This window comes from Flavobacterium tibetense, from assembly GCF_003293845.1.
Taxonomy (GTDB): Bacteria; Bacteroidota; Bacteroidia; order Flavobacteriales; family Flavobacteriaceae; genus Flavobacterium; species Flavobacterium tibetense.
Genome location: NZ_QLST01000014.1, coordinates 1 through 57,671, shown reverse-complemented (window position 1 = coordinate 57,671; position 57,671 = coordinate 1). Strand labels below are relative to the sequence as shown.

Genomic DNA, 57,671 nt, shown 5'->3' with positions numbered 1-57,671 from the left:
ATTGTAAAATTCCAGCAGCATTGCCATTGAACGTCAGTGATGAAGTAGTATTTGGATATTGAAAATTGCTCACTTCTTTTTCAAAAACTTGATTGAAAAGCGGATGTTTGAAGCTAATTTTCGTGATATTTTTGGTGCTTTTTTCTTGTTTAGCAAAAGTATTTCTGCCAAAAGTATTTAGGAATTGGTTTAAATTTACCAAATTATTTTCTTCAGAAGGAATTAAAACAATGTTTCCACCTTTTTCGTAGAACGCTTTCAAATTGGTTTGCAACGCTTGCGGAATTTCTGCCAATTCGTTCAAGATAATCGTGTTTTGTTCTTCGATTTTACTGTAATTCAGTTGGGCCAATTCAGTATCAGTTACTTCAAATTCGTCAGTAGTAATGATGCGATTTAGGAATTTATTTTTGGCAGCAGTTCCAATGAAAGTAACTTTTGGTTTTTGTGGTTTTCCAAGTGTGAAATAGTAGTCGTTATCGTAGCTTAAACTGTTGTCTTGAATGGTAACTTTAGCTTGAATTTCCTTTTTTGGAAGTGCTAATTTTACGGTTTCTTTTTCGGATTGCATTTGCACAATGGCTTTGGCAATTACGGTATCATTTTGGTAAACCGCTAACGGAATGGCTTCCTCATAATTTCCAAAACGTTGTAGCTCGACTTCAATTTCGTTCAAATTCTCAAGTGATTGCAGCAAACGAACATTGGAAATCGCAATGTTATTGGTATTTTGTGCTTTGGGTTGCCAAAAATAAACGGCATTATTTTCTGAAATTTGCGTTAGTTTTTTGGAAGAAAAATCCACAGCGTCCGAAATGATGAAATAATCGATAGTTGCATTTGGTTTTTTCGAAGCTACTTGCGTCAACAAATAATCGACTTCAAATGAAAACGGTGCATACGTGATTTTTTGCAGTTCGTTTTGAATGGTTTTGGCGTCAACATCCCAAAAAGTTTCATTGGTAGTTAGTAGCGAAAATTGTTGGTTTTCATCGAAATTTTCTAAAATATCTTGAATGCTTCTTTTGAGTAATTCGCCATTTTCACCTTTGGCTTGCATGGAAAACGAATTGTCGAGTAAAATGACTAATTCGTTGTTTTTTGCTACGGAATTTTTTGCTGTAAAAAAAGGCTGGGCAAAAGCGATAATCAAGCAAGCTAACAAGAATAATCGGGTGAAAAGCAGTAACCATTTCTTGATGGTAGCACTTTTTCGGGTTTGCGTTTGAAGTTCTTTGAGCAGTTTGACATTGGTAAACAACTCTTTTTTAAAGCGACGTAATTGAAACAAATGCACCAAAATTGGTATAACCAATGCGAAAAGGAAATACAGAATTTCGGGATGTTTGAATTGCATTTATTTAGTTTTACTTCAATGTTGATTCAGTTTTCAAAAATACAAAAAGAAGTTGAGTAATGGAAAACTAATCTTACGACTTGTTTTTTCCGTTTTTAAACCTTACTTTTTCTACGATTGGTGCTGGTTTTGCTGTTTTTTTCTTAAAGTTTTTGGCAGGAGCTTTTTTGGTGTTGGCGTTTATTGGTTTTTTATCAGAAAATTTCTTTTCTGTTGGTTTTTCTATTGGCTTTCTAGTCTCATCAGTTTCTTTTGGTGCTTGATTTTTGTGCGATTGAATCACTTCCATTGGGTTTTTTGGTTCCTCTTTGGTTCCGCGCAAATGAATAACCAATGCGTTTAAGAAATTACGCAAAAGTTGGTCGCCACATTCCATGTAATTTGGATGATCTTCTTTTCTGAAAATATTACCTAATTCGCCTTTTGAAATTCTAAAATCTACTAATTCAAGGATTTCAACTATTTGGTCATCACGCAATTGTAAAGCAACTCGAAGCTTTTTGAAAATATCGTTATTGGTCATACTTGTAAAAATTATGCTCAAAGGTATTCATTTAATTTCAGATTTATTATTTTTACCAAAAAGAAAACGCTTTATGGATGAGTTTCAAGATAAAATAAGTTTGTTGCAAGAAATGATTGGTTTTGCACTTGTTGATGGTGAATTGCACGATAGAGAGTACGATTTCATCTCGATAATTGCACAAGAATTGGAAATTGACAAACCTACTTTACATAAATTATTCGAGAAGAAAGAAAGCAAAAAAGTGGTTAAAGATGAATTTCACCGCATTTGTCAATTTTATCGTTTGGCCTTGCTAATGCATGCTGACGAATACGTTCATGAAAAAGAATATGTGAAACTGAAAGAAATTGGAATCAATATGGGCTTGAATCCGTATGCGATGAAGCGTGTGTTGCAATTGATGAAAGAATCACCAACAAGAATGGTCGATGGCGAAATCTTGTTGGCAATTTTTAGTGAGCAGCATAATTAGTTGAAATTCAAATATTTGAATTTGCATTTTTGTCAGGTCGAGCGAAGTCGAGACTTTTTTTAATAAAAAGTTCAATTAAAGAGTCTCGACTTCGCTCGACCTGACAAATGAGATATTTTTTAATATCTGGTATTTAGCCAATAATAAACAAAAAAAACTAGTAGTTGAACTCGCTTTTATTGTTTTTGATATACCCAACAATTAAAGCGACAACATCTTCTTCTTGTTCTTCACTGAAGAAAATTTCGTCTAAATCTTCCCAACCAGAAAATACTTTCTCATCTAGATTTTCAATTGTAATTATTCTAGTTTCTAAATCTTCTGAGAAATTGTTGATTCCAAAGAGTCCAATAGCTTTTGCAATGATATTAGCAGTTTTTGTTGCGCCAATTTTCTTGTACGCTTCTACAATTTCTCTAGCATAATCGCCAGTTTCATTTTCGAAGAAGAACTGAAATCCGCCTTCATTCATAGCGCCTTCAAAAATATCGATTAGTACAAACGTTTTTTCGCCTTCAGATAAATCCGTAAAGCCGTCAGTTTCTTCTTTTTTGTTCCAAATAATAGTGCCAACCGCTTCGATGATTTCGATTTCGTCTGCTAGGTTTACAATTTCGTTTATTTTACTCATTTTTTCATGTATTAATTGTTGTCATCCTGAATTTGTTTCAGGATCTATAAATCTTTATTTAATTTTCTCCTGTAACGCTTGAATTTCGTCTCTAAATTTGGCAGCTTGCATGAAATCTAATTCTTTAGCGGCTTTTTCCATTTGTTTTCTTAAGTCGCGAATTTTCTTTTCTATTTCTGGTTTACTTAAATACAAATTTTCAGGTTCAGCAGCTTTCAAAGCTTCTTTTTCAAAATAGCCTGTTGACACCGAATTACCACTTAATGCACTTCCTAAACTTTTGTTCAAGGCTTTGGGTTCTAAACCGTGTTTGGTGTTGTAATTGATTTGTTTTTCTCTTCTGTAATTGGTTTCATCAATGGTTTTTTGCATCGAATTTGTAATTTTATCCGCATACATTATAGCTTTTCCGTTTACATTTCGAGCGGCTCTACCAACGGTTTGCGTTAACGAACGATGGCTTCGTAAGAAACCTTCTTTATCTGCATCTAAAATGGCTACCAAAGAAACTTCAGGTAAGTCTAAACCTTCACGAAGCAAGTTGACACCAATTAACACATCAAAAATTCCCTTACGTAAATCTTGCATGATTTCTACGCGTTCCAAAGTATCCACATCCGAATGAATATAGCGACAACGAATCGCCACTTTAGTTAAATATTTGGCCAATTCTTCTGCCATCCTTTTGGTTAATGTGGTGACCAAAACACGTTCGTCTGCTTCACATCGGATTTGAATTTCTTCGATTAAATCATCAATTTGATTCGCACTTGGACGAATTTCTATTATTGGGTCGAGCAATCCTGTTGGACGAATAACCTGTTCTACATAAATGCCTTCTGATTTTTGTAATTCATAATCTGCTGGTGTTGCCGAAACATAAACGACTTGATTTTGTAACGCTTCAAATTCCTCAAATTTCAACGGACGATTGTCCATAGCTGCTGGCAAACGGAAACCGTATTCTACCAAGTTTTCTTTCCTGCTTCTATCGCCACCGTACATCGCATGCACTTGAGAAATCGTAACGTGACTTTCATCAACTACCATTAAATAATCATCTGGAAAATAATCTAATAAACAGAATGGTCTAGTTCCAGGTTCTCTTCCGTCTAAATAGCGGGAATAGTTTTCAATTCCTGAACAATAACCGAGTTCGCGAATCATTTCCAAATCGAAATTGGTACGTTCTTCCAATCGTTTTGCTTCCAAATGTTTGCCAATTTCTTTGAAATAATCGACTTGTTTTACCAAATCTTGTTGGATTTCCCAAATCGCATTTTGTAATACATCTGGAGAAGTCACAAACATATTCGCTGGATAAATCGTTAGTTTTTCGTAGCGTTCGATTACTTGAGCGCTTCGTGCATCAAAAGCTTCAATTTCTTCAATTTCATCACCAAAAAAGTGAATTCGAAACGGTTCATCGCCATAACTTGGAAAAATTTCTACGATATCACCTTTAATTCTGAAGTTTCCGGGCGTAAATTCTGCTTCGGTTCTGGAGTACAAACTTTGTACTAATTGATGGAGTAATTTGGTACGCGAAATTTGTTGGTTTACTTCCAAATTAATTACGTTTTTCTGAAATTCTACTGGATTTCCAATTCCGTACAAACACGAAACCGAAGAAATCACGATAATATCACGACGACCCGAAAGTAGGGCAGAAGTGGTGCTTAATCGCAGTTTTTCTAGTTCTTCATTAATCGATAAATCTTTCTCAATATAGGTTCCAGTTACAGGAATGAAAGCTTCAGGTTGGTAATAATCGTAATACGAAACGAAATATTGCACTGAATTATTCGGAAAAAATTGTTTGAATTCGGAATATAATTGGGCAGCTAAAGTTTTATTATGCGCTAAAACTAGTGTTGGTTTTTGTACTTCTTGGACTACATTGGCTACTGTAAAAGTCTTTCCAGAGCCGGTAACACCTAATAACGTTTGGTATTTTTCGCCATTGAGAATGCCTTTTGAAAGTTTTTCAATAGCTTGAGGTTGGTCACCAGTTGGTTTATAATCGGAAACAACGGAAAATTTCATTTATAACTTTAAGTTTGAAGGATTTTGGCTAGTATGCCAAACGGCTAATATTACGATGTGTTTTTCGAAAATCTCATAGAAAATAAAATGATTTTCAATCAATAAACCTCTAACTCCAATTTTATTGGTTTTTTTACCAATTTCGGGTTGTTGAATTAAAAGTTGAATTTCTTTTTGAATTTTTCTATGAAGTTTTAGTGAGTATATTTTGCTTTTGTTTCTAATGTTGTAAAATTCAAACAGATTTTTTAAATCTAATTTTGCTTTTGAAGACCAAACAATTATTCTTTCAGCCATTTTTCCATTTCTTCGTTAACAACATTGTTGTTTTCAAAATTTCCCATAAGATATTCATTTCTCGATGCTTCTAAACTGTTTTTTTGTTCTTCAGAAAGCATGATAATTGGGTTTGTTTTAGACTCAATCAAAACCGTTAGTGCTTCCAAAAACTTTTTATCGTTTATAGAATCAATTTTGAATTTTAAAATATTTTTTAGCTCCAATGTATTCATAACTGAATATTTTTACGAAGATACGAAAAAAGTTAATCCCAACATTCCATCAACAACAAATCACCTTCCTCGTGTTCAATTGAAACTATGCCGTCTTCGGAAACGTGATTGCTGCTTCCGGTTCGGTAACCAATGGTGAGTTCGTCATCTTTTAGTGGATAGAATAAGTTTTTGGAATGAATTCCTGTGACTTTTCCTATTGGAATTAAAGAAATAGTCGTGTTTTTTGGATACCATTTTTCGTAAACATTGGGTAATAAAAAGATTTTGGAATGGTCGTCCAATAATACAATTTTCAGTTGATTTCTGAATTTTACGATGCTGGTGATATTGGTTATCGTATGATCGGCGCGTTTTCCTGTTGCCCAAATCACATTTACTGCTTTATGTCCTTTTGCTACCAAATAATCCAAAGCTTTTTCTAAATCAGTTTTGTCTTGGTTAGGTGTGTGAACAATTTCTAGCGGATATTGTTTTTCCAAATAATAATCAGGATTGAATCCTCGGTCAAAATCGCCCAACAAAACATCCACTTTTATTCCCAATTCCAAAACACGTTCAATTGCTGAATCGAGAACAATTACTAGTGGCGACCATTCCAATAATTGTCCCATAAGTTCTTCGCTACAGGAAGCACCATTGGCAATAATTAAAGCAGGTTCTTGATCGTCTCGAACTATGTGGTGTGATGACATTTTTTCAGGTTTATGGTTTTTGGTTTGTTGTTTTTGGTTTATTGTTTATAGTTTCAAGTTGAACTTGATTTTTGAACTTGTTCTTGCTTTCTATTGCACCAAATAATCCACTTCGTCTATTTCTGATAAATGGAAGTAGCCTAATGGGAAATTATTACTATTGGTTTGATTTACAATATTGCCACGTAAAGTTGCTGGTGGCGTTGCAAACGGATTTCCTGAACCGCTTCCGCCAATGGTGGTTAGAATATTCATGTAATTATGAAACCCGAAAGTAATGCCTTGAACGCTTAATTTTAAGGTAATTCCAGGTTCGGTTTCGCTACTTCCGTAGAATCCAAACATGATGTTTCCTTGGAAAAATTCATCGCTCACAACGCCAAATTCTGGAATTTGCTTGTTTGGATTTTTTACTCCCAATAAATAATAATTATCTTCAGCTCCATTGTCTTGATAGAAAAACTTAATTTGAATCTGGTCATCACCACCAAAACCAGGAACCGTTTCTTGTTGGATATTTAAAATTGTTGGCGTTGCCATAAGCGGATTAGTTGCCGTGTAAATTTCACCATCATAAATAACCACTAAAGTATAAATTTCACCAATTACGGGATTAAAATTAGAGCAAATGTAATTTCCTGTGGTTCCGTCTTCAATGAATGTAAATGTTTCATCGACTGAATTTGTTATGGTTACCGAAGCGCCATTGGCAGGAAGAATTTCATTGGTAAAGAAATCATTGGTTAAACTTAGTTTAATGACTTGTTCTTCGCCAGTTGTCCCTTTTTGCCATTTAATAACGGCATCGATAACTAATTTTGGTTCGGCGTTATTCAAATCAACATCAATCACTTTTTCACAACTTGAAAAAATTATTGTAGCGAAAACTAAAACGATATATAAAATTGACTTTTTCATGATTTTAGAATTTAAAATTATAAGAAACCGATGGCACTATTCCAAAAATTGACAATCGTACGGCTTCATTGTTTCCTGTTTCTGAATTTTGTCTAAAGTTGATAGAAGCAGCGTTATATCTACTATAAACATTATAAATTCCAAAAACCCATTCGCGTTTGTATTTGTGTTTTTCTTTGTGTTTTGGTGTTAAAGTTGCCGAAATATCCATGCGGTGATACGCTGGTAATCGGTCTTCATTTCTTGAGTTGTAACTTGGAACGGTTACGCCTTGGAATACATATTTTCCTGTTGGAAAAGTTACGGGCTGCCCAGTTTGCAAGGTGAAATTGGCTCCAAAAGTCCATTTTTCGTTTAATTTATAACTTCCGGTAACTGCCAAATTATGGGTTTTATCATAAGCGGAACGGTACCAATTACCGTTGTTGATACCAATTTCTGTTGGTGTTCTTCCTGGTGTTTGTTGTTCGGAGCGCGATAATGTATAAGCAATCCAACCGTTTAAGTTGCCGCTATTTTTACGGAATAACATTTCCAAACCATAGGAACGCATTCGTCCGTTTAAGATTACTTGTTCAATGGCTTCGTTGGCAATTAAATCGGCGCCATCAATATAATCCATGCGGTTTTTTACTTTTTTGTAGTAACTTTCTAATTCCAAAGTATAATCACCATCTTTAAAATTTTGGAAGTAACCAATAGCTACTTGGTCTGCAATTTGCGGTTTGATGTAATTATCACTTGGCGTCCAAACATCTAATGGAGTAGGTGATTGCGTATTGGAAATCAGTTGTAAATATTGCGCCATTCGGTTGTAACTGGCTTTGATGGATTGATTTTCATTCAATTCATAAGCAACGGTAAAACGAGGTTCAAAATTGGAATATTCAGCAATTGATTTGTTTCTTCCAAAGAATTCAGTACCAATTGGTGTTGCTTTTTCGTAAATTTTCAACTCTTCGTCGTACAAAACCGGTTGGTTGTTTTCATAGATATTAACTGTTGAACTTCCTAAACGATTGAAAATACTATATCGAAATCCGTAAGAAATAGCAATTTTTTTGGAAAGTTGTTGTTCTACATCTCCATAGAAAGCGGTTTCCAATGCATATTTTTTGTCCAATTGTCTGAAATTAATGGAAGAATCCTCGTTAATTGGTTCAATTGTTCCTGGATTCAAATCGTATTTGGTTAGATTGGTTCCGTAATTCAAGGTAATTTTATCCGAAATATAGTGTTTGAAATCGTATTTTAAGTTGTAATTTTTAATTCCAGAATCCCAATTAAATCCAATGAAATCAAGTGTTAATCCGTAATAATAATCGCTGTAAATAAACGATAAATTAGAAAAAAGTTTGTCTGAAAACAAGTGATTCCAACGCAAATTTACCGTTGTGTTTCCATACGTATTGGTAAAAGAACGATTCAAAGAAAAAATATCCCTACCAAAATATCCCGATAAGAACAAACTATTATTTTCATTGACTTTGTAGTTGATTTTGGTATTTAAATCGTAAAAGTAAGCGGTGTTTTCATTATCCGTTAACTTCAAGAATAAATGTGCATACGAACCTCTTCCCGCGACTAAAAAAGAAGCTTTGTCTTTTACAATTGGGCCTTCAGCGAGTAAGCGACTAGAAATTAATCCAATACCACCATTCATGCTGAAATTGTTGCTATTTCCGTCTTTTTGGTAAATATCTAAAACGGATGAAACTCGTCCGCCAAATTTGGCAGGAATTCCGCCTTTGTACAATTTTAAATCTTTGATTGCATCCGCATTAAAAACTGAAAATAATCCGAAAACATGTGAAGTGTTGTATAAAGTAGCTTCGTCTAAAAGCACTAAATTTTGATCCGCAGCACCACCACGAACATTAAAACCGGATTGTCCTTCTCCAGCATTGGTAACTCCAGGTAAAAACAATAGTGATTTGATTACATCAACTTCACCTAACAAAACAGGCATTTGCTTAATGGTTGCTATCGATAAACGATTGGCACTCATTTCTGGTTTTTTGATGTTGATTTTGTATGGATTTTCCGTTACAACTACTTCATTGAGCTGAACATTAGATTCTTTTATAATGAAGTTTTTTCTAATGTTCTGTTCTAAGATTACGGTTTCATTTAAATCTCCAAATCCAAGATAGGAAATAGTAACCGAATAAGTTCCTTTTGGTAATGTAATGGAGTAAAATCCATATTCATTGGTTACTGTTCCTGTTTTTAATTCGTTGATAATAACGTTGACACCAATTAAAGTTTCTCCGTTAATTTCATCGGTTATTATGCCACTCAATGTAAATTTTTCTTGTGCATGAAGGTTTAAAAAGAAAAAAAACATTGAAAATATGAAAAGAATTCTTTTATTTTGAAACATGGTATGTTTTTTGATTTACAAATTTGGCAATTTATTTCCAAAGTTATTACAGAATACTTGTTAATCATTGGTTAATTTGTTGCTTTTCGAAAAATAAAATCTTTAGGTTTGTGTAAAATGAAACAGATGCGTTATATATTTTTGTTTTTATTGGTTTCCATAAGTGTTTCAGCTCAAATTGATCGGAAAAATCAGCCGCTCAAATTGCAGTTGGTAACTCCTATTGAAAATCAAACAGAAAATAGCACTTCTGGACCATCCATTGAATACAAAAGTATTTTTGATAAAGATGATAATCCGATGAAACGCTATTCGATTACCAAGAAAAATGAAACTTCAAAAAGCATTTTAGAAACGAACAGTGATTTTAAAAATCCAGGTGATGAAATTAAAAAGAAATTAAATCGTCAACAGGATGATGTGGCTATTGATCCAAAATTCAAACAAAATCAGTTTTTAGGAGAATTTAAAACCGATGCTAAATACATAAAAATTGTTTGTAGAGACCATCAATATCCAGATGGAGATCGGGTTCGAGTGTTAGTAAATGATAAAATCATGATTAATAGTATTTTATTGCAATCAGCCGCGACAGAATATTACTTAGATTTATCAGAAGGATTTAACAAAATTGATTTTCTTGCTTTAAATCAAGGAGAATCAGGACCAAATACAGCTGCTTTTACCGTTTATGATGAAAATGGAGTATTAATTACTTCTAACGAATGGAACTTATTAACAGGAGTGAAAGCAACAATTATTGTCTTCAAACAACCAAAGAAAGAAGAACCTTCAGATAAATCACAATAATTTTTTTATAGAAAAAAGAAAGGCGACTAAATAGTCGCCTTTTGTATTTTTAGTAAGTTGGGTTTTAATTCAACTTAGCTAAAATTGTATTGAAAGTTGTACTTGGTCGCATTGCTTTGTCAGTCAATTCAAAGTTTGGATGGTAATAACCACCAATGTTTTGTGCTTTTCCTTGCGCTGCGATTAGTTCTTCGTTAATTTTTGCTTCATTAGTAGTCAACTCTTCAGCAATAGGAGTGAAGATGGCTTTTAACTCAGCGTCTTTTGTTTGTTTAGCTAAAGCTTGTGCCCAATAGAAAGCCAAATAGAAATGCGAACCTCTATTGTCAATTTGACCAATTTTTCTAGCTGGCGATTTGTCATTTTCTAAAAATTTCTCTGTCGCCTCATCTAAAGTTTCAGATAATACTAGGGCTTTTTGGTTGTTGAAAACCTGACCTAAATGTTCGTAAGAAACACCTAAAGCCAAAAATTCTCCCAATGAATCCCAACGTAAATAACCTTCTTCAATAAATTGCTCAATATGTTTTGGAGCCGAACCACCAGCGCCAGTTTCAAATAAACCGCCACCATTCATTAATGGAACTATAGAAAGCATTTTAGCTGAAGTTCCAACTTCTAAAATTGGAAATAAATCGGTTAAATAATCACGTAACACATTTCCAGAAACCGAAATAGTATCTAAACCTTTTACGATTCTTTCCAATGAAAATAAGGTGGCATCAACTGGGTTCATGATACGAATATCTAAACCTGTTGTATCGTGGTTTTTTAAATAAGTAGTTACTTTTTCAATTAGTTGACGGTCGTGAGCACGGTTTTCATCTAACCAAAAAATAGCTGGTGTATTAGATAATCTTGCTCTATTTACCGCTAATTTTACCCAATCTTGAATTGGTGCATCTTTAGTTTGACACATTCTGAAAATATCACCAGTTTCAACAGCTTGCTCCATTAAAACAGTTCCGTTAGCATCTTTTACTTTAACCGTTCCGTTTTCTGTTATTTGGAAAGTTTTGTCGTGTGAACCGTATTCTTCTGCTTTTTGAGCCATTAAACCTACGTTTGGAACACTCCCCATTGTTTTTGGGTCTAAAGCGCCATTTTTCTTACAGAAATCTATAGTAGCTTGGTAAATTCCAGCATACGAACGGTCTGGAATAATTGCTTTTGTATCTTGAGATTTCCCTGCTGCATCCCACATCTGTCCAGAGTTTCTAATCATTGCTGGCATTGAAGCATCAATAATTACATCTGATGGTACGTGTAAATTCGTAATTCCTTTATCTGAATTTACCATGGCTAAAGCAGGCCCGTTTTCCATATCGGTTGTTAAGGCTTGCTCCACTTCAGCTTGCATTGGATGTCCTGCAATTTTAGCATAAACATCACCAAGTCCGTTTTTAGTATCTACTCCTAATTCTTGGAATAAAGTGGCATATTTTTCAAATACATCAGCAAAAAATACTTCTACAATAGCACCAAATAATAAAGGATCTGAAACCTTCATCATGGTTGCTTTTAAATGAACGGAGAACAATACGTTTTTAGCTTTTGCATCAGCAATTTCAGCAGCAATAAACGTTTTCAATTTTGATAAACTTATTACAGCGCTATCTATAATTTCTCCTACTTTTAAAGGTGATGCAGCTTTTAAAATTTTCGTTTCTCCATTTTTTCCTTCGAATTCGATAGTGAAACTTCCAGCTTCTTTTACTGTAACTGATTTTTCAGTGCCATAAAAGTCTCCTTCATTCATATGAGCTACGTGCGATTTGGAATCTGAAGACCAAGCTCCCATGGAGTGAGGATGTGCTTTTGCGTAGTTTTTTACTGCTTTTGGCGCTCTTCTGTCTGAGTTTCCTTCACGTAAAACTGGATTTACAGCAGAACCTAAAACTTTGGCATATTTTGCTTTGATTGTTTTCTCTTCTTCAGTTGTTGCTTCTTCTGGTAAATTTGGAATTGCGTAGCCTTGCGCTTGTAATTCAGCAATCGCTTCTTTTAATTGCGGTACAGAAGCAGATATATTTGGTAATTTCACAATATTAGCATCTGGAGCAGTTGCTAGTTGCCCTAATTCAGTTAGTGCATCACCTATTTTTTGATCTTCTTTTAAATATTCTGGAAAATTAGCTAAAATTCTACCTGCTAAAGAAATATCTCGGGTTTCGATAGTGATATTAGCTGGTTTTGAAAACGCTTTAACAATAGGTAAAAACGAATGTGTTGCTAACATTGGCGCCTCATCCGTAATGGTATACATTATTTTTGGTTGGTTGGACATGGTATATGAAATATAGATTTGTACATTTTAAATTCGCGCAAATATAGCAATTTAAGTAGTAATTTTGAAGTAGTTAGGCGTTATAAAACGATTGTTTTACGGAATTTTTAAAATTTGCTTTGAATATTAAGAAAATGATAATTTTGGAGGTTCACTTTTGCGAATAAAAAAAGTCTCAATGAAAATTGAGACTTTTTATTTTTGGTAAAAGAAAGATTATTTTTTGTTGTATCTTCTTTCTTTAATTTTAGCTTTTTTACCTGTAAGATCTCTAAAGTAGAAGATACGAGCTCTACGTACTTTACCTCTTTGGTTCACTTCAACTTTTTGTAAAGCTGGCATGTTAACTGGGAAGATACGCTCAACACCAACAGCACCAGACATTTTACGGATTGTAAAAGTTTCAGTAGCTCCAGTACCTCTTCTTTGGATTACAACTCCTTTGAAGAACTGCGTTCTAGTTTTTTCACCCTCTTTAATTTCGTAGTACACAGTGATAGTATCACCAGCTCCGAATTCAGGGAAATCTTTTTTTGTAACAAATTCGTTATTAACGAAATCAACTAAATTTGACATAGTTTTAAGTATAATAATTTGATTCAAAGCAACATACACGTCTATCGCCAGAGGTTGGTTCAAAGTGGGTGCAAAATTATAAAAAAAAATCGAATAATCAAATTTCAAATCCCAAAATATTTAAAAATTTGGATATTCCGATTTTCGGACAATAGATTTTCGGATAATGGATTTTCGGAAAATCTGAACAACAGAAAATAGGATTCCATTAATCGTTTTCCAATAAATCAGGTCGTCTTTCTTTGGTATGTTCGTATGCTTTTTGCTCGCGCCATTTTTCTATTTCAGGAAAATTTCCGCTTAATAAGATGTCGGGCACTCGTAATCCTTTGTATTCTGAAGGTCGTGTGTAGATAGGGTGTGATAGTAAATTGTCTTGAAAACTATCGGTTAAGGCTGACGTCTCATCACTTAAAACGCCTGGTATTAATCTAATAATAGCATCACAAAATACAATAGCGCCAATTTCGCCACCACTCAGCACATAATCACCAATCGAAATTTCTCTTGTAATATGCATATCTCGCACACGTTGGTCAACTCCTTTGTAATGGCCACATAAAATCATAATGTTTTCATACATCGAAATGGAATTCGCCATTTTTTGATTTAGCGTTTCGCCATCTGGTGTCATATAGATGATTTCGTCGTAGGTTCTTTCGCTTTTTAGTTTCGAAATACAATCGTCTATGGGTTGAACGGTCATGACCATACCAGCACCACCACCAAATTGATAATCGTCCACACTTTTTTGTTTGTTGGTTGTATAATCTCTTAAATTGTGAAAATGGACTTCTGCCAAACCTTTCTGAATGGCACGTTTCATGATTGAAGCCTCAAACGGACTTCGCATTAATTCGGGTAAAACGGTAATAATATCAATTCGCATGCTGCAAAGATAAACGATAATTTATTTTAGAAGCAACTTCCAGCTTTTCGTTCCTAGTTTTTTAGTGTTTACTAAGTTTTGTAGCCCACTACAAGAGCTTCTTAGGTCGCTTTGTAGTGAGCACAAAATTAAAATAAAACACTAAAAAAGCTATCCACTACAATCTGGGCTAGGGCTATCGATTTCAAAATAAATTCCGTATTTTTGCACTTTCAATTTAAAAATTTCAACATGGAAAACGGAATATACGCTAAATTCAATACTGCAAAAGGTACTATTTTAGTAAAATTAACACACGATTTAACGCCAGGAACCGTTGGTAATTTCGTAGGATTAGCAGAAGGACAATTAGAAAATTCAGCGCGTCCAATGGGAAAACCATATTATGACGGATTAAAATTTCACCGTGTAATCCCTGATTTTATGATTCAAGGTGGTTGCCCACAAGGAATTGGAACGGGCGGACCAGGTTACAACTTCGACGATGAGTTTCATCCAAGTTTGAAACACGATAGACCAGGAGTTTTGTCTATGGCTAATGCTGGACCTGGAACTAATGGTTCACAATTCTTTATTACGCACGTAGAAACGGGTTGGTTAGACGGGAAACACACTGTTTTTGGTCACGTTGTTGAAGGACAAGATGTAGTGGATGCTATTGCAGGAAATGATGCTTTAGAAAGTATTGAAATTGTTAGAGTAGGAGATGAGGCACAAAAATGGAATGCTATTGAAGCTTTTAGAACTTTTGAAGGTTCAAGAGAAAAACGATTAGCTGAACAAAAAAAAATGGCAGAGGAAGCTTTGGAAAAATTAGCCGCTGGTTTTCAAAAGACTGAAAGTGGTTTACGTTACCAAATTATCCAAAAAGGAAGCGGAAAACAAGCTGAGAAAGGAAAGAAAGTATCAGTTCACTACCAAGGAGCTTTAGAAAATGGACAAGTATTTGATTCTTCATACAAAAGAAAACAACCTATTGATTTCACTTTAGGTATTGGACAAGTGATTGAAGGTTGGGACGAAGGAATCGCTTTATTAAAAGTGGGAGACAAAGCGCGTTTTGTAATTCCATCTTATTTAGGGTACGGTTCTAGAGGTGCTGGAGGTGTAATTCCACCAGATGCTACTTTAGTTTTTGACGTGGAATTAATGGATGTGAAATAAAGTACGAAGTTAAAAGTATAAAGTACAAAGTATAGAAATCTCGAAACTATGTTTCGGGATTTTTTGTTTGGTATTGTTTTTGTATTTTTACCCCAAAAGATAAGAATGGGTTATTCTGGATTTGGATTACAAAAATGGATTTTTACACAAAAAGCAAGAAAACCTTTCTCAAGAAAGCGAGGCGCTGATGTTGATAATTCAAAATTCAATAATCGTTTTAGTTTTTTATCGGGTGTTTATTCTAAAGAAGAGGCGATTAATAAAATTTCAATTAGGAAAAGGTATAATTTGGTTTTAGCTTTTTTGTTGGTTATTTTTCTTTTCGGATTTGCCTTTTTTTTTATAAAAGGATTCAAAAAGTATGAAGTAACCAATAAAAACAGTAAAAATGAAATCATCATTTCAACTCAAGCTGAATCTTTTTTAATTTTAAAAGAATTAGGAAATCAGTATTTTGAAAACAAAGATTTTGCTAATGCTGTAATAGAATTTGAATTAGCATTTGCTATTAAACCTGATAATGAAATTAAACTTAAGCTTTTAACTTGCTATGAAAATCTTTGTGAAACTGATTTATCATACTGTGACAAATATAATGACTTATTAAATGAAAACTAAAATCACGATATTCTTTCTTCTTTTCTCTTTATTCTCTTTCGGACAAGTACCGCATTGTGGATTTGATTTTACTTCGTATTTAGTGGTTAAAGTGCATGAAGAAGGAAAATCAGAAAACCTTCCGGATTTAAAAATTACTGTTACGAATGAAAATGGAGAAGCCATTATCAACGAGAATAATAAATACAGTTGGAAATACGGAAATCAAGCGTTACTTTTTACTCGAAATCATTTGATTAATAAGCCTAACGAACCTGAAAAATGGTTTTTTCCTTATTCTGGAGATACGTATTTACTTTCGGTAACTACTTCATTTCCAGCAGAAGATTTCTTTATTAAAATTGAAGACAATAAAGGAATTTTCAAAGAGCGAATCGTTCAATTACGTGCTTTCAATATGTATATTTTGTGTTCTAGTGAAAACGAACGTCAAGCTAGAAGTTTTGGGCCTAGAAGCAATAATCCGATTGATGTGGTTTTGGAGAAGAAATAGTTTTTATTTGGATTGAATTTTTAATGAAATTTTATATTGAGTTCCTGATTTTTTATCACTTTTTAGCTCAATTTTCCCATTAAGTTCTTTTACTCTTTCAAAAATATTTTTCATGCCAATTCCTTTTTTGGTTTCATTTACGTTAAAACCAATTCCGTTATCATGTATGGTAATTTGAATGCCATTTACTTCTTTTGTGATGGTGATAATACAGTTTTGAGCTTGTGCATATTTTACCACATTGGTTAGTGTTTCTTGTAAGATTCTATAGAGATTCACTTTTAGTAAAGTTGGTATTCCATTCCAATTGATTTGTGTATCCGTTTTCAATTCAAATTTTGTTTTTCCAATACGATTTTCTGTTTGAATGAGTTCCACAAGTAGTTCATGAAAACCAACTTTTTTATGCAATTCATCAACTTTAAGATTATGCGAAATTCGTCTTATTTCAAGTTCAAGATTTTGAAGCTCATTGATGTTTTGCATTCTTTTTTGGGAACTTTCATCATCAGTTTTTTGGTTAAGTATTCCTAATTGCAAGCGAATAGCGTAAATTTTATTCATGATGTTGTCGTGAAGCTCTTTTGCTATTCTGTTTTGTTCGTTTTCTCGAGCTTGAGTCACTTTTAAGTGTTGTTTATTGACTAAGTTAAACATTTGCTCTTCGGCTTCTTTTTTTAGTTTAACCAAAATGTATTCTCTTTTTTGAGCGAGATTATGTCTGTAAAAGAAAAAGATTATAGTCATGAAGCTTAAGATAGTTCCGCCTGTAATTAGTCTTAAATTTTTTTCTGATAAAATTTTATTCTCATTTTCAATACGTGTTGTTTCGTATTCAATACGTGCGTATTTGTTGCGATTGGTAAGTTGTTTTTTTGCTAATTCGTCTGAAATCACAATATATTTTCCCTTATAAACAGAACTATTCTTCTTATCCGCAATTGCTAGAAGTTTTAATGCTCTTAAAATCTCTTTATTACTTTCTAAGGTTGATGCCGCAGTAAATGACTCATTGAGATATTCTTTCGCTTTAGCAGTATCTTTGTTGATTAAATAGAATTCTCCTAAGTTTAATTTGGTGTATAAAATTTCAGTTTTATTATTTTCTTTTTCAGCAAAATCTAAACTTGATTGAAGAAGGGATTCCACATTTTTTAAATCGCCCAATTTCATTTTAGAATAAGCTAAATTATTGATGGCTTTAAAGTATGCATCAGGATTGTTTTCAATAGAAATACTTTTTAATAATGAATTTAGTTGCTCAATTGCTTTTAAATGTTCTCCTTTGGCCTCATGAATATTTGAGATGTTAGTAATTGTTGAGAAATTATATTTTGATACTTTCTCTTTTGAAAAATTGAATTTTTTCAAACTTTCAATTTCTTTTAAAGCTAAATTATGATATTTAAGTGCAGTGTCGAATTCATCAATTTTCTCTTGGCAAACCCCCATTAAATTATAAATAAAATATCTTAATTCACTATTCTTACTATCCTTTAAATTATACAAGGCTTTTGTTAATTCCACCTCACATTCGGTATAATTTCCTTCAAAAAACAAAATATAACCTTTGTTAAATTGCATACGGGCAATTCTTTCGAAATTTTGCAATCTAAAGTATAATTTTTCTGCTTTGAGATAAAAGTAGTAGGCGCTGTCTTTTTGATTGGTCTCATAACTATCACCTATGTAGTAATAAGCTTTAGCAATTTTTAGTGAATCATTATTTTTTGTAGCAATATCTAATGCCTGTAGAGTAACTTGGAGTGATTTTTTACTTTCGTTAAGATAGTAATATTCAGTAGATAAATCAAATAACAATTTTAGAGTAACTGTATCTTTTTGATTTGGTTGAATGCTACTTTTTAAAGAATCTAAAATTCTAATTCTAGATTGCCTATCTAAGGTTTTTAGTTTTTCAAAGTTTATACTTTTTTCAAGGGAATCGTTCGTGTCTTTTTGGCAAGAAAGAAAAAATATAAATGAAGAAAGAAAAAGTAAAATATATGCTTTCAAAGTTTTCTTTCAAAAATATAAAAAAAGCTAATAGAAATTAGCTTTTTTTAATAGTTTTTTAGTCTCTTCCTTTCGGAATTACTGGATCTCCAGGTTCTTCAGAATCACCTTCTTTTGCCAGAGTTTGGTTTTCAATGTTTGTAGATTCCATATCATCAGTAGTACACGATGTGATGGTGAAAGTTGCTAATACTAGCATTGCAAATAGTAATTTAGTTTTCATGTTGGTAAGATTTAAATTTGACATTGTTTTTTAAGTGTAACAAACTCATTATTTGTTTGTTATCTATTACAAATCTAAATCAGTTCAACAAAAAAAGGTGTTAAAATAGGTGTGCTTTAGTACTTAGCAAGCACATACTAGTAACTGGTTGTTTTTTGCTAGTGAATGACAAAGTGAAGTTTTGTATTAATTAGCGATTTTACTAATTATAGTTTCAATATTTTCTTTGTAGGTTCTTGAAAATGAAACAATTATTTCATTATTAGATAAATAACATTTTGATTTTCCAAGGTTAATTCTGCTAACATAATTACTATTCACAATGAAACTGTTGTGAATACGGAAGAAATAAAACGGCAAACTTTCTTCAAAACATTTTAAGGTTTTAAATGCTGTAATTATTTTACCATTTTTTAGATAGAAATCGGTAGTGTTATTATCTGCTTTTAAGTAGACAATAGTATTTACTTCAATAAAGTTGTAGTCTCCATTAGATTTTATACAAATGATTTTTTTCTCAAGTGAAGCATTTTTCTTTTTGAATTTTAAATATGATTTTCTGATTTCAATTTCAGACAAAGGCGTTGTTAAATAGTCTGCAACTCCTTTTTTTATACAAGAGTAGGCTAAATCTGTATTTTCACTGAGTACAATGAAATAGGGTAGTTTATCTACATATTCTAGTAGTTCGCTGATAAAACTTAGGGGGATTTTATTAGATACTTGAAAAAACACCAAATTTGGCTTTCTTTCAAGTATTTTGTTTAATGCTTCTTCGTAATTATCATAGTTCCCTATGCAAAGTAAGTCATCGTAAACATTTAAATAATTGTTTAAGTTTGGCAAAGAAGTTTCTCCTTGAATGAAAACATAAGAATATTGCATGATTTAGATAACAACTTTACTTTTAATGTTTTTAACTATAATTTTGACTTGCCAATTTGGCTGTTTTCAACCAAAATTCTTCAATTTTCATAATTGCTTCCATGAAATCATCCACATCAACGGGTTTGGTTATAAAGCAATTAGCGAAGTTGGAATAAGATAAATCAATATCGGTTCTTGAAGATGAAGTAGTAAGCATTACAACAGGTATTTTCTTTAAATAGTCATTGTTTTTAATATAAGAAAGTACTTCATGTCCGTTTATTTTAGGTAAATTAATATCTAAAATGATTAAATTAGGTAAATCAATTCCTCCTTCAATTATTATATTATTGAGAAATTGAATTGCTTTTTCTCCATCATAAACATTGTTGATTTCTTTAACAATGATACTGTTTTCAAAGGCTTCTCTTACTAAAAGAACGTCACCTTCATTATCCTCAACGTGTAAAATAGTAATTTTTTTCATGGCCATTTCCTTTTTAGGTTAATAAAACAGCTAGGAATTAACTCTAGAAACCAAATAATTAAAATTATCACCTAACTGGGTTATAATATATGTGCAAGATAAAGCGTTATTTTTATATAATTTTACGGTAAAACCGTACATTTGAGGTAAAATAGAAAAAAGATGAAAGTTATTTGTAACGTACTAATTATTGATGACCATCCTATGACGGTTGATGCTTATATTAATCTAATTAGTGCTAGTTTATCTGATTTTGATCTTAGTTTTTTTACTGCCAATTCTTGTGAATCGGCTTACAAATTAATTAGTTCTAAAGAAAATTGGTTTGATATGGCTTTTGTTGATATAAATTTACCGCCATATGAACCTATGAAATTACATTCTGGAGTAGATTTAGCAGTTTTAATTCGTTCAACTTATCCAAAGTGTAAAATTATCATGCTATCGATGCATTCTGAACCTGTAATTGTGAATGAAATTAGAATGGCCATAGATCCAGAAGGATTTATTTCTAAGAGCGATATTGATTTTAATTCTTTTTCTGAAATTTGTTTGAAAATTATTAATAATGAGCAGTATTATAGTGAATCTATTTTAGAAGCTCAGCAACAATTAGCACTAGCAAATTTAAAATGGGATGAATTTGACGTTAAAATTGTTCAACTTATAGCTGAAGGTTTTAAAACCAATGAGATACCTGACATAATCTCATTATCATTAAGTGCAATAGAAAAAAGAAAAGCAAGATTGAAAAAACAATTAATTTTTGAAAAAGGCAGTGACAAAGAACTAATTCAGGCTTGTAAAAAAATGGGCTTAATTTAAATTGGACAAGAACTCTGTCGTAATTGGTTTACTTGTAAATCTAATGTTTTCATCAATTTTAGCTTTGTGAATGTAATAATCATTTACAGTTGTAGAAACTACACAAATTGTACAATAGGAATTTGCTTCAGGAGAAAGCTGTTTGAATTTTTCAATAAACTCAAATCCATCCATTAGTGGCATGTAGATGTCTAGTAAAATTACATCGGGAAGCATTTTAGTGTTGTTTTGGTTTTCAGCTAAAAATTCCAAAGCCAATTTAGCTGAATTAAATTCAATTACTTCAGAAGCTAAATTGCTGTTTTGGATTAGTCTTGTAGTGATGTAACTGTCAAATTCGTTATCATCAACAATCATTATTTTTTTAAATTTTGGGTTCATTTGTTTTGGTAGATTAGAGTTTTATAAATTTTAAAAATTCATCTTGTCTTCTTTTGGCTATAGGAAGTTTGTCTCCATTTATAAATTCACAATAATAACCATCTTTTTTGGTTATTTTTAAAATGTGTTTGATATTTATAACATAGGAATGGTGAATTCTAAAAAAAGACCCACTTTCTAAAATATTTTTATATTCTCCTAAATTTTTGCTAGAAAGAATTTTTGTTCCATTTATAAGATGAAATTCAGTGTATTTGCCTTCGGCTTTACAATAGATGATGTCATCCGTTTTAAGTAATTCAATTTTATCTATTGAGGCAACCGCTACATAGTTATTGCTTTGGTAAAGTGAATTAATGGTGTTGATTTGTTGTACCTTTTGGTTTTGAAATATTTGTTCCATTTCAATTAACTTCATTGCTTTGTAAATAGCAATGATAAAATCATTCTCACTTAAAGGTTTTAATAGAAAATCTACCGCATTTAATTTCATGGCTTTATACGCAAATTCTAGGTCATTAGACATAAAAACCATTTTGGGTAAATTAAAATCTAATTCTAGAAAGAGGTTGTAATTGTCAAAATTATCTTCGGTAGCGTTAATGAAAATTAGTTCTGGTTTCTGTTCTTTTATAATTTCAATACTTTCTTTTATATTATTTGGAAATGAGATTACTTCAATAATTAGATTATTTTCATGTGAAAATTGTTTCAATTTTTGAATTGAATCAATTTCATTTTCAATGATTACGGCTGTTATTGATCTCATTTGAAAGTTTTTTTTAATCTATTTTTATTTACTACATGAATTTAAATGTAGTTTTTATTAGGTAATTTAGCAATTTTAAACCAAAAAAAGAAAATACTTTGTATAACTTTTTCAAATTCTTTTTCGTCATTTGGTTTTGGCAACCAACAATTGGAATATTTTTTAAAAGAATTACTTAGTTTATAGTAAGAATTGAACTCACCTAAAATAATCAGCGGAATAATTTTTAGTGTTACATTTTTTTCAAAAAACCATATAATATCGATGTTTTTTTTGTTAATGAAATTAATGTCAACAATTATTAAATCTGGTAAATTAGTGTTTTTTGTTTCAATAAAAAGTTTTAAAATTGTAATAGCAGCTTCTTCTGTATTTGCATAGTGAAAATTAATATTTACAGTGTTTTCCTCTCCAATTTTTTTTATTTTTAAAAAATCAATTTCATTAGTTATTGTTAAAACTTCTTTAGTATACATGGCTATTTGGGTAATCTAAATATAAAATTTGTTCCTTCTCCTTCTTTTGATTTTACCCAAATATCACCATTTAAATTTTGAATTAACTTTTTAGTGGCGGCTAATCCTAATCCACTACCAGCAAACTCTGATTGAAGATGCAATCTTTTAAATGGTTTAAAAATGGTTTCAAAATGTTCTTCAGCAATACCAATTCCGTTGTCTTTCACTTCAAATATCCAATCAACTTTATTTTCAATACAATTGATTTCAATTTCTGGTATTGATTCACTAGTTTGGTATTTTAAAGCATTATTAATTAAGTTTTTAAAAATAAGACTTATTGCGTTACTTGAATACATCATATTTGGAAGTTCACTAGTTGTAAGTTTTGCTTCTGGAATATTAAAGTTTTTAATTAAATTTTCAAAAATATCTTTTACTAAGGTATCAACATTTATATTTTCATTGCTTACTTCGATTGATGTGCAATTGGCATAATTCATCAAATCTAAAATCAGATTATCCATTCTTGATACATTATCAAAAATCACATTAAGATATTTCCTGTCTTTATCGTCCCAAATATCGGTATGCTTATTTTCAATTAGCTTTAAAAATGAATTTATTCCTCTAACTGGAGCCTTTAAATCATGAGCTGCTATGTAAGTGAATTCTCTTGTTTCATGAATGTACTCCTCTAATTTTTTCTGGGAAGTTTGTAATAGAAAATTTGATTTTCTTAGTTCTAATAAATTAATAACTTGTTTTGAAAGTACTTTAAGCGTATCTTTTTGTTGCTGATTTAAAACCTTTTTTTCTTTGCTAATAACACATAGTGTTCCAAAAGCTATGCCTTTGGCTGATTTTAAAGGAATTCCAAAATAAGATATGATTTTTGGATCTACGGTTACAAGTGGATTGTTTTTAAAGCGAAAATCCTCTCTTAAATCAACAATTTCAAAGACCTCATCATTAGATTCGATAGCGTGTTTACAAATTGACAACTCAATAGGGGTTTCATTGATTTCAACTCCGTGATGCGATTTAAAAAATTGTCTGCCTTCATCAATTAATGAAATTAATGAAATGGGCATATCGCATATAGTTGAAGCCAAAGAAGTTATATCATCAAATATTTCTTCGGGTAAAGTATCTAAAACATGGTATTCTTCAAGAATTCTTAATCTTTTAATTTCAGTTTCATTTATCATACATCTCAATTTTTTATAAAAGTAAGAATTTTTATTGACTTAGCATTTTTATATAGGTTTTTTCTTATTTTATTTATTGTTTCATATGAACAATAAATTCGCTTCTGCGATTCATTTTATGCTCATCTTCCGAACAGGAAATACCATCTGAACAATGATTTACCAGTTGACTTTCTCCAAGCCCTTTGCTAGATAATCGATTACTATCTATTCCATTATTTATTAGCCATTTTTTTGTAGCGCTGGCTCTTTTTTCAGATAATTTTAGGTTGTATTGTTCCGAAGCTCTGCTATCGGTATGTGCTCTTATATCGATTTTTAAATTAGGATTTTGTTCTAAAATTTCAAGTAAAATTTGCAATTTAAAAATTTCTTCATCGGCTATTTCCCATTCACTTTTTTCAAAATAAATATCTTCCAATTCAAAAAGTTTAGCTAAATCGGTACCCGATTGAATTTTTATTTGGAATAAATCATCGATGTTTTCATTTAATACTTCATTTTGTAAAAGAGTAAAAGAGTAAATGTCATCAAAACCTTTTCCGTTAGGTCTATTTGACGAGAAATAACCAGATTTTGCATTTGTTTTTTCGCAATAGGCAAAATCATCAAATGGAGAATTTATTGGAGTTCCAATATTATAAACAGCGTATTCACCATTATTTAAATTGTATTCGCCATAAAAAATATCTAATCCGCCGTGACCTAAATGTCCGTCAGATGAAAAATATAAAGTTCCATTTTCGGCAATAAAAGGAAAAGTTTCTCGTCCTTCGGTATTAATTGATTTTCCTAAATTGATTGGATTTGAAAATGTATTTTCGGATACAATTTCTACTTTAAAAATATCGGATAACCCAAAAGTTCCTGGCATATCAGATACAAAATAAAGATATTTTTCATTTTGATCTAAAGTAGGATGTGCACAGTTGTAGTTTCCATTAAATGAAAGTTCTTTCTCTTCAGACCATGTACCTTTTTTATATTTTGCAGCATAAATTTTTAAATTCCCTATTTTGGCGTTTTTTGTTTTATTGACAGCATTTTTGGTATAATAAACCGTTTGACCATCTTTAGTAAAAACAGCAGAGGATATGTTGTGTTTTTGGGTATTGTCAAGGTTGAAGTCTTTGACACTATTGGATTGTTGGATGTATAGGCTAGAGTAGGGTTGGTTGTTCCATTTGTTTATAGACTTGCTATTTTCTTTAGTGTTTCTAGTACTACTAAAAACTACATTATCATTAAAAAATGAACATCCAAAATCACTTAATTCAGAATTTAAATTTTCCTCATTTTTAACTTCGTAGGAATTGCTGTTAAGGTCAATCTTTTCATTAAAATTCTTATTGCTTAAGAACATTTTTGCTCTAGAATCATCTTTGTAAATTTGAGCGAAAATTTCTAAAATTTCGATTGCTTTTTTTTCATTTCCAATACTTTTAAGGGATTGGTAATAACGTAAATACGTATTAGCTTCAATAGCACTTGTGTTGTTTGAAAAATAAAGTTCATACCATTTTGAAGCTAAACTATAATTGGCATTGGCATAGTAACTCTCGGCCAGTTTTTTGTAAATGGAAGCAGTTCCAAATCCTTTTTCTACCACTTTTTCATAAATACTTATAGCATCAATGAAGGCATAATTTTCATAAGCAGTATTAGCTTTTACAATATTTTTTTGTTGGGCTTGAGTACATGTAAAGGGTAATAGAATTAAATAAAAAATAGCAGTTTTTTTCATAATTATTTAAGTTAGAAAAATCTTGGCGAAAGCATCTTAGTGTATTGAGAAAGAAATTCAAATCTGATAAAAATTTCATGAGAACCCGAATTGTAATTGGCTAGTCTTGAATTATCGGTATCATAAGAATATCCTATAAATAAACTATCAGAGATTTGAAAACCAACTAATCCAGACCACGAAGCGTTCCATCTATAAGCAGAACCTAATGTGAATTTTTCATAAAATAACAAATTTAATGTAGTGTCAAATTGTACTGGCGCTCCTGATATAAGTTTAGCAAGAAATGCTGGCTTTAATTTAATATTTTCATGGACATCAAAAACATATCCACCCATTAAATAATAATGCATTCTTTGTTTAGCTAATGATGTTGAAGCACCGTCATAATATTCGGTTTCTAAAAAATTGGGAATAGAAAGTCCTAAGTAATGTTTTTCGGAATACCAATATACGCCAGCACCAAAATTAGGAGAGAATCTATTATCAACATTATTTTGAAATTCAATATCAGTTCCGTCTTCAATGTTTAACTTTCTGTAATCAACATTGAATAAATTAGCAGTTGTTTTAACTCCAAACGAAATGAAATCAGTTTCGCTTATAGGAAATTTATAGGCAATATCTACTGATAGATTATTTTCATCGGAAGGACCAACTTGATCGTTGATAAAGTTTATGCCAAAACTTAAATTAGAATTCAAAGGAGATTGAAAAGAAAAAACACTTGTACTTGGCGCTCCATCTAGTCCGGCCCACTGTGATCTATGCATTCCATATACACTAATTACTTCTCTAGTTCCTGTATATGCAGGGTTAAAAATATTAGTATTGTACATGTAGTTAGTAAATAGGGCATCTTGTTGAGCAAAAGATAAATTACTCAATAATAATAACAATAAGCAAGAACTGTATTTGATTGTATTTTTTAAAGTCATCTTCTAAAAAGATTTAAGTTTTTTTAATTAAAACTATTGTCAGGGAAGAAGTTTCTTTTGTTTCTTCCCTTAACAATAATTACCAAAATTCATTTCCCCAAATGAACTCAACTATTTTTTTTGTAGTTTTTAAGATATTGTCTGGGAAGAAAATAGATTTCTCCCCATGACAATACTAACCAAATTCATTCCCCCAAATGAACGTAACTACTTTCTTTTTTATATTATTGTCTGGGAAGAAACAAAGCCTCTTCCCTTGACAATAATTACCAAATTCATTCCCCCAAATGAACTTAACTACTTTCTTTTTTTTAACTATTGTCTGGAAGAAGCATAGCTCCTTCCAATGACAATAATTACTAAAATTCATTCCCCCAAATGAATTTCAATGCCTTTAATTGCTAACAATATATAGATAACCTGTTTTTTGAACGTTTTCAAATTGATTAGAATTATCTAGATTGTATTGGTAATTTATTATGTAGAAATAGGTTCCAGTTGGCAATTTTTCGTTTCTTGAAACAGTTCCTTTTCCTGAAGAAACACCTTTGAAAACACTATATTTGTTATCATAAGAAGCTGTCTCAAATACTTTTGCTCCCCAACGGTTGTAAATTTCAACAGAGTTATTAGGGAAGCACTCAATGCCATCTAGTAAGAAGATGTCGTTTTTTCCATCGTCGTTTAGAGATAAAGCATTGTAAATATTGATATGACAAACTAAATTAATAACTTGCGTATAAGATGCTGAATTGCCACAAGAATCAGTTGCAGTCCAAGTTCTTCGAAGTTCATTTCGACTATTACAATCACCTTCAATTCTTTCTTCTTCAAAAATTACGTCCACTTCATTTACGCCATCAAAAGCAATTAATATTGGAATTTCTGGAATGTTATCGCAACTCGCAGTTATATCAGCTGGAAAAGGTGAAGTGAATCGAGGTGGAGTAGTGTCCATCACTGAGATAATTTGAAGAAAATAGCTTTCATTTCCGCAAGAGTCAGTAGCTGTCCAAGTTCTATGAATTTCATATGAATTTTCACAGTCGCCTTCCATTATTTCTTCATTAAAATCAACTGTAACTGAACCGCAATTATCTACAAAAACTAAACTAGGTACACTTGGAACGGTGTCATTTGAACTAATTTCAATTGTACTAGGTACATCTGTAATTAACTGTGGTGCTTCGGTATCTTGAACAGTAATAGTTTGAGTATGTGTCGTTGCGTTTCCACAATCGTCAGTAGCAATCCATGTTCTTGTAATGATATAGTTACTTTCGCAAGAACCATTTTCAATAGACTCTATAAAATTAACATCGGCAGTACTACAATTATCAGTTGCTGTTAAATGAATAGGAGCTTCAATAGAGTTACAAGAAACAACCATATTCTCAGGTAATATTTCGATAAATTTAGGTGTAATTGTATCATTTATAACATACGTAATGGTACAAGTATATATGTTTAATACATTTTGTTCTTCATCATCAATAATTCCATTACCATTTGAATCCTGAAATTCACCAATTGTTATAGTTCTTATTATTTCGCTATTACACCCATTGTAACTTGAGTTTTCAGCAATGATTAATACGTTTTGACATTTATTACCTACTATATGCCCTCCCAAATTTTCAAAATCATGATTTGAAAGAAAATAATTTTCAGGTATCTCATTGTAGCATTGTACTTCAATTGTTGTTTCAGTTGGACAAATTACAGTAAAATCACAAGAAGAATTAAAGCTAATCCTTGCAATATTAGAAATGTTGTCTTGGAAATCTTTAACAGTATAGAATTTATCCGTAGGAACTCCATTGAAATTTGTATCTGGTTGAAATGAGATTGCTCCAGTAGTAGGACAAACTGTCCATGTTCCTTCATTTGCAACCACTAATTCATCAATACATTGAGAAGTATTCACATTATATGTTATTCCAGTAATATTTTCGGGTAATACAAAACTTAAAGACTCTGGATTTACTAAATCACCTAATGTGTCATTTTGTAAGACATTATAAGTAATTGTTGCGTCATTTGTAAAAACTAATTGGTCATCTACAGCTATTGGTAATAAATCAAGTGTTATAGTTGCATAGTTTGAAACATTGCCTTGTAAATCTTTTCCGTAGTATTGAATTGGCGACGGTGTGTCTGTAAAATCAGCATTAGGTTGAAATTGTATTGTACCACTTGTTATATCAACATTCCAAATTCCTTCTTCAAGAATTGTTGCTGTGATAATTTCATCATTTGAATCATAGTTTACAGATGAAAAAAGGGATGCTTCTAAAATTCTAACACTTGTTACATCAATTTCTGCACCATCAATATCGTTTTCTAGTACATTTATTTGAACAACTTCTCCAACATTGAAAGTGATATTATCACATGTTGTAATTGGACAAGGTTGAGCAATTTCAATTTCTACATTTAATTCATTAATTACAGCACATTGAGTGTCGTTATCTATACAAACGAAAGAGTAAATACCAGAACTTAAGTTTTCAATAGTAAACTCATTACTATTTCCATTAAATTCAAGACTATTTGCTGCGTCAATTAGTGTCCAATTGATTGGTAAATTTGAGAAAGTTATACTTCCCAATGCAATATTACAAGCAGGATGAATAATGTTTTGAATAACTGGAGTTGGTTTTTCCTGAACTGTAAATTCTTGACTAAATTCTCTTCCGCAACTATCAATTACTTTTGCGATATAGTTCATTCCAGATAATAATCCAGTGAAATTTGCAGCACTTTGATTAGGAAATAATTGTGTGTTTCCAGAACTGTCTAGTAACGTAAAATTATAAGGAGCTGTACCACCAGAAACTGACATTTCCACTTCATTATCACAAGCAATAATTGATGTAAATTGAAATGGAGCCAAAGCAACATCAAACATGTATTCATATAAGTAGCCGTCAGTTAACCTATTTAAAGAACCTGTTCCACCAAACTGAGCGGGTTCGCTTAAAGTTCCATTTGCTTTTACTCCTCCATATCTAAAGATATAAGATTCGTTGTTTGGTAAATCAACAGAAATATTTCCAAAAGCGCCTCCAGTAAATAGGGTAAAGTTGAAAGGAGCAGCAGTACTAATTGGCCCTGTAAATAGTACCGTTCCGTCTGTTTTATAAATAGTTGCTCTCGAACCTAACATAGCTCTAGGAACAGTAATTTTTGTATTAACTAAATTTGAAACGTTAGCACAAGTATTTAGTTGATGTGAAATGCTATTATTTCTAACACAATTCATTTGTTGACTGAAAGTATACGTTTTGTTACAACCGTCAGTTATTGTGAAATTATAATTTCCTGGAGGGAAAGAACGCACATTATCGTTTTGAGCATTAATTGTTTCATACGGTGTTCCAATTAAGAAACTGTATGGATATGTTATGGTTGATGTTGTTATTGCATCGCCACTTCCTGAAGATGTTGTATAAGTAGTTGGACCAGAGTTAACAGTGACCTGTAATGGTCCAATTGATTGAGCAGATAACGGAAGTGCATTAAATTTAAATAATGATGCATCATCAAAATAACCATTTGGATCAACCACAGCAACATTAACATCACAAACTAAAGTAGGATTAAAACCAGTTGCTTCTTTTATTATAGTTTCTGTTGCAGTAAGACCGCAAGAATCAACAAAATGCAATGTGTAATGTGTATTGTATTTTAAACCTAAACTAATAACTGTGGCCATTCCAATAGGTGCTGCGTTTAAGTGAATTAAATTTATAGTTTGTGGTGCTATTGGCTCGCCAAAAAAGTTTAATGGGATGCTATTGGGATTATTTGTTTCTTCAACAGTAACTGTTATAGGATTTGTCATGTAACTTCTAAAAATCTTAACATCATAACCAATATTGCAAAGATTATTAGGATCTTGAGCATCCATCATATTAGGTTGTCCCCATATCATGTTGTGTGTATTTGGTTTTTGTAAAGTACCTTGTCCAACAATACCACATAAATTTTCACAAGTGTAGTTTATTGATGTATCATTAAAAAATGCTTCAGGTATTTCGGCGTCTAAAGAATAACTAAAATAACCCGCATTCATTACTCTAGGGATAACTCTTGTAAAACTTAAAGCTTCTCCTAAATTATTTGTAAATGTGTATGTTGCATCTCCTCCTGTACCAGAAGCTACCATCGAAATTTTAAATTTTAAATTGGTTCCACAAGCCTGACTGTTTTCTTCTGAGGTTTTATCTTTTAAAACAATTGTTGAAGTAATATTTGGAATTGGGTTTGTAATTACGATGCTTTTATCAGCACTATTTCCTCCACATGCGTCAATTATATCAATGATATAGTTTCCTGCTTGTAAACCTGTTATTGTATAATTAGTTGCTCCAGTAGGAATAGGAAACTGCATTGGAGCATTAGGACCACTTAAAATTCTTACAGCATACGATTGATTAATTAAATCACTTCCTGAAGTTGAAGCAATGTTAAAAACGTTAATTTCACCGTCATTTCCATTATGACATCTTGGTGACCAAGACGCAACAGAATAAGTGTCAGAAGGACGAATAGAATTATCAACACATTGAGCTGAAATGAATTGAAATGTTCCAAAAAATGAAACCAAAAGTATTTTTGATACTAGTTTAAGTTGTAATTTTCCCATCATATATCTTTCCATTTTATTCTTTATTTGCCTGAATTCTAGAACAAAGGTGATTAAAATGTAAGCCGCTCACTATCGGAAAGTAATAAGTGTTAGAATTAGATGATAAGTGGGAAAATTTTGTATTTTTTTGATTCTAAAATTTATTATTTCAGTTCAAATCAGATAAGTTTCGCAATATATTATTGTTTTTTTCTTAATTTAATAGGAATTAAGTAATCAGTTTTAAGAATTATTTATCCTTTTGTATTAAAATAATTCATAAATTTACTACAAGACTAAAAATGATAATTATCCATGCCATCTAATGACAATAGAAAAAAATCGTTAAACAAAAATTTAACTTTGCTTTTTGAGCAAACAGAATCTATTGCAAAAACAGGAAGTTGGGAATTAGATTTAAAGACTAATAAACTTTTTTGGTCTGACGGTGTTTTTAAAATATTAGATTATCCTCCACAATCTTTTCCAGTTACTCTAGAAAGAGGATTAGAAGTTATCCATCCTGAAGATAGAGAAATTGCTTTAGCTACTATGAATGAATCTATTCAAAATAATAAAGATTATAAGATTCAGAAACGATTTATTACAATTAAAGGAGAAATTAAACATATACTCTCGCTAGGCAAAATTTTAAAAGACGAAAATGATAACCCTTATAAATTGGTTGGTGTATTTCAAGATATAACAGAATTTGTAAAAGCCAATGAAGAATTAACCAATTTAAAATCGTTGATTGAAGTTACAGCAAATTCTATTGATGGAGTGATATGGGAAGCTGATGCAGCTACTTTTGCTTTTACTTATGTTAGTAATCAAGTTGAAAAGCTGTTAGGTTTTACTGCTAAGGAATGGTTAGAAGAGGAAGATTTTTGGTTCAATCATATTCACCCAGATGATAGAGAAGCAACAGTTAACTTTTCTCAAAAGGAAACATTAGAAGGTAGAGATCATACTTTTAATTATAGAATGTTGAAAAAAGACGGACAATATGTTTGGGTAAAAGATCGAGTAACCGTAATAATGGAAGGTCAAAAACCTACTTTTCTTAGAGGCTTATTAGTGAATATAGATAAAGACAAAGAGTACTTAAATAAAATAGAAGAAGAGAAAAATTTAAGTAACAATCTTATTCAAAATTTACCTAACGTAGTTTTTCTTTTCGATGAAAAAGGTAGACTATTATTATGGAATGATAAATTTATAGAACTTAGCGAATATTCAAACGAAGAAGCAAAAGATTTAAGTCCATCTCATTTTTTTGATTTCCAACAAAATCAATTTCTAGAAAAGTATTTACAGAAAATAGATAAAGATGGATATATTGAAGTAGAAACAGAGTTCATTTCTAAATCGGGTAAAAAAAAACCAATGCTTTTTATAGCTACTAAATTTACTTATTATGAAAAAAAATGCATATATGGCGTTGGTATCGATGTTTCGCAAAGAAATATATTATTAAGTGAACAGAGAAAATTGCTTAATACAATTGAAAATATAATACAATTTACTCCAGAAAGTTTACTAGTATTCAATAAACAATTTGATTTACTCAAGAAGAACAAATCTTTTGATGAACTTATCAAGAAATATGCTAATCAACTCAACTTTAAAGAAGAAGAATTAAAAGTTGAAATTCTAAATCAATTATCAAAAGCCATTTTGAAAAAAGAAAAGGCAGAAATTATTATTTCTAAAAAAAGCAAAAACTAATCGTAGGATACTATGAAGTTGAATAAAAGCAAAATCGAAAAGTTAATTCTTGAATACAATACCGCAAAAATAAATCTTCAGGAGGAAGATGGAACTAGTTATGTAGTTTCCCTTCAAGATGTAACAGAAAAAGTCATAATAGAAGAAGCAATAACTCAAAGTGAAAAAAGATTTAAAGCTTTGGTACAACATGGAGCTGATTTAACAGCTATTGTTAGTCCAGATGGAACGTATCTTTATGTTAGTCCAAACTATCCTACAATCCTTGGTCTTTCTGAAGAAGAACTAATAGGTAAGAATGCTTTTGATTTTTTTCACCCTGATGATTTGGATAAAATTAAAACAGAGTTTTCAAAATTAAGTACTGAAAAAAGAATAAAATCCTCTGTCTATAGATTTAAAAATACTTTTACGGGTTGGTCATGGGTACAAAGCACAGGAACAAACTTATTAAATGATGATACTGTAAGAGGAATTGTAATCAACTCTATTGAAGTTACTGATTTAATTGAAGCTCAACAAGCGTTAAACAAGAGTAATGAACGCTTTGAAATGATCATGCGAGCAGGTTCTGAGAGTATTTGGGATTATGATATCAAGAAAGATGAAATTTTTCTAAGTAACGGTTTTTATGAAAATTTTGGTATCATAAGCAAAAACCCCAAGCATAACAACAGCTTAATTAATTCACTTATCCATCCAAAGGATAAAATGCGAATGATAAGAAGTTTTAGAAAAACTTTAAAAGATGTTTCTAAAAATGAATGGACTTTAAATTATCGTTTATTAAAGTCGAGTGGGGATTATGCTTATATAGTGGATAAAGCAGTTATTTTACGTGATGAGAATGGTATTGCTTTCCGAGTTGTTGGTGCAATTAAGGATATTACTTCTGAATATTTTTACCAAGAATTAGAGAAAATAGAAAAAGAAATAATGGAGTTTAGCATGTCAAACCAAGTTAAACTCAAAGAGGTTTTAGAGCTTTATAGTAAAAAGCTAGAAGTACTTTTTCCAGATATGTTGGCTTCAATTTTAGAAGTAAAAAAAGGAAAACTTAAAAATTTAGCTTCTCCTTCATTGCCAAAAGATTATATAAGAATAATTAATGGAGTTGAGATTGGAGAAAATGAAGGTTCGTGTGGAACAGCTGCATTTTTAAAGCAAAGAGTAATTGTATCCGATATTGAAACCGATATTAGATGGGCGAAGTACAAAGAACTAGCTATAACTTATGGATTCAAGGCTTGTTGGTCACAACCCATTTTTAATAAAAACAATGAGGTTGTTGCTACATTTGCAAATTATTATAAAACTATTAGAATGCCTTCAAAATATGAAGAACAGGCATTTGAACGTTCACAAAGATTATTGTCTATTATAATTGAGAAATTTGAATATTTAAAGGATATTAAAAAAAGTAACGAGCGTTACGAATTAATTAATAAAGCTTCTAGAGATGCTATCTATGAATGGGATATTCAAAATGATATTTTTTATTGGAGCGATAGCTTTAAAACTATTTTCGGACACGACTTTAAAAACGATTCATTTTCATTACAAAATTGGGTTGATTTAATGCATCCAGACGATGATGAGAAATTCAAAAATTTATGGGATTCTTTTTTATTTGATCCTAATCACAATTTTTGGGTTAAAGAATTTCGTTTTAAAAAAGCCGATGAAACATTTGCCTACGTAGAAGAGAACGGACATATCATAAGAGATAAAACGGGAATGCCAATAAGAATGGTCGGAGTTTTAAGAGATATATCTCAAGTTAAATTAATGGCCATTCAAAAAGAGCTCTTGAGTGATATTTCAAAGTTTTTTAAAGATGACAAAGGTTTAAAAGATGTTTTATCAGATGTATTGAAGCATTTAACTACAATTGACAATTTTTCAATTGCAGAAATTTGGTTAACAAACAGTAATAAAAAAGAGCTTAATCTTGTTGCAAAATATGCTAAAGCAAAACAAGCTAATGGTTTTTATAATAAAGCAAATCTTAAATTAAAAGTAAAAATCAACGAAGGACTTCCTGGAAAAACTTTCCAAAGCAAAAAAGTGCAAGTTTGGGATGAAATAAAAAAGACTAAAGCTTTTACAAGGAAAGAAGCAGCTAAAAACACAAATTTAACTTCAGCTATAGGATTACCTATTTATCATAACAATAAAGTTATTGGCGTTCTTGTTTTAATGAGCGAATTAAGTGCATTCAAAGTTGAGAGTAATATTGAAAAATTTACAGAATTACAAAATTATCTAGGAGCAGAAATTAAGCGGAAACAAAAAGAGGAAGAAATGTTTTTGCTTTTTGAAAGTGCGCCAGAAATTATGGCAATCGCTTCTCCCAATGGCTACTTTACTAAAGTTAATCCTGCTTTATGTAAGTTACTCGGAAGAAGTGAAGATGAAATTACATATATGCCTTTTGAAACTTTCATTCATCCAAATGATATTATAAATACTCAGGTAGAGTATGAAGAAACTATAACAGGAGAACGACGTGCGTCTAATTTTATCAACAGGTACCAAACTAAATCTGGAAACTACAGATGGATTTCTTGGAGTTCATCCGACTTATTTGATGAAGAAGGAAATGTTTTTGCTTATGGTAGAGATGTAACAGAATTAATTGAACTACAACATTTGTTAGAAAATGCCTCTAAATTGGCAAAAGTGGGTGGATGGGAAATAGATGTGATTAACCAAAAATTGCATTGGTCACCAATGACAAAATTAATTGCCGAAGTTGCCGAAGATTTTCAACCAGAAATGGAAAGTGTGCTGCAATTTTACAGAGAAGATTATAGAGAGCTTGTTTCTACCAGTATATTTGAAGCCATTGAAACTGGAAAATCTTTTGATATTGAGGCAATTATTGTAACAACAAGTAATAAACAAAAGTGGGTTAGAGCAATAGGAAATGCTGAATTTGGAAATGGAGAATGCATAAGATTATTTGGTAGTTTTCAAGATATAAGTGAACGTAAAATAGCTCAACTACAATTAGAACAAAAAAATAGTTATCAATTATCAATTACAAAAATTATTTTAGAGTTAATGAATTCGGCAGATATAGATACAACCCTAGAAAATATTTTTAATATTATGGGGAAAACTGTAAATGTTGATCGTATTTATTTCTTTGAAATTGATAAAAATTTAATTAATGGGTTAATGTCTTGTAGTCAAAGAGTAGAATGGACAAATGAAGGAATTACAACAGAAATAAACAACCCTCTTTTACAAAATTTAGTTTTAGAAGAATATCAGGAGTATTTTTTGTTGTTAGAAAAAGCTGAAGTTATATCCGAAATAACTTCAAAATTACCACCATCAAAACTTAAAACAACAATGGAAAGTCAAGGCGTTAAATCTTTCTTGTTTTTTCCAATGTTTGTTTTTAATAAATTCTATGGTTTTTTAGGTTTTGACGATTGTACATCGGAAAGAGTCTGGTCAAATGAAGAGGTATCCTTTTTATCTAACATTACATATCATTTATCTGCAAATATACAGTCAAGGTTAGCCGATTTAGAGCAAAAAAATATATTGAAAGAGAAAAATAATATTTTGGAAAGTATTGGTGATGGATTCTATGCACTAGATGCCAATTGGATAATCACCTACTGGAACAAACAAGCAGAAGAAACACTCAATAAAAAAAGGGAAGATGTAATTGGCAAAAACCTTTGGGAAGTTTATGAAGATGCAAAAGAATTAAAATTTCATTCCGAATATCATAGAGCAAAAGAAACACAACAAAGTGTTACGTTTGATGAATATTATCCTACCTCAAATTTGTGGTTTGAAGTTAGTGCTTACCCAACAAAAGAAGGATTATCGGTATACTTCAAAGATGTAAGTATCAAGAAAATTTCTGAACAAAAAATTAAGGAAACCAATGAGCGATTTGAAAAGGTAACAGAAGCAACTAATGATGCCATCTGGGATTATAATATAGAGATTAATAGTCTATTTTGGTCTAAAGGTTTTTCAACACTTTTTCATTACAATCTAAATGAGTTAGAACCTACATTAGATTTTTTAATTCAATGCATACATCCAGAAGATAGAGTTAAAATTTCTAAAAAGATTAAACAATATATTAAAGATAGTTCCAAAGTAAATTGGCATGAAGAATACAGGTTTTTAAAGGCAGATGGCACGTATGCTTATGTCATGGATAGAGCTATATTTATTAGAAACGATCAAGGAAGAGCCACAAGAGCTATAGGAGCAATGACAGATATAACGTATCGAAAAGAATATGAAAATTCCTTAACGTCTTTAAATGAAATTCTTAAAAAACAAGCTGATGATTTAGCTTTTTCTAATAAAGAATTAGAGCAATTTGCTTATGTAGCATCACACGATTTGCAAGAGCCCTTGCGCATGGTAACTAATTTTCTAAGTCAGTTAGAAAAGAAATACAAAGATCAACTCGATGAAAGAGCTGAAATGTATATTCATTATGCTGTTGATGGAGCTAAAAGAATGCGCCAAATTATCTTAGATATTTTAGAGTTTTCAAGAATTGGAAAAATTGATGAACGCAAGGATTTTATTGATTTAGAACAAATAGTTAACGAAGTAGTACTGTTTCAAAACGAAATAATCAAGGAAAAGAATGCTACCATATTGATTGATAAACTACCTGTTATTTTCAATCATAAAACACCTCTAAAACAAATTTTCCAAAATTTAATTAGTAACGCACTTAAGTATGCGAAAGCAGACGAATCTCCTTTAATCGAGATTAGAGCAAAGGAATTGGAAAATGAATGGCAATTTTCCGTAAAAGACAATGGTATTGGAATTAACGGTGAGTATTTTGATAAAATATTTGAAATTTTCCAACGCTTACATGTCAGAGAAGATTATAGCGGAACAGGCATTGGTTTGTCCATTGTTAAGAAAATACTGGAAAACATGGGTGGAAAAATATGGGTCGAGTCTAATGAAGGACAAGGAAGTATTTTTTCATTTATAATCCCTAAAAATTACTCAAATGAATAGCAAATATATAGACTACACAAATTTTAACCCATTAAAAGTAGCAAGTATTGCTTTTATATTTTCTGTTGTAGTTACGCAATTAGTAGCACTTAGAATTTATAAAGTGGTAAAGGAAAATGAACAATTACAAGTAAAACAAGAAGCCATACAGGTTAAAAATCAATTTGAAAATGTATTGAATAATAGCGAAAGTGCTTCAAAAATAATTGCCTTTTTAGTCCAAAACGAATTTGCAGAAACCTATTTTGATTCGGTTTCAAAAAATATAATTCTTGAAAATAAATATATTGATGCTTTACAATTAGTTGAAGGAAAAAAAATAATAAGAACTTTTCCGTTAGATGGAAATGAAAATGTTATTGGCTACGAGGTTTTAGAAGATTCAATTCATAAAAAGGCTGCGGTCAAAGCAATTTTACGTAATAAATTATATTTTGAAGGTCCTTTTTTATTAAAACAAGGTGAAGAAGGAATTGTTGGTCGATTACCCATTTATCTAAAAGGTAATTTATGGGGTTTTGCAGCCGTTATAATTCGAAAGGAAACTTTACTGAATGCAATAGGAATTAACAAAAATGGAATGAATGAAACCTATTCGTACCAAATTAGTAAAAAAGATAATAATTCAAATGCTTTTTTTGAACCGATTGAAAATCGGGATTCTGCAGTTTCTTTTACTACTAATTTATCTGCTGGAGATTGGGAAATTTTTGTAATGAGTAATAATCCTCAATACAAACAAAGAGCATTGCAGTTTTCAATTTTAGGAATTTTGTTCTCTATAACTTTCGCTATTTTGTTCTATAACTTGATAAATCAACCTGTAAAACTCAAAAAATTAGTTGATGAAAAAACACAAGATTTAGCCATTCTTAATAAAACTCTTGAAAAGAGAGCACAAGAATTATCTAATTCAAATAAAGAATTAGAACAATTTGCTTATGTGGCATCACATGACTTGCAAGAGCCGTTGAGAATGGTAAATAATTTTTTAACACAATTAGAAAAAAAATATGCCGATCAATTAGATGATAAAGCCAAACAGTATATTCATTTTGCTGTTGATGGTGCTAAACGAATGCGAACCATAATTTTAGATATTTTAGAGTTTTCTAGAATTGGAAAATATGATGAACCAATGAAAGTAGTTGATTTAAATCAAGTTGTAGATGAGGTTTGTAAAATATTAAATAATACCATAATTGAAAAAAAGGCATCAATTGAATATGGAGATTTACCATTTTTGAATACCTATCAAGTCCCTATTCAACAAGTTTTTATGAACTTAATTGGAAATTCATTAAAATATTCAAAATCTGAAGTAAATCCAATCATAAAAATCATATGTACAGAATCAGATGAGTTTTGGAAGTTTGCCGTTTCTGATAATGGTATTGGTATTGAAGAAGAATATTTTGATAAAGTTTTTGAAATATTCCAACGTTTACATTCCAAAGGAGAATATTCTGGAACAGGAGTGGGACTAGCCATTGTTAAAAAAACCATCGAAAATTTAGGAGGTAAAGTTTGGTTGGAGTCTAAAATACAAGAAGGAACAACATTCTATTTTACTTTACCTAAGAATAACAAATAAGCGTACACAAAATGAAAGCAGAAACTAAAATTACTTTGATCTATTTGCTAGTGGGGTTCATTTGGATTTTAACTAGCGACCAAGTTGTCTTGCTTTTTATAGATAAAGAAATAAATAGTTTGTCCTATTTTCAAACAATAAAAGGTTTGTTTTATGTTACAACAACCGGACTTCTTCTGTATTTAATGCTTAAATCACATAACAATAAATTAAATCAAAAAATTAAAGAACTTCGTATACATGCCAAAAAATTAGAACAAACCAACCAAGACTTAGAATATTTTACATTTATTGCTTCGCACGATTTGCAAGAACCTTTAAGGAATGTAACTACTTTTTTAGACCAATTACAAACTAAATACAAATCAAAATTAGATGAAAATGCTTCTAAATACATCAATTTTGCAGTTGGAGGAGCCAAACAAATGCGAAAAATTATTTTAGCTTTACTCGATTATACAAAAATTGAGAATTTAGAAAAAGATTTTGAAATAATAAATATAAAAGAGTTAATTGAAGAAATTATAAAATCAAAAAACCAAATAATATCAGAAACTAATGCTGTTATAAATTATAAAGAACTTCCTGTAATTTTTTCCAATCCAGCTTTCGTAAAAGAAATATTCAATGAATTAATTGATAATGCTTTGAAGTTTAAAAAAGAAGGTGTTCCTTCTGTGATTTACATAGATTTTGAAAATTTAGACACCGAATGGAAGTTTACAATTAAAGATAACGGAATTGGAATTGAGGAATCCTATTATGAAAAAATATTCATACCTTTCCAAAGATTACATAATAAAGAAGAATTCACAGGAACAGGAATTGGTTTAGCTATTGTTAAAAGAATGATAACTAATTTAAATGGCAGAATTTGGTTAATTTCAGATAAAACTGTTGGAAGTGTCTTTTGTTTTACTATCAGTAAAAATTGCCAATCATTTTATAATTAAGTTTTTTGGATAAAAAAAATTAACTTTACAATTCCCAACATTTAAAAAAATAAACTACACACATGAAAAAATTTGAAATTCTATTAGTTGAAGATAATGAAGGAGATATTATTTTAACTACCGAAGCATTAGAAGAAAGTAAACTAGTTAACAAAATAAATGTTGTTAAGAACGGGAAAGATGCAATTGATTATGTTTTTAATAATGGAAAATTTGAAAAAGCTAGTCGACCAGATTTAATATTATTAGACGTTAATTTGCCTTTAAAAAGCGGTTATGAGGTTCTGAAAGCTATAAAAAATAATGAAGAAACAATGCAAATTCCCATTATAATGTTAACTACTTCATCGTCTGAAAATGATATCAATATATCGTATTTAAATCATGCCAATTGCTTTATTACTAAACCAGTAGATCTTAAAGATTTTTATATTACAATGGCTAAAATTGAACAATTTTGGCTTAATTTAGTTCTTTTACCAGCAAAAAATTAAAATATGATTAAAGATAACAGAACCTACAAAATTGCTGTTGTAGAAGACAATTTAGGCGATTTTATATTGTTACAGGATTATTTAGAAGAAACTGTAATTGCTCCAACAATTTACCATTTTAATTGTTACAAAGATTTTTACAAATTTTATGAAACTGATAGTAATTTCAATGAAGTTGATATTGTGCTGCTTGATTTATCTTTGCCAGATAAAAACGGTGAAGTTCTTGTAAAAGATGTTTTAAAAATAACACCTAGTTTACCAGTTGTTGCATTAACTGGTTTTTCAGATATTTGTTTTGCTGTAAAAACATTATCTCTTGGTGTTTACGACTACTTACTTAAAGACGATTTAACAGCTACAATACTTTATAAAAGTATCATCTACAATATTGAAAGAAATAAAAATCTAGTACAGCTTAAAGAATCAGAACATAGATATTCAGATTTGTTTCAATTAAGTCCACAACCCATGTTTGTTTACGACAAAGAAAACTTATGTATTTTAGATGTTAATAAAGCGGCTATTGATCATTACGGCTATTCAAAAGAGGAATTTCTACAACTTACAGTTGAAAATATAACTTCATTGGAATGTATTAATGAATTGAAAAACAAGACAGAAGATAATACAATTGAAAATCAAGTTCTCTGTAAACACAAAAAAAAGAATGGCGAAATCATTACAGTTGATGTAAGAAGTAATGAGATTGACTTCAAGAATCAAAAAGCAATAGTAATTCTAATTAATGATATAACCGAAAATTTAAAGCATATAGAAGCAATAGAATTTCAAAATCAAGTTTTAAAAGAAATCGCATGGACACAATCTCATATTGTACGTTCACCGTTAGCGCGATTAATGGGTTTGGTAGAAATTTTATCAAATGAAAATAATTCAGAGTCTGAAAAGAAAGAAATGCTAGGTTATCTATCCAAATCAGCTCAAGAGTTAGATGAAATCATTACTGATATAATAAACAAATCAAAATTAGTAGAATCTTAATTTAGCAAATGATTGAACAAAAGTTAATAGTAATTGATGATGATAAAATCACGCATTTTATTTTAAAAAAAATGTTTGAAAGAAATCAGTTTTTTCAAAGTCCTACATTTTTTGAAAAAGCTACTGACGCTATTAGTTTTTTAAAAGAAGAGTACAAATCAAGTGAGCGTTATTTGATTTTTTTGGATATCAACATGCCAGTAATGAACGGTTGGCAATTTCTTGATGAGGTTTCCAATTTATTTTCCAATTCCAATTTATCCGTAGTAATGATTTCTTCATCAAGCGATGAAATTGATGCTACAAAAGCGTCAAAAAATAAATTTGTAATTCATTTTATTACCAAACCATTGACTAATGATGATTTATTAGTTATTCAAGAGAAATGCAAAAACGCAATTTAATTAGCAAGCACTTTTATTTCCACTTAATATTACAACCAATGCTTGGTTTTTGTTCGGGATTCATTTTTCGGTTGTAAACAATGGCATCTATTGCATTTCTCAAATCACTACCACTTATTGGAATACCATTTCCAGGACGAGAATCATCTAATTGTCCGCGATAAACCAATTTATCTTGTGCATCAAACAAATAAAAATCGGGAGTACAAGCAGCATCATACGCTTTTGCAACTTCTTGAGTTTCGTCGTACAAATAAGGAAAATCTATTTTGTTTTCCAATGCAAAATTAGCCATTTTATCTGGTGCATCTTGCGGATATTTTACAACGTCATTACTTGAAATAGCTACTATTCCAATGCCTTGAACTCTATAATCATTGGCAATCATCACAATTTCATCAATCACATGCAAAACAAACGGACAATGATTGCAAATAAAAAGTACCAAAGTTCCTTTTTCGCCTTTTATTGCTTCAAATGAAAAGATTTCATTAAAGTTGGTTGCTGGTAAATTGAAATTGGGCGCTTTAGTTCCCAATGGTAGCATATTTGAAGGTGTTTGTGCCATTTTTTTAGGTTTTGGGTAATAGGTAATAGGTGAAAGGTTTATTGATTATACGTTAGCATGGAAAGAAAGTTACAAAAAGATAGAAATTTCTTATTTTTGAAAAAAAGAAAATAATGAAGACAGAAATCAATTGGACAGATTTTGAAAAAATAGCACTTCATGTCGGAACCATTATCGAGGTGAAAGACTTTGAAGCAGCCAAAAATCCAGCATATCAAGTTTGGATTGATTTTGGAAGTGAGATTGGAATTAAGAAATCGTCGGCTCAAATTACCAACCGCTATTCCAAAGAAGATTTATTAGGAAAACAAATTGTTGCCGTATTGAATTTTCCCAAAAAGCAAATTGCCAATTTTCAAAGCGAATGTTTGATTCTCGGTGCAGTTCCTTCAAAAGGCGATGTAATTTTGTTGGCAACCGATTTCCAAGTGCCAAACGGTACCGAAATTGCATAAAAAAACCCGAAGAGTTTCGGGTTTATAGTTTTTTGTAGATTAAATATCTTCAAAGCTTACATTCGTAAAACTTTCTGTTGAAGGTGTTGTAACCGCATCTTCGTCTTCCTCTGAAAAGAACGATTCCTTTTTAAAATCTTTCTGATGTCTTTCTGAAATTACTTCTTCACCTTTTTGATTTACTACAAATGAAGTCATTTCTTCTAAAATTTCAGCAAATGCAGCAAAATCTTCTTTGTATAAATAAATTTTGTGTTTTTTGAAATGATACGAACCATCTTCTTCTGTAAATTTTTTACTTTCAGTAATGGTAATGTAGTAATCATCCGCTTTTGTAGCTCTAACATCGAAGAAATAAGTTCTTCTTCCCGCACGTAACACTTTAGAAAAGATGTCTTCTTTGTCTAACATTTCTTTTTCGTTCATAATCCAATCTTTCAGTTAATGGTTTTATAGTTCTTCAAAAGTCGAAAAAAAAAAAGTATTTACCAATTTTTTAACTAATTTCTTTTTCGGTAAGTTGTTTCAGGTACAACTCTTTGTAATACCCTTCTTGTTCTACCAGTTGATTATGAGTTCCTTGTTGTATGATTTCTCCTTCTTCCAAAATTATAATTTTATCCGCATTTTTGGCTGAAGAAATTCTATGGCTCACTATGATAGTGGTCTTGTCTTTACAAAAAACAAGTAAATTATTTAAAATTGCTTCTTCTGTTTCGGTGTCAACTGCACTTAAACAATCGTCTAAAAGTAGAATAGGAGCGTTCTTAATTAATGCTCTAGCTATAGAAACTCTTTGTTTTTGTCCGCCCGAAAGTGTAATTCCTCTTTCGCCTAGAACAGTGTCATAGCCATTAGAAAAAGTAATAATATTATCGTGAACAACTGCTTTTTTAGCGGCTTCAATTACTTCTTCATCGGTGGCATCTTCGTTTCCAAATTTTATATTGTTCTTTATAGAATCGGAAAACAAAAAGGCATCTTGCGGAACAACCCCAATGTGATTGCGTAAATCATTTAAATTTACTTCATGAATAGGTTGATTATCAATTAATAATTTTCCTTTCTTAATATCATATAATCGACTAATCAAAGTTAAAATAGTTGATTTTCCAGAACCCGTTTTCCCAAGAATCGCTACTGTTTCACCAGGATTTACAGTAAAACTAATGTCTTTTAGCGCATTGATATTGGTGTCTTCATATGTAAAGCCAACATTTTTAAATTCAATTTTACCAATAATTTCAGACGAATTAGGATTGCTGTTTTTGATTTCAGGCTGTTCTTTCAGAAATTCATTTATACGTTTTTGTGATGCTTCTGCTTCTTGAACTAATGAGGAAACCCAACCCAAAGAAGCTACTGGCCATGTTAACATGTTGATGTACAAAATAAACTGAGCAATGACACCAATATCTGGAATATCTCCATTAATATACATCATTCCTCCAGCATAAATAACTACCAAATTGCTCAATCCAATTAATAAAATCATCAACGGACCAAAAAGAGAATTTACTTTGGCTAAGCTCATTGATTTATCCCTACTATCTTGAGCTAATGCGCTAAATTCGTCTTGTTTTTGGTTTTCAATAGCATACGCTTTTATTACTCGAATGCCAGAGAAAATTTCTTGCGAAAAGGAAGATAAAGTAGATAAATTTTCCTGAAATTTCCCACTTCTAATATGAATTTCAGAACTAATTTTAAAAATTCCATACGATAATAAAGGAAGCGGTAAAAGCGAATATAAGGTTAAAGTAGGAGATATATTGTACATATAAATAATCACCACCGTAAAACGAATTAATGTATTTAGAGAATACATCACCGCAGGACCAACATACATTCGTACTTTGCCCACATCTTCACTAATTCTACTCATTAAATCACCCGTGCGATTCTTTTTGTAGAAACTTTGACTTAGTACTTGGTAATGTTGGTATACTTCATTCTTTAAATCAAATTCTACATAACGCGACATCACGATTAATGTTTGACGCATTAAAAAAGTTAAAAAGCCAGCAATAACTGTGGTCACTAAAATCAATAAAATATTTTTAAGTAATGTCGACTTTATATCGCCAATTGTTGCGTCTGATTGTCTTGAAAATTCTTCAATTACTTTGATTGAGTTTCCAATTAATTCTGGAGTGAAAAGGGAAAATATCTGAGCGACTATAGTAATAACGATTCCTAATAAAAATCGATATTTGTATTTGATGAAATATTTGTTTAAATATTGTAATTCTTTCATTTAAATTTCGGAATAACTGATGTATTGTTATTAAATATTGTAATTTATTAAACTTTTTACATTATCATATTCTTTGTAAAAGCTAAAAATACTTATTGAATTGCTAAAATAAATATAATTTCTTGAAACATTTTAAATTAATCCGTATTATTGCGTAACAATATTGAATAATTTTCAAAATCAAAACACATGACAGCAGATTTATTAAAAGCAAACGAATTACATAAAGTAGATCCCGTTTTTGGTCAAGTTTCATTTGATGGACATGAACAAGTTGTTTTTTGTCACGACAAAGATACAGGATTAAAAGCAATTATTGGTGTGCACAACACAGTTTTAGGTCCAGCATTAGGAGGAACAAGAATGTGGAATTATACCAATGAATGGGAAGCTTTAAATGATGTTTTACGTTTGTCTCGCGGAATGACATATAAAAATTCGATTTCAGGATTGAATTTAGGAGGAGGAAAAGCAGTGATTATTGGTGATGCTAAAACGCAAAAAACACCAGAATTAATGCGTCGTTTTGGTCAGTTTGTAGATTCATTATCAGGAAAATATATTACAGCAGAAGATGTTGGAATGGAAACCAAAGATATGGATACAGTTAACGAAGTTACGAAACACGTTGCTGGTATTTCTGTAGAAAGAGGCGGTTCTGGAAATCCATCTCCGGTTACAGCTTACGGTGTTTTCATGGGAATGAAGGCAGCTGCTAAATACAAATTTGGTTCTGATAATTTAGAAGGCAAAAAAGTATTGGTACAAGGAATTGGTCACGTGGGTGAAGTTTTAGTGCAACACTTAACAGAAAGTGGTGCTATTGTTACTATTTCAGACATCAATCAAGATAGAGTAAACCAAATTGGAGCAAAATACGGAGCTAAAATTTTTACGGGTGATGATTTGTACAGCGCTGAAGTAGATATTTATGCACCTTGTGCATTGGGAGCTACAATTAACGATAACACTATTGATAAAATTAAAGCGTCGATTATTGCTGGTGCAGCAAACAATCAGTTAGCTAACGAATTAGTACATGGAAAATTATTAAAAGAAAAAGGAATTTTATATGCTCCAGATTTCTTAATCAACGCTGGAGGTGTAATTAATGTGTATTCAGAGTTGGTAAAATGGACGAATGCTCAGGTTATGGAGAAAACAGAAAATATCTATAACACCGCTTTAGAAATTTTCAAATTTGCCGATGATAATAATATCACAACGCATCAAGCGGCTTTCTCTGTAGCTCAAAAACGCATTGATGATGCAAAAAATGAGTTAAAGAAGTAAATCCTTTTAAATAAAATTGTATTTTTGCAAAGCGAAAGAAAAATCTTCTTTCGCTTTCTTAATTTTAAAAGTTCTTACCCAATATGTTAAACAGAAGACATATCCGAATTAAAGTAATGCAAGGGATTTACGCCATGCACAAACACGAATCTGAAAACCTTGATAAAGAAGAAAAATTCTTATTTCAAAGTATCGAAAACATGTATGATTTATATCTTTTAATGTTATCGGCTTTACTAGAAATTCGTTTAAAAGAAGAAGAATATTTAGATTTGGCTTCCAAAAAACATTTGGCTACCAAAGAAGAGCGAAATCCCAATAGAAAATTTGTTGAAAACAAGCTGTTGACACTTTTAGCTAATAGCGAATCGTTAGAAAACGCTATTGATGAGCGAACAATTTCCAATTGGAAACGAAACGATGATGTGATTTTGTTGCTATTGGAAGCAATTAAAACTAGTGAATTGTATCAAGAATATATGAATGCAACAACTTCAAGTTTTAATGACGATAAAAATTTTATTGCTGATTTGTTTTCGGAAGTGATTGCTCCAAATGACAAACTTTATGATTATTTGGAAGATTATAAATTAACTTGGTTGGATGATTTACCAACCATTAATACATTAGTTTTAAAGCAAATCAAACAACTTAAAAATGAAAATGATACTTTTTTGGTAACTAAATTATACAAAGATTTAGATGACAAAGATTACGTGAAAAATTTGTTTAGAAAAACGGTTTTGAACGAAGTAGAACTTTCAAAAGAATATATCGACAAAACACCCAATTGGGATACTGAGCGAATTGCAGAAATTGATACCATTATTTTAAAAATGGCGATTTGTGAATTGTTGAAATTCCCATCTATTCCAGTGAAAGTAACTATTAACGAATATTTAGAAATTGCCAAAGAATATTCTACACCAAAAAGTAGTATTTTTATCAACGGAATTTTAGATAACATCGTAAAAGACTATCAAAAAAATAACCGACTAACAAAAGCCGGTAGAGGATTATTATAAACTAAAAATTGAATTGAATTATGTTAAGAAAAACCTTAAGTTTAGTTGCTGTTTCAATGCTTTTAGCAACCATTTCTTGTAACGATGCTGGTTCAGCAAAAATTACTGAAGAAGATATGAAAATGATTGAAGCAGAAAAAGAATTAGCTACTAAATTACCAAAAGTATCTTTAGATAAAGTAGAACACGATTTTGGAACAATTACTGAAGGAACAGTTGCTACGACTGAGTTCATCGTAACTAATTCTGGTGATAATGACTTAATTATTTCAAATGCTACAGCTACTTGTGGTTGTACAGTTCCAGAGTGGCCAAAAGCACCAATTGCTCCAGGACAATCAGCTCCTATTAAAGTTTCTTTTGATTCTAATGGAAAGCCAGGTCAACAAAGTAAAACAATTACATTAACAACAAATACAGAAAAAGGGACAGAAACTTTTTCAATTAAAGCTGAAGTAACACCAAAAAACAAATAATATGAATTCAACCTTAGCGATACAGTTGCTATTAATGATAGCCATTTTCTATTTTTTATTAATTCGTCCACAACAACAAAGAGCCAAAAAAGAAAAAGCTTTTGAAAAAGGGTTAAAAGTGGGAGATAGAGTAATTACCAAAGCTGGAATTCACGGTAAAATAGCTGAAATGGCTGAAACTACTGTAGTAATTGAAACCATGGCAGGTAAAATTAAAATGGAAAAATCAGCAATTTCTTCAGAATTAAGTGCAAAGCTTCACGAAAGTAAATAAAGCTAGATTGCATCAAATAAAAAATTCCCAAATAAGTTAAATTATTTGGGAATTTTTGTTTTTCTCTAATTTGAGTATTGATGGTAAACGGCCAAAGCTTCTTTTAAAATACGAACGGATTTTATTAAATCTTCTTTTTTCAAAACATAAGCAATTCTTACTTCGTCTAAGCCCACATTTGGTGATGAATAAAACCCAGCTGCTGGAGCAACCATAACCGTTTCTCCATTTAAATCAAATGATTCTAATAACCATTGAGCGAAATCGTTTGCGCTAGCAATTGGTAATTTTGCGATACAGTAAAAAGCTCCTTTTGGAACAGCAACTACAACTCCTTCAATTTTTTCCAATTCAGAAACTAAAATATCTCTTCTTTCTTTATACTCTTTAATTACTTCATCAAAATAACTTTGTGGCGTATCTAAAGCAGCTTCACTAGCAATTTGGGCATACGTTGGCGGACTTAATCTAGCTTGAGCAAATTTCATTGCTGCAGCCATTACGTCTTTGTTTTTCGATACAATACATCCAATTCTTGCGCCACACATACTGAAACGCTTAGATACAGAATCAATCATTATGGCATGATTCTCTAATCCAGCTACATTCATTACTGAGTGGTGTTGGTATCCGTCGTAAGTAAATTCACGATAAACTTCATCCGCAATTAAAAATAAATCATGCTTTTGTACAATTTCAGCTAATTGATTAATTTCACCCTCAGAATACAAATATCCTGTTGGATTTCCTGGATTACAAATCAAAATGGCTTTAGTTTTTGGTGTAATTAATTTTTCAAATTCCTCAATTGGAGGAAGTGCAAAGCCCGATTCAATTGATGATATTACAGGAACAATTTTTACACCTGAAGCTACAGAAAATCCATTGTAATTGGCGTAAAATGGTTCAGGAATAATAATTTCGTCATCCGTGTCCATAGTGCTTCCTAAAGCAAAAAGCAAAGCTTCAGAACCACCAGTAGTTATAATAATGTTTTGTGCATCAATAGGTAGGTTCTGATTTTTATAATATTGAGATAATTTTTCTCTATAACTTTCAAAACCAGCTGAATGAGAATATTCCAATACCTCTATATTGGCATTTTTAACCGCATCTAAAGCTACTTGAGGCGTTTTGATGTCTGGTTGGCCAATATTTAAATGATATACTTTATGACCTTTCTTTTTTGCTAATTCAGCAAATGGAACCAATTTTCTAATTGGCGATTCGGGCATTTCTAAACCTTTTCTTGATATTGTAGGCATGATGTTTTATTTAAAGATTGGCAAATTTGCGATTTTTTTCGGAGATATTAATCAAACAACCCATTAAAATATGTTAAATCAAATTTATTATCCTAAGTTTTTATTAACTTAGATTAAAAAAAATGCTGAGGTTATTGTTTGCAATAGTAGCGTTGTTTATAACTACTAATTTTTTTGCCCAAAATAGTGTTTATTGGAATTCTAAAAAGGATAAAATTAAAATCCCTTTTGAACTTTCTCACAATTTAATTATTGTTGATGCTAATTTTAATGGAATTAATTTAAAAATGATTCTTGATTCTGGTTCAGATCAAAATCTTTTATTTAGTGTTCCTGAAAAAGATTCGATTTATTTGGAGAATGCGGAATATATTAAAATTAAAGGCGTAGGGAAGGACACTTTAATGGAAGCGTATTTTGCTAAAAGCAATACTTTAAAAATTAAAGAGTATACTGATACCAATTTTGATATTTTGATTGTGCCTAATCAAGAAATCAATATTGTTAATGTAACAGGAGTGCAAATAAATGGAATTTTAGGAGCTAGTTTTTTTGAAAATTTCTTAGTAGAAATCAATTATGCAACAAAAAAGATTTATTTGCATCAAAATAGTGGTGTTCTTACAAGAAAAAGTAAGAAGTATTCAAATGAAACCATAACAATTCAAAATAGGAAACCCTATGTTGATTTACCAATTCTTTTAAATGAAAGGAAGTATATTTTTAAATTATTAGTTGATACAGGTTTGTCTGATGGCTTGTGGTTGTTTGAAAATGATTCTATACAATGTAAAACCAATTATTTCGATGATACGTTAGGTTTCGGTTTGTCTGGTCTTATTTCTGGTAAAAGATCAAAAGTGAATGAAATTAAGCTATCAAATTATGTATTTCAAAATGCATTAGTATCCTATCCTGAAATTGTTTTTTTTAAAGGAATAAAAGTCGCAAGTGGTAGAAATGGATCTTTAGGCGGACAACTTTTAAAAAGATTTAATTGGTTTTTTGATTATAAAAATAATCAAGTATATTTTAAAAGAAATAAATTATTTGATTCTCCATTTGAATACAATATGTCGGGTATTGAAATTCAACATAAAGGCTCTGAGTGGGTAAAATATGAGGTTAATGCAATTGACAGAAAGAGTAATGAAGTTGACAAAGTAACTAATTTTTACAACAAAGTAGTCAATTATAAATACGAGTTAAAACCAATTTATGAGATATATGCATTGAGAGAAAACTCACCAGCTTATTATGCTGGACTTCGACAAGGGGATATTGTATTAAAGATAAATGGAAGCAAAACATCAAATTTAAAAATTGATTATTTCAACGATTTATTTACTTCCGAAGAAGGCAAACTCATAACAATAGAAGTTAATAGAAAAGGTAAAATCTTAAAATTTAAGTTCAAACTAGAAAAAATACTATAAAAAAAGCCTCAATTAAGAGGCTCTCATTTATTTTTTAATTTCTTTTACAATTACATTTCCTTTTATACGTAACGGAACTATTCCTTTGGATTTATTAACCGCATTAGTTTCAACTGTTATGGTTTTACTTATCGGACCTTTTGCCATGTTATATTTCACTTCAATTCTATCAGATTTTCCCGGAGCAATCGGAGTTTTTGGATAACTTGGAACCGTACAACCACAACTCGAACGCACATTGGTAATCAATAAAGGAGCATCACCTGTATTCGTAAATTCAAAATAACGAATACCCGAATCTTCACCTTTAACAACTGTTCCATAATTGATGGTTTCTGCTTTAAATTCAATTTTAGCACCTTCTTGGGCAAAAGATGTAAAACCAATTAAAAAAACAGTTAACCATTGTAATACATTTTTCATTATCATAAAATTAATAGGTTCGTGTAAAATTATAACTTTACACACAAAGTACCAATAAATTCCTTTTTTTATTTTCTAGGTTATCGTTACTTTTGCAACTTAATTAATACAAAAAACATACCAAAGTTACTTTTTTATCTAGAAGCGAATGGCTCGGGACTTATTTGCAATCCATTTTCCCGCTGTCCGCTATACAAGGTGCCGCTCCCATCGGGGCTAGAAAGCTAACTTTAGGCATTTTTGCAAACGTTTTTTAAGTATTCAGAATAAGTCTGAAATCTAAAATCTAATATCTGAAATCTAAAATTATATGATTCCCGCACAATTCAACGCTAAAGAAGTAGAACAAAAGTGGTACGACTACTGGATGAAAAACGATTATTTCACATCCAAACCCGACCACAGAACGCCGTACACCATTGTAATTCCGCCACCTAACGTAACTGGAGTCTTGCATATGGGACACATGTTGAATAATACTATTCAAGATGTATTAATTCGTCGTGCGCGTTTAAAAGGGTTCAACGCTTGTTGGGTACCAGGAACCGACCATGCCTCAATCGCAACCGAAGCTAAAGTGGTAGCGAAGCTAAAAGAAGAAGGCATCAATAAAAACGATTTAACACGCGAAGAATTCCTAAAACACGCTTGGGAATGGACGGATAAATACGGGGGAACCATCTTAGAGCAATTAAAACAATTGGGTTGTTCTTGCGATTGGAGTCGTACCAAGTTTACGATGGATGACGACATGTCAGCATCTGTAATTCACTCATTTGTAGATTTATACAACAAAGGTTTGATTTATCGTGGTTACCGAATGGTAAACTGGGATCCAGAAGCTAAAACTACCTTGTCTGATGAAGAAGTAATTTTTGAAGAACGTCAAGGGAAATTATACTTCATCAAATACAAAATAGAAGGTTCGGAAGATTTCTTAACCGTTGCAACTACGCGTCCAGAAACTATTTTTGGTGATACTGCAATTTGTATCAATCCAAATGACGAACGTTTTTCGCATTTAAAAGGCAAAAAAGCAATTGTTCCAATTTGTGGTAGAGTTATTCCTATCATCGAAGACGAATATGTAGATGTAGAGTTTGGTACAGGATGTTTAAAAGTAACACCAGCTCACGATACGAATGATAAAGTGTTAGGTGATAAACACAATTTAGAAATCATCGATATTTTCAACGAAGATGCTTCTTTGAATTCATTCGGATTGCATTATCAAGGAAAAGACAGATTCGTAGTTCGTGAGGAGATTTCTAAAGAATTAGAATCGATTGGAGCGTTAGCAAAAACGGAAATACATTTGAATAAAGTAGGAACTTCTGAAAGAACGAAAGCGGTAATCGAACCAAGATTATCTGACCAATGGTTCTTAAAAATGGAAGATTTAGTAAAACCTGCTATCAAAGCCGTTTTAGAATCAGAGGATATTAAATTATATCCAAGTCGTTTTAACAATACCTACGCGCATTGGTTAAACAATATTCGTGATTGGAATATCTCACGCCAATTGTGGTGGGGACAACAAATTCCGGCTTACTATTTTGGTGATGGAAAAGAAGATTTCGTAGTTGCTGAAAACATCGAAAAAGCAGTTGAGTTTGCGAAAGTAAGAACAGGAAATATACAGCTTCAAGCTTCCGACTTAAAACAAGACGCTGACGCATTAGACACATGGTTCTCATCATGGTTATGGCCAATGGCTGTTTTTGGAGGTGTTTTAAATCCAGAAAGTGAAGATTTTAAATACTATTATCCAACAAATGACTTAGTTACGGGTCCAGATATTTTATTTTTCTGGGTAGCGCGTATGATTATTGCAGGTTATGAATATGCAGGTGAAAAACCATTTTCAAACGTATATTTAACGGGATTAGTTCGTGATAAGCAAGGTCGTAAAATGTCGAAATCTTTAGGAAATTCACCTGAACCGCTTGGACTAATTGAAAAATTTGGTGCTGATGGTGTTCGTGTGGGATTGTTATTGAGTGCTTCGGCAGGAAATGATATTTTATTCGACGAAGAATTATGCAACCAAGGAAAAGGGTTTTCTAATAAAATTTGGAATGCTTTCAAACTAATCAAAGGTTGGGAAGTAGCGGATATTGCACAACCAGAAGCATCAAAAGTAGCGATTGAATGGTACGAAGCGAAGTTGCAACAAACCTTAGCCGAAATTGAAGATAATTTTGATAAATACCGTTTATCAGATGCTTTAATGGCGATTTACAAATTGGTTTGGGACGATTTTTGTTCGTGGTTCTTAGAAATGATTAAACCAGGATACCAACAACCCATCGACCGCGCTACGTTTGACAAAGCGATTGAAATGTTAGAAAACAACTTGAAATTATTACATCCATTCATGCCGTTTTTAACCGAGGAAATTTGGCATTATATAGCTGAAAGAACACCAGAACAAGCGTTGATAGTAGGTGAGTGGCCAAAAGCAAAAGCATTTGATACAAAATTAATTACCGATTTTGATTTTGCAACTGAAGTAATTTCTGGAATTAGAACCATTCGTAAAGACAAAAATATTCCATTTAGAGATGCGATGGAATTAAAAGTGGTGAACAATGAAAAAGCGTCAACGTATTTTGATTCGGTGATTCAGAAGTTAGGAAATGTTACGACTTTAGAATATGTTTCAGATAAAGTAGATGGTGCGTTATCGTATCGTGTGAAATCGAATGAGTATTTTATTCCAATTACAGGAAACATTGATGTAGAAGCAGAAATTGCAAAATTAACCGAAGAGTTAAACTACACAAAAGGTTTCTTACGCTCAGTGCAAGGAAAATTGTCTAACGAGAAATTCGTAGCCGGTGCACCCGAACAAGTAATTGCCAACGAACGCAAAAAAGAAGCCGACGCTTTGGCAAAAATTGCGACTTTAGAACAAAGTTTAGCGAGTTTGAAATAAATTATCCAAACCTGACAGGTTTCTGAAGCCTGTCAGATTTTAAAATAATGAATCCCGAGTGTGAGAGCTCGGGATTTTTTTGTTTTTTATTTTTTCAGCTTTTTGTATGCTCTAAGTAACGTTTTCAATTCGCGGTTAGAAGTTACATCAATAACTTTATCCGATAAAAAATGACCAAAATTGAATTCAATACTGTATTTTGAAGTCGATAACGCTGCAGCAATTACATCAAGTTCCTTTCGTAACGCTTGTTTTTCGTCTTCTATTTTTTGTAGAAGTTCAAATTTAGCTTTAAAATCCCTTCTAAAAGTGGTGGTGTTAAATGGAATAGAATGAAGCAGTTGCATTTGCTTCTTCGATTTTACATCTAAAGAATCCATAATTTTAGGAACAATATTTTCAACTTCTTTTTTTGATAAGGCATGTAAATCATCGGGAAGAAAAGATTCATGTTTTACATTCGCTTTTTTAGGAGTTGCTTTTATAGATTTTTCTGGAAATTCGGTATTCATATAGCCGCTTCCAAAGCATTTTTTACATTTTGGATCTAAACCTTCACACGAACAAATTTGAACTGTCATAACTAGTTGTTTTTAATATTTTGAATTGGAATGAATCGGTTTTTATAACAACCCTTCTAAACACAGTTTCAAATGGATGGCAAAGATAGATAAAAGCAATTGAAATTAAATGGCATTTGAAGAATCAATATTTTAGGTATTTCGTTATTTACAATTCAATTGTGTCGTTTAGTGAGTATCCAAACCTGTCAGGTTTTAAAATAGTAAATCCTGAGTTTGGACTGGTGTTTTTTTGTTTTGATTATTTTTTATTGTTATTTACATAAAGTGTTAATCCATAATAAGCTAATCCCATAAATAATAAATGCAATAGGATTTTAGGAAAGGTATAACTTGGGTTTTTAAACAACAAGGCAATTACCATATTGGCTAAAAAAAAGCTTAATAGGATTCGAATTCCAGTAATTCTTAAATATTTCATTTTATCATTTTATAATTTATGTTTACGAGTGAGACGCTTACGCTAGCGAGGTTTTAAACGAGGTAGGAATTTTATGTTTTTTGGAATTTTATTTTAAAAAATGGTAGTTGTGCAATAGTTACCGCTGTTAACTGCTGGCTTTTATTCTATTTCATATTTTCAGCCACCATTTCATTGTATTGAGCTTGTCTCGTTCTATTTCAGTTAAATTTTGAGTTTGAAATTCGGTTAGTTTGCTTTTGAGTAAATCAATTCCGTAATTTTCTTTTAGCCAAAAAGGAAACTCTTCAACGCTTTTATTCCAATTTCCAAGAGTGGATTTTAGAATATCGCTTAAATTAATATCAGTTTTAGGTTTTAGTTTGGTTAATATTTTCCCAGCGAATTTTTGGTCAGTATATTGGGATGTTGGTCTTTCAGTATTTTCAAAAATATCAATTATTCCAATAACAATAATTTCTTCCGACACTTTGTTCAGTTTTTCAGTCAGTTGTCTTATTCTTAAATCTCCAATTTTTTCAATTAAGTCAATTGAAGAATAGAATTCATTTTTGAAGTCGTTTGAAGTTTCTGGAATGTTCATTTTTTAAGCTTGCAGTTAACGTTTTGTGGCTTTGCATCTGTTGCGGAAAAAATGCAATTCCGTTTGTTAATTTACTGTTTTTTACTCTTGTTTTCCCGTTTGTTTAATCACTATCTCCGCAATAGTGCAAAACCGCTGTGTGTGCCCTGCATATGCAGGACACACCCCGAAAGCTTTTCAAATAGTTCAAAAATACAAATTTTGACTACAAAAACTAATTTTCGGGGTGTTATTTTTCCAGAGGGTGTGAGTCCCTTAACCGCGAGAGTAACGTCTCGAAGGTTTAGTACGTGACAAGGTGGTTTACCGCGAGGTATGCACTGAAGGAAGTCAAACGGCAAAAGTCTGTACTGACGAACAGAAAGTACATAAGAGGCATAGCAGTAAGGATGAGTATCCACAGCAATACGAAGTCCAAAACAGTGTTCTGAACATGCTACTAAATCAGATTACTGTCATGTAGATGTACCAGGAATAGACGGAAGGAAAAAGCGGTTACTAGGGGAGGTCTCTTAGATTACGAGTTAATCACAAAGAGAAGTCAGCAGAGGTCATAGTACTTGAAAGCAACGAGGTGTGAATAGATACCGCACAGGTCTCACAAACAAGGAAGGACTGAACGCAAAGAGGTTTTCAATAAGTAATGGAATCTTGCCTAGGTAGATAGCCCTACTTAACGAAAACAGGTTAAAACAAAACTAAGATGATTGAAAAAGTAGTACATCCATACAACTTTCAAAAAGCATTGGAACACGTCATTGCCAATAAAGGTAGTGCAGGTGTTGATGGCGTTTCTATCAAAGAACTCCGCAAGGTATTCCCAGAAAAGAAAGACCAGTTAATTATGGAAATAAAACAAGGAAATTATCAAATTCAACCCATTTTAGGAATAGAAATTCCCAAAGGCAACGGAAAAACCCGATTATTGGGAGTTCCCACAACAAGCGAACGAGTGTTGCAACAAGCGGTTTCACAAAGCATCGCACCTTTATTTGAACCCGAATTCAAACCCAGCAGTTTTGGATTTAGACCTAACAAAAATGCCCGACAAGCCGTTGGACAAGCACGGGACTACATCCATTCAGGACTGAACCACATTGTGGATATTGACTTGAAAAATTTCTTTGATGAAGTTGACCATTGTTTACTTCTGAATTTGTTGTTTCAAAAAGTGAAATGCAAAACCACAATGCAACTCATTCGCAAATGGCTTCGAGCACCGATTAAAATCAACGGAAAGCTACGAAAACGAAGAAAAGGCGTTCCGCAAGGTTCTCCTTTAAGCCCACTATTGTCTAACATCTTACTCCATCAATTGGATAAAGAAATGACCCGAAGAGGACATAAATTCGTTCGTTACGCTGATGATTTTAGTATCTACTGCAAGAGCCATAATCAAGCGAAAGCTACGAGCGTAGTGATTGAAAAGTTCCTTAAGAACAAGCTCAAACTAACCATCAACGAGGAAAAGAGTGGGATTAGAAAACCCTCTAACTTTACGTTACTTGGCTTTGGATTTGTGCCCGTTTACAATAAAGGAA

Annotated in this window: 52 protein-coding genes (1 of these 52 running past the window's edge); 21 read left to right on the top strand and 31 right to left on the bottom strand. The window is 31.4% G+C overall.

Annotation, left to right across the window (positions count from 1 at the left end; all coding sequences use genetic code 11):
* Both DPN68_RS10950 and DPN68_RS10945 read right to left on the bottom strand, forming a co-directional pair.
* A protein-coding gene (locus DPN68_RS10950; RefSeq protein WP_113989692.1) for a BatA domain-containing protein crosses the window boundary here: on the bottom strand, positions 1-1,357 show its 5' portion. It extends 566 nt beyond the left edge of the window; the window shows 1,357 of its 1,923 coding nt (coding positions 1-1,357); it begins with the start codon at positions 1,355-1,357; its stop codon lies off the left edge, out of view.
* A 73-nt stretch (positions 1,358-1,430) separates the two neighbouring features.
* On the bottom strand, positions 1,431-1,880 hold the full coding sequence (locus DPN68_RS10945) for a DUF1456 family protein (protein WP_113989691.1): 450 nt from the start codon (positions 1,878-1,880) through the stop codon (positions 1,431-1,433).
* Between the two features lie 13 nt (positions 1,881-1,893).
* Between DPN68_RS10945 and DPN68_RS10940 the strand changes: the two genes are divergently transcribed.
* The gene (locus tag DPN68_RS10940; RefSeq protein WP_239987093.1) at positions 1,894-2,355 is read left to right on the top strand and encodes a tellurite resistance TerB family protein; all 462 of its coding nucleotides are present in this window, start codon (positions 1,894-1,896) and stop codon (positions 2,353-2,355) included.
* Positions 2,356-2,512: 157 nt separating this feature from the next.
* On the opposite strand, the gene DPN68_RS10935 is transcribed toward DPN68_RS10940, so the two are convergent.
* The 7 genes from DPN68_RS10935 to DPN68_RS10905 all read right to left on the bottom strand — a co-directional run bounded on the left by DPN68_RS10935 (position 2,513) and on the right by DPN68_RS10905 (position 9,540).
* Positions 2,513-2,986: a DMP19 family protein gene (locus DPN68_RS10935; protein ID WP_113989690.1), complete on the bottom strand. Its 474-nt coding sequence runs from the start codon at positions 2,984-2,986 to the stop codon at positions 2,513-2,515.
* A gap of 54 nt (positions 2,987-3,040) precedes the next feature.
* Positions 3,041-5,032, bottom strand: coding sequence for an excinuclease ABC subunit UvrB (gene uvrB / locus DPN68_RS10930; RefSeq protein WP_113989689.1), 1,992 nt, complete (start codon positions 5,030-5,032; stop codon positions 3,041-3,043).
* On the bottom strand, positions 5,033-5,329 hold the full coding sequence (locus DPN68_RS10925) for a type II toxin-antitoxin system RelE/ParE family toxin (protein WP_113989688.1): 297 nt from the start codon (positions 5,327-5,329) through the stop codon (positions 5,033-5,035).
* On the bottom strand, positions 5,314-5,544 hold the full coding sequence (locus DPN68_RS10920; RefSeq protein ID WP_113989687.1) for a hypothetical protein: 231 nt from the start codon (positions 5,542-5,544) through the stop codon (positions 5,314-5,316). The genes DPN68_RS10925 and DPN68_RS10920 overlap by 16 nt, the downstream gene beginning before the upstream one ends.
* Positions 5,545-5,576: 32 nt before the next feature.
* Positions 5,577-6,239, bottom strand: coding sequence for a thiamine diphosphokinase (locus DPN68_RS10915; RefSeq protein WP_113989686.1), 663 nt, complete (start codon positions 6,237-6,239; stop codon positions 5,577-5,579).
* A gap of 90 nt (positions 6,240-6,329) precedes the next feature.
* The gene (locus tag DPN68_RS10910) at positions 6,330-7,157 is read right to left on the bottom strand and encodes a DUF4249 domain-containing protein (protein WP_113989685.1); all 828 of its coding nucleotides are present in this window, start codon (positions 7,155-7,157) and stop codon (positions 6,330-6,332) included.
* A 4-nt stretch (positions 7,158-7,161) separates the two neighbouring features.
* Positions 7,162-9,540, bottom strand: a complete 2,379-nt coding sequence (locus tag DPN68_RS10905; protein WP_113989684.1) for a TonB-dependent receptor — start codon at positions 9,538-9,540, stop codon at positions 7,162-7,164.
* Between the two features lie 126 nt (positions 9,541-9,666).
* Between DPN68_RS10905 and DPN68_RS10900 the strand changes: the two genes are divergently transcribed.
* Complete coding sequence (locus DPN68_RS10900) at positions 9,667-10,350, top strand: hypothetical protein (RefSeq protein ID WP_113989683.1); 684 nt, start codon at positions 9,667-9,669, stop codon at positions 10,348-10,350.
* A 64-nt stretch (positions 10,351-10,414) separates the two neighbouring features.
* Here the strand turns inward: DPN68_RS10900 and DPN68_RS10895 are convergent, their stop codons facing one another.
* The 3 genes from DPN68_RS10895 to trmD all read right to left on the bottom strand — a co-directional run bounded on the left by DPN68_RS10895 (position 10,415) and on the right by trmD (position 14,102).
* Entirely contained in the window at positions 10,415-12,637 is a 2,223-nt protein-coding gene (locus DPN68_RS10895) for an NADP-dependent isocitrate dehydrogenase (protein WP_113989682.1), read from the bottom strand.
* A gap of 216 nt (positions 12,638-12,853) precedes the next feature.
* Positions 12,854-13,213, bottom strand: a complete 360-nt coding sequence (rplS, locus tag DPN68_RS10890) for a 50S ribosomal protein L19 (protein WP_113989681.1) — start codon at positions 13,211-13,213, stop codon at positions 12,854-12,856.
* Positions 13,214-13,421: 208 nt separating this feature from the next.
* Entirely contained in the window at positions 13,422-14,102 is a 681-nt protein-coding gene (trmD, locus tag DPN68_RS10885; protein ID WP_113989680.1) for a tRNA (guanosine(37)-N1)-methyltransferase TrmD, read from the bottom strand.
* Positions 14,103-14,333: 231 nt separating this feature from the next.
* Between trmD and DPN68_RS10880 the strand changes: the two genes are divergently transcribed.
* From DPN68_RS10880 to DPN68_RS10870, 3 genes are read left to right on the top strand one after another with little or no spacing between them, the layout of a single operon-like run.
* A complete protein-coding gene (locus DPN68_RS10880) occupies positions 14,334-15,266 on the top strand; it encodes a peptidylprolyl isomerase (protein WP_113989679.1) in 933 nt (310 codons plus the stop codon).
* Positions 15,267-15,314: 48 nt separating this feature from the next.
* Positions 15,315-15,884, top strand: coding sequence for a hypothetical protein (locus DPN68_RS10875; protein WP_133256597.1), 570 nt, complete (start codon positions 15,315-15,317; stop codon positions 15,882-15,884).
* Positions 15,874-16,377: a hypothetical protein gene (locus tag DPN68_RS10870; protein ID WP_113989677.1), complete on the top strand. Its 504-nt coding sequence runs from the start codon at positions 15,874-15,876 to the stop codon at positions 16,375-16,377. The genes DPN68_RS10875 and DPN68_RS10870 overlap by 11 nt, the downstream gene beginning before the upstream one ends.
* A gap of 3 nt (positions 16,378-16,380) precedes the next feature.
* On the opposite strand, the gene DPN68_RS10865 is transcribed toward DPN68_RS10870, so the two are convergent.
* The 4 genes from DPN68_RS10865 to DPN68_RS10850 all read right to left on the bottom strand — a co-directional run bounded on the left by DPN68_RS10865 (position 16,381) and on the right by DPN68_RS10850 (position 19,970).
* Positions 16,381-18,393 (bottom strand): tetratricopeptide repeat-containing sensor histidine kinase, encoded by a 2,013-nt coding sequence (locus DPN68_RS10865; RefSeq protein WP_113989676.1) that lies wholly within the window; start codon positions 18,391-18,393, stop codon positions 16,381-16,383.
* Positions 18,394-18,451: 58 nt separating this feature from the next.
* Positions 18,452-18,616 carry a hypothetical protein gene (locus DPN68_RS13170; protein WP_157958506.1) on the bottom strand — a complete coding sequence of 55 codons (165 nt, stop codon included), beginning with the start codon at positions 18,614-18,616 and terminating at the stop codon, positions 18,452-18,454.
* A gap of 186 nt (positions 18,617-18,802) precedes the next feature.
* On the bottom strand, positions 18,803-19,501 hold the full coding sequence (locus DPN68_RS10855) for a LytR/AlgR family response regulator transcription factor (protein ID WP_113989674.1): 699 nt from the start codon (positions 19,499-19,501) through the stop codon (positions 18,803-18,805).
* A 31-nt stretch (positions 19,502-19,532) separates the two neighbouring features.
* A complete protein-coding gene (locus tag DPN68_RS10850; protein WP_113989710.1) occupies positions 19,533-19,970 on the bottom strand; it encodes a response regulator in 438 nt (145 codons plus the stop codon).
* A gap of 162 nt (positions 19,971-20,132) precedes the next feature.
* On the opposite strand from DPN68_RS10850, the gene DPN68_RS10845 reads away from it, so the two are divergent.
* Entirely contained in the window at positions 20,133-20,795 is a 663-nt protein-coding gene (locus DPN68_RS10845) for a response regulator transcription factor (RefSeq protein WP_113989673.1), read from the top strand.
* Here the strand turns inward: DPN68_RS10845 and DPN68_RS10840 are convergent.
* The 7 genes from DPN68_RS10840 to DPN68_RS10805 all read right to left on the bottom strand — a co-directional run bounded on the left by DPN68_RS10840 (position 20,787) and on the right by DPN68_RS10805 (position 30,962).
* Positions 20,787-21,176, bottom strand: a complete 390-nt coding sequence (locus DPN68_RS10840) for a response regulator (protein WP_113989672.1) — start codon at positions 21,174-21,176, stop codon at positions 20,787-20,789. The two genes, DPN68_RS10845 and DPN68_RS10840, sit on opposite strands and share 9 nt — an antisense overlap.
* A 13-nt stretch (positions 21,177-21,189) precedes the next feature.
* A complete protein-coding gene (locus DPN68_RS10835; RefSeq protein WP_113989671.1) occupies positions 21,190-21,945 on the bottom strand; it encodes a LytR/AlgR family response regulator transcription factor in 756 nt (251 codons plus the stop codon).
* A 41-nt stretch (positions 21,946-21,986) separates the two neighbouring features.
* Entirely contained in the window at positions 21,987-22,421 is a 435-nt protein-coding gene (locus tag DPN68_RS10830) for a response regulator (protein ID WP_113989670.1), read from the bottom strand.
* Positions 22,422-22,423: 2 nt separating this feature from the next.
* Positions 22,424-23,614: a sensor histidine kinase gene (locus DPN68_RS10825; RefSeq protein WP_113989669.1), complete on the bottom strand. Its 1,191-nt coding sequence runs from the start codon at positions 23,612-23,614 to the stop codon at positions 22,424-22,426.
* Positions 23,615-23,687: 73 nt separating this feature from the next.
* Positions 23,688-25,358 carry an OmpA family protein gene (locus tag DPN68_RS10820; RefSeq protein WP_113989668.1) on the bottom strand — a complete coding sequence of 557 codons (1,671 nt, stop codon included), beginning with the start codon at positions 25,356-25,358 and terminating at the stop codon, positions 23,688-23,690.
* 11 nt (positions 25,359-25,369) lie between these two features.
* Entirely contained in the window at positions 25,370-26,296 is a 927-nt protein-coding gene (locus DPN68_RS10815) for a PorP/SprF family type IX secretion system membrane protein (RefSeq protein ID WP_113989667.1), read from the bottom strand.
* Positions 26,297-26,690: 394 nt separating this feature from the next.
* A complete protein-coding gene (locus DPN68_RS10805) occupies positions 26,691-30,962 on the bottom strand; it encodes a T9SS type B sorting domain-containing protein (protein ID WP_113989665.1) in 4,272 nt (1,423 codons plus the stop codon).
* Positions 30,963-31,244: 282 nt separating this feature from the next.
* On the opposite strand from DPN68_RS10805, the gene DPN68_RS10800 reads away from it, so the two are divergent.
* The 7 genes from DPN68_RS10800 (at position 31,245) to DPN68_RS10770 (ending at position 42,135) form a co-directional block, all read left to right on the top strand.
* Complete coding sequence (locus DPN68_RS10800) at positions 31,245-32,660, top strand: PAS domain-containing protein (protein ID WP_113989664.1); 1,416 nt, start codon at positions 31,245-31,247, stop codon at positions 32,658-32,660.
* A 12-nt stretch (positions 32,661-32,672) separates the two neighbouring features.
* Positions 32,673-37,685, top strand: coding sequence for a PAS domain-containing protein (locus tag DPN68_RS10795; RefSeq protein ID WP_113989663.1), 5,013 nt, complete (start codon positions 32,673-32,675; stop codon positions 37,683-37,685).
* Entirely contained in the window at positions 37,678-39,279 is a 1,602-nt protein-coding gene (locus tag DPN68_RS10790) for an ATP-binding protein (RefSeq protein WP_113989662.1), read from the top strand. Before DPN68_RS10795 ends, DPN68_RS10790 begins: the two co-directional genes overlap by 8 nt.
* A gap of 11 nt (positions 39,280-39,290) precedes the next feature.
* Entirely contained in the window at positions 39,291-40,232 is a 942-nt protein-coding gene (locus DPN68_RS10785; RefSeq protein WP_113989661.1) for a sensor histidine kinase, read from the top strand.
* A gap of 62 nt (positions 40,233-40,294) precedes the next feature.
* Positions 40,295-40,726 (top strand): response regulator, encoded by a 432-nt coding sequence (locus DPN68_RS10780; protein ID WP_113989660.1) that lies wholly within the window; start codon positions 40,295-40,297, stop codon positions 40,724-40,726.
* 3 nt (positions 40,727-40,729) lie between these two features.
* Positions 40,730-41,731 carry a PAS domain S-box protein gene (locus DPN68_RS10775; RefSeq protein ID WP_113989659.1) on the top strand — a complete coding sequence of 334 codons (1,002 nt, stop codon included), beginning with the start codon at positions 40,730-40,732 and terminating at the stop codon, positions 41,729-41,731.
* 8 nt (positions 41,732-41,739) lie between these two features.
* Positions 41,740-42,135 carry a response regulator gene (locus tag DPN68_RS10770; protein ID WP_113989658.1) on the top strand — a complete coding sequence of 132 codons (396 nt, stop codon included), beginning with the start codon at positions 41,740-41,742 and terminating at the stop codon, positions 42,133-42,135.
* Between the two features lie 13 nt (positions 42,136-42,148).
* Here DPN68_RS10770 and DPN68_RS10765 read toward each other — a convergent pair whose 3' ends face one another.
* Positions 42,149-42,703, bottom strand: coding sequence for a thioredoxin family protein (locus tag DPN68_RS10765; RefSeq protein ID WP_113989657.1), 555 nt, complete (start codon positions 42,701-42,703; stop codon positions 42,149-42,151).
* Between the two features lie 113 nt (positions 42,704-42,816).
* On the opposite strand from DPN68_RS10765, the gene DPN68_RS10760 reads away from it, so the two are divergent.
* Positions 42,817-43,158 (top strand): tRNA-binding protein, encoded by a 342-nt coding sequence (locus tag DPN68_RS10760; protein ID WP_113989656.1) that lies wholly within the window; start codon positions 42,817-42,819, stop codon positions 43,156-43,158.
* 39 nt (positions 43,159-43,197) lie between these two features.
* Here DPN68_RS10760 and DPN68_RS10755 read toward each other — a convergent pair whose 3' ends face one another.
* Together DPN68_RS10755 and DPN68_RS10750 are read right to left on the bottom strand one after the other, a co-directional pair.
* Positions 43,198-43,584: a PUR family DNA/RNA-binding protein gene (locus DPN68_RS10755; RefSeq protein WP_113989655.1), complete on the bottom strand. Its 387-nt coding sequence runs from the start codon at positions 43,582-43,584 to the stop codon at positions 43,198-43,200.
* A gap of 70 nt (positions 43,585-43,654) precedes the next feature.
* A complete protein-coding gene (locus tag DPN68_RS10750; protein WP_113989654.1) occupies positions 43,655-45,415 on the bottom strand; it encodes an ABC transporter ATP-binding protein in 1,761 nt (586 codons plus the stop codon).
* Between the two features lie 189 nt (positions 45,416-45,604).
* Here DPN68_RS10750 and DPN68_RS10745 point away from each other — a divergent pair, with 189 nt between their 5' ends.
* From DPN68_RS10745 to yajC, 4 genes are all read left to right on the top strand, one after another.
* Positions 45,605-46,708 carry a Glu/Leu/Phe/Val dehydrogenase dimerization domain-containing protein gene (locus DPN68_RS10745; RefSeq protein WP_113989653.1) on the top strand — a complete coding sequence of 368 codons (1,104 nt, stop codon included), beginning with the start codon at positions 45,605-45,607 and terminating at the stop codon, positions 46,706-46,708.
* Positions 46,709-46,791: 83 nt separating this feature from the next.
* A complete protein-coding gene (gene nusB / locus DPN68_RS10740; RefSeq protein WP_162298413.1) occupies positions 46,792-47,733 on the top strand; it encodes a transcription antitermination factor NusB in 942 nt (313 codons plus the stop codon).
* 20 nt (positions 47,734-47,753) lie between these two features.
* Complete coding sequence (locus DPN68_RS10735) at positions 47,754-48,209, top strand: DUF1573 domain-containing protein (RefSeq protein ID WP_113989652.1); 456 nt, start codon at positions 47,754-47,756, stop codon at positions 48,207-48,209.
* 1 nt (position 48,210) lies between these two features.
* Entirely contained in the window at positions 48,211-48,483 is a 273-nt protein-coding gene (gene yajC / locus DPN68_RS10730) for a preprotein translocase subunit YajC (RefSeq protein ID WP_113989651.1), read from the top strand.
* 65 nt (positions 48,484-48,548) lie between these two features.
* Here the strand turns inward: yajC and DPN68_RS10725 are convergent, their stop codons facing one another.
* Positions 48,549-49,748, bottom strand: coding sequence for a pyridoxal phosphate-dependent aminotransferase (locus DPN68_RS10725; protein WP_113989650.1), 1,200 nt, complete (start codon positions 49,746-49,748; stop codon positions 48,549-48,551).
* A gap of 122 nt (positions 49,749-49,870) precedes the next feature.
* On the opposite strand from DPN68_RS10725, the gene DPN68_RS10720 reads away from it, so the two are divergent.
* The gene (locus DPN68_RS10720) at positions 49,871-51,184 is read left to right on the top strand and encodes an aspartyl protease family protein (protein WP_113989649.1); all 1,314 of its coding nucleotides are present in this window, start codon (positions 49,871-49,873) and stop codon (positions 51,182-51,184) included.
* Between the two features lie 27 nt (positions 51,185-51,211).
* On the opposite strand, the gene DPN68_RS10715 is transcribed toward DPN68_RS10720, so the two are convergent.
* Entirely contained in the window at positions 51,212-51,607 is a 396-nt protein-coding gene (locus DPN68_RS10715) for a DUF1573 domain-containing protein (protein WP_113989648.1), read from the bottom strand.
* 310 nt (positions 51,608-51,917) lie between these two features.
* On the opposite strand from DPN68_RS10715, the gene DPN68_RS10710 reads away from it, so the two are divergent.
* Positions 51,918-54,545, top strand: a complete 2,628-nt coding sequence (locus DPN68_RS10710) for a valine--tRNA ligase (protein WP_162298412.1) — start codon at positions 51,918-51,920, stop codon at positions 54,543-54,545.
* An 86-nt stretch (positions 54,546-54,631) separates the two neighbouring features.
* Here DPN68_RS10710 and DPN68_RS10705 read toward each other — a convergent pair whose 3' ends face one another.
* The 3 genes from DPN68_RS10705 to DPN68_RS13385 all read right to left on the bottom strand — a co-directional run bounded on the left by DPN68_RS10705 (position 54,632) and on the right by DPN68_RS13385 (position 56,130).
* Positions 54,632-55,126 (bottom strand): hypothetical protein, encoded by a 495-nt coding sequence (locus DPN68_RS10705; RefSeq protein WP_113989647.1) that lies wholly within the window; start codon positions 55,124-55,126, stop codon positions 54,632-54,634.
* Positions 55,127-55,367: 241 nt separating this feature from the next.
* Positions 55,368-55,547, bottom strand: coding sequence for a hypothetical protein (locus DPN68_RS10700; protein ID WP_113989646.1), 180 nt, complete (start codon positions 55,545-55,547; stop codon positions 55,368-55,370).
* 151 nt (positions 55,548-55,698) lie between these two features.
* Positions 55,699-56,130 carry a hypothetical protein gene (locus DPN68_RS13385; protein ID WP_239987091.1) on the bottom strand — a complete coding sequence of 144 codons (432 nt, stop codon included), beginning with the start codon at positions 56,128-56,130 and terminating at the stop codon, positions 55,699-55,701.
* Positions 56,131-56,833: 703 nt separating this feature from the next.
* Between DPN68_RS13385 and ltrA the strand changes: the two genes are divergently transcribed.
* Positions 56,834-57,671: group II intron reverse transcriptase/maturase (ltrA, locus tag DPN68_RS10685; RefSeq protein WP_113988696.1), on the top strand; the 838-nt coding region annotated here is incomplete at its 3' end.

What these genes read in the sequence shown, in the direction of transcription:
- DPN68_RS10945 (WP_113989691.1), bottom strand. Translation starts at nt 1,880, where the DNA reads ATGACCAATAACGATATTTTCAAAAAGCTTCGAGTTGCTTTACAATTG.
- DPN68_RS10940 (WP_239987093.1), top strand. Translation starts at nt 1,894, where the DNA reads ATGCTCAAAGGTATTCATTTAATTTCAGATTTATTATTTTTACCAAAA.
- DPN68_RS10935 (WP_113989690.1), bottom strand. Translation starts at nt 2,986, where the DNA reads ATGAGTAAAATAAACGAAATTGTAAACCTAGCAGACGAAATCGAAATC.
- uvrB (WP_113989689.1), bottom strand. Translation starts at nt 5,032, where the DNA reads ATGAAATTTTCCGTTGTTTCCGATTATAAACCAACTGGTGACCAACCT.
- DPN68_RS10925 (WP_113989688.1), bottom strand. Translation starts at nt 5,329, where the DNA reads ATGGCTGAAAGAATAATTGTTTGGTCTTCAAAAGCAAAATTAGATTTA.
- DPN68_RS10920 (WP_113989687.1), bottom strand. Translation starts at nt 5,544, where the DNA reads ATGAATACATTGGAGCTAAAAAATATTTTAAAATTCAAAATTGATTCT.
- DPN68_RS10915 (WP_113989686.1), bottom strand. Translation starts at nt 6,239, where the DNA reads ATGTCATCACACCACATAGTTCGAGACGATCAAGAACCTGCTTTAATT.
- DPN68_RS10910 (WP_113989685.1), bottom strand. Translation starts at nt 7,157, where the DNA reads ATGAAAAAGTCAATTTTATATATCGTTTTAGTTTTCGCTACAATAATT.
- DPN68_RS10905 (WP_113989684.1), bottom strand. Translation starts at nt 9,540, where the DNA reads ATGTTTCAAAATAAAAGAATTCTTTTCATATTTTCAATGTTTTTTTTC.
- DPN68_RS10900 (WP_113989683.1), top strand. Translation starts at nt 9,667, where the DNA reads ATGCGTTATATATTTTTGTTTTTATTGGTTTCCATAAGTGTTTCAGCT.
- DPN68_RS10895 (WP_113989682.1), bottom strand. Translation starts at nt 12,637, where the DNA reads ATGTCCAACCAACCAAAAATAATGTATACCATTACGGATGAGGCGCCA.
- rplS (WP_113989681.1), bottom strand. Translation starts at nt 13,213, where the DNA reads ATGTCAAATTTAGTTGATTTCGTTAATAACGAATTTGTTACAAAAAAA.
- trmD (WP_113989680.1), bottom strand. Translation starts at nt 14,102, where the DNA reads ATGCGAATTGATATTATTACCGTTTTACCCGAATTAATGCGAAGTCCG.
- DPN68_RS10880 (WP_113989679.1), top strand. Translation starts at nt 14,334, where the DNA reads ATGGAAAACGGAATATACGCTAAATTCAATACTGCAAAAGGTACTATT.
- DPN68_RS10875 (WP_133256597.1), top strand. Translation starts at nt 15,315, where the DNA reads ATGTTTCGGGATTTTTTGTTTGGTATTGTTTTTGTATTTTTACCCCAA.
- DPN68_RS10870 (WP_113989677.1), top strand. Translation starts at nt 15,874, where the DNA reads ATGAAAACTAAAATCACGATATTCTTTCTTCTTTTCTCTTTATTCTCT.
- DPN68_RS13170 (WP_157958506.1), bottom strand. Translation starts at nt 18,616, where the DNA reads ATGAAAACTAAATTACTATTTGCAATGCTAGTATTAGCAACTTTCACC.
- DPN68_RS10855 (WP_113989674.1), bottom strand. Translation starts at nt 19,501, where the DNA reads ATGCAATATTCTTATGTTTTCATTCAAGGAGAAACTTCTTTGCCAAAC.
- DPN68_RS10850 (WP_113989710.1), bottom strand. Translation starts at nt 19,970, where the DNA reads ATGAAAAAAATTACTATTTTACACGTTGAGGATAATGAAGGTGACGTT.
- DPN68_RS10845 (WP_113989673.1), top strand. Translation starts at nt 20,133, where the DNA reads ATGAAAGTTATTTGTAACGTACTAATTATTGATGACCATCCTATGACG.
- DPN68_RS10840 (WP_113989672.1), bottom strand. Translation starts at nt 21,176, where the DNA reads ATGAACCCAAAATTTAAAAAAATAATGATTGTTGATGATAACGAATTT.
- DPN68_RS10835 (WP_113989671.1), bottom strand. Translation starts at nt 21,945, where the DNA reads ATGAGATCAATAACAGCCGTAATCATTGAAAATGAAATTGATTCAATT.
- DPN68_RS10830 (WP_113989670.1), bottom strand. Translation starts at nt 22,421, where the DNA reads ATGTATACTAAAGAAGTTTTAACAATAACTAATGAAATTGATTTTTTA.
- DPN68_RS10825 (WP_113989669.1), bottom strand. Translation starts at nt 23,614, where the DNA reads ATGATAAATGAAACTGAAATTAAAAGATTAAGAATTCTTGAAGAATAC.
- DPN68_RS10820 (WP_113989668.1), bottom strand. Translation starts at nt 25,358, where the DNA reads ATGAAAAAAACTGCTATTTTTTATTTAATTCTATTACCCTTTACATGT.
- DPN68_RS10815 (WP_113989667.1), bottom strand. Translation starts at nt 26,296, where the DNA reads ATGACTTTAAAAAATACAATCAAATACAGTTCTTGCTTATTGTTATTA.
- DPN68_RS10805 (WP_113989665.1), bottom strand. Translation starts at nt 30,962, where the DNA reads ATGGAAAGATATATGATGGGAAAATTACAACTTAAACTAGTATCAAAA.
- DPN68_RS10800 (WP_113989664.1), top strand. Translation starts at nt 31,245, where the DNA reads ATGCCATCTAATGACAATAGAAAAAAATCGTTAAACAAAAATTTAACT.
- DPN68_RS10795 (WP_113989663.1), top strand. Translation starts at nt 32,673, where the DNA reads ATGAAGTTGAATAAAAGCAAAATCGAAAAGTTAATTCTTGAATACAAT.
- DPN68_RS10790 (WP_113989662.1), top strand. Translation starts at nt 37,678, where the DNA reads ATGAATAGCAAATATATAGACTACACAAATTTTAACCCATTAAAAGTA.
- DPN68_RS10785 (WP_113989661.1), top strand. Translation starts at nt 39,291, where the DNA reads ATGAAAGCAGAAACTAAAATTACTTTGATCTATTTGCTAGTGGGGTTC.
- DPN68_RS10780 (WP_113989660.1), top strand. Translation starts at nt 40,295, where the DNA reads ATGAAAAAATTTGAAATTCTATTAGTTGAAGATAATGAAGGAGATATT.
- DPN68_RS10775 (WP_113989659.1), top strand. Translation starts at nt 40,730, where the DNA reads ATGATTAAAGATAACAGAACCTACAAAATTGCTGTTGTAGAAGACAAT.
- DPN68_RS10770 (WP_113989658.1), top strand. Translation starts at nt 41,740, where the DNA reads ATGATTGAACAAAAGTTAATAGTAATTGATGATGATAAAATCACGCAT.
- DPN68_RS10765 (WP_113989657.1), bottom strand. Translation starts at nt 42,703, where the DNA reads ATGGCACAAACACCTTCAAATATGCTACCATTGGGAACTAAAGCGCCC.
- DPN68_RS10760 (WP_113989656.1), top strand. Translation starts at nt 42,817, where the DNA reads ATGAAGACAGAAATCAATTGGACAGATTTTGAAAAAATAGCACTTCAT.
- DPN68_RS10755 (WP_113989655.1), bottom strand. Translation starts at nt 43,584, where the DNA reads ATGAACGAAAAAGAAATGTTAGACAAAGAAGACATCTTTTCTAAAGTG.
- DPN68_RS10750 (WP_113989654.1), bottom strand. Translation starts at nt 45,415, where the DNA reads ATGAAAGAATTACAATATTTAAACAAATATTTCATCAAATACAAATAT.
- DPN68_RS10745 (WP_113989653.1), top strand. Translation starts at nt 45,605, where the DNA reads ATGACAGCAGATTTATTAAAAGCAAACGAATTACATAAAGTAGATCCC.
- nusB (WP_162298413.1), top strand. Translation starts at nt 46,792, where the DNA reads ATGTTAAACAGAAGACATATCCGAATTAAAGTAATGCAAGGGATTTAC.
- DPN68_RS10735 (WP_113989652.1), top strand. Translation starts at nt 47,754, where the DNA reads ATGTTAAGAAAAACCTTAAGTTTAGTTGCTGTTTCAATGCTTTTAGCA.
- yajC (WP_113989651.1), top strand. Translation starts at nt 48,211, where the DNA reads ATGAATTCAACCTTAGCGATACAGTTGCTATTAATGATAGCCATTTTC.
- DPN68_RS10725 (WP_113989650.1), bottom strand. Translation starts at nt 49,748, where the DNA reads ATGCCTACAATATCAAGAAAAGGTTTAGAAATGCCCGAATCGCCAATT.
- DPN68_RS10720 (WP_113989649.1), top strand. Translation starts at nt 49,871, where the DNA reads ATGCTGAGGTTATTGTTTGCAATAGTAGCGTTGTTTATAACTACTAAT.
- DPN68_RS10715 (WP_113989648.1), bottom strand. Translation starts at nt 51,607, where the DNA reads ATGAAAAATGTATTACAATGGTTAACTGTTTTTTTAATTGGTTTTACA.
- DPN68_RS10710 (WP_162298412.1), top strand. Translation starts at nt 51,918, where the DNA reads ATGATTCCCGCACAATTCAACGCTAAAGAAGTAGAACAAAAGTGGTAC.
- DPN68_RS10705 (WP_113989647.1), bottom strand. Translation starts at nt 55,126, where the DNA reads ATGACAGTTCAAATTTGTTCGTGTGAAGGTTTAGATCCAAAATGTAAA.
- DPN68_RS10700 (WP_113989646.1), bottom strand. Translation starts at nt 55,547, where the DNA reads ATGAAATATTTAAGAATTACTGGAATTCGAATCCTATTAAGCTTTTTT.
- DPN68_RS13385 (WP_239987091.1), bottom strand. Translation starts at nt 56,130, where the DNA reads ATGAACATTCCAGAAACTTCAAACGACTTCAAAAATGAATTCTATTCT.